General features: G+C 45.0%; 44 protein-coding genes, 2 pseudogenes and 1 riboswitch (1 of these 47 running past the window's edge). Of the genes and pseudogenes, 34 read left to right on the forward strand and 12 right to left on the reverse strand.

Translation table 11 applies throughout. The annotated features are described in order from the left end of the window. The 9 genes from ACSW3C_RS15035 to ACSW3C_RS15075 all read left to right on the forward strand — a co-directional run. Positions 1-1,125: the 3' portion of a long-chain fatty acid--CoA ligase gene (locus tag ACSW3C_RS15035; protein WP_486563614.1), read on the forward strand. Its footprint begins 498 nt before the window's first position; the window shows 1,125 of its 1,623 coding nt (coding positions 499-1,623); its start codon lies beyond the left edge, outside the window; it ends in the stop codon at positions 1,123-1,125. 499 nt (positions 1,126-1,624) lie between these two features. Beyond that, on the forward strand, positions 1,625-2,914 hold the full coding sequence (locus ACSW3C_RS15040; protein ID WP_486563615.1) for a DUF4139 domain-containing protein: 1,290 nt from the start codon (positions 1,625-1,627) through the stop codon (positions 2,912-2,914). A gap of 343 nt (positions 2,915-3,257) precedes the next feature. Then, on the forward strand, positions 3,258-3,869 hold the full coding sequence (locus ACSW3C_RS15045; protein WP_486563616.1) for a DedA family protein: 612 nt from the start codon (positions 3,258-3,260) through the stop codon (positions 3,867-3,869). Positions 3,870-3,875: 6 nt separating this feature from the next. After that, positions 3,876-4,703 (forward strand): undecaprenyl-diphosphate phosphatase, encoded by an 828-nt coding sequence (locus tag ACSW3C_RS15050; protein WP_238079095.1) that lies wholly within the window; start codon positions 3,876-3,878, stop codon positions 4,701-4,703. Positions 4,704-5,494: 791 nt separating this feature from the next. Then, positions 5,495-6,562: a PepSY domain-containing protein gene (locus tag ACSW3C_RS15055; RefSeq protein ID WP_486563617.1), complete on the forward strand. Its 1,068-nt coding sequence runs from the start codon at positions 5,495-5,497 to the stop codon at positions 6,560-6,562. Between the two features lie 152 nt (positions 6,563-6,714). Next, positions 6,715-7,416 (forward strand): response regulator transcription factor, encoded by a 702-nt coding sequence (locus ACSW3C_RS15060; RefSeq protein WP_486563618.1) that lies wholly within the window; start codon positions 6,715-6,717, stop codon positions 7,414-7,416. Continuing rightward, positions 7,413-8,774, forward strand: a complete 1,362-nt coding sequence (locus ACSW3C_RS15065) for a sensor histidine kinase (RefSeq protein ID WP_486563619.1) — start codon at positions 7,413-7,415, stop codon at positions 8,772-8,774. Before ACSW3C_RS15060 ends, ACSW3C_RS15065 begins: the two co-directional genes overlap by 4 nt. Next, a complete protein-coding gene (locus tag ACSW3C_RS15070; protein WP_486563620.1) occupies positions 8,771-9,529 on the forward strand; it encodes a PepSY domain-containing protein in 759 nt (252 codons plus the stop codon). The genes ACSW3C_RS15065 and ACSW3C_RS15070 overlap by 4 nt, the downstream gene beginning before the upstream one ends. Positions 9,530-9,543: 14 nt before the next feature. After that, positions 9,544-10,683 (forward strand): glycerate kinase, encoded by a 1,140-nt coding sequence (locus tag ACSW3C_RS15075; protein ID WP_486563621.1) that lies wholly within the window; start codon positions 9,544-9,546, stop codon positions 10,681-10,683. Between the two features lie 127 nt (positions 10,684-10,810). On the opposite strand, the gene ACSW3C_RS15080 is transcribed toward ACSW3C_RS15075, so the two are convergent. The 6 genes from ACSW3C_RS15080 to ACSW3C_RS15105 form a co-directional block, all read right to left on the reverse strand. Beyond that, positions 10,811-11,914 carry a nitric oxide synthase oxygenase gene (locus tag ACSW3C_RS15080; RefSeq protein ID WP_486563622.1) on the reverse strand — a complete coding sequence of 368 codons (1,104 nt, stop codon included), beginning with the start codon at positions 11,912-11,914 and terminating at the stop codon, positions 10,811-10,813. A gap of 351 nt (positions 11,915-12,265) precedes the next feature. Further along, positions 12,266-13,003, reverse strand: a complete 738-nt coding sequence (locus ACSW3C_RS15085) for an MBL fold metallo-hydrolase (RefSeq protein WP_486563623.1) — start codon at positions 13,001-13,003, stop codon at positions 12,266-12,268. Positions 13,004-13,063: 60 nt separating this feature from the next. Then, on the reverse strand, positions 13,064-13,666 hold the full coding sequence (locus ACSW3C_RS15090) for a hypothetical protein (protein ID WP_486563624.1): 603 nt from the start codon (positions 13,664-13,666) through the stop codon (positions 13,064-13,066). 26 nt (positions 13,667-13,692) lie between these two features. Then, entirely contained in the window at positions 13,693-13,989 is a 297-nt protein-coding gene (locus tag ACSW3C_RS15095; protein WP_486563625.1) for a hypothetical protein, read from the reverse strand. 1 nt (position 13,990) lies between these two features. Then, entirely contained in the window at positions 13,991-14,557 is a 567-nt protein-coding gene (locus ACSW3C_RS15100; RefSeq protein ID WP_486563626.1) for a hypothetical protein, read from the reverse strand. Positions 14,558-14,659: 102 nt separating this feature from the next. Continuing rightward, positions 14,660-15,295, reverse strand: a complete 636-nt coding sequence (locus ACSW3C_RS15105) for a BMQ_0737 family morphogenetic spore coat protein (RefSeq protein WP_486563627.1) — start codon at positions 15,293-15,295, stop codon at positions 14,660-14,662. A gap of 203 nt (positions 15,296-15,498) precedes the next feature. Between ACSW3C_RS15105 and ACSW3C_RS15110 the strand changes: the two genes are divergently transcribed. From ACSW3C_RS15110 to ACSW3C_RS15125, 4 genes are all read left to right on the forward strand, one after another. Beyond that, complete coding sequence (locus tag ACSW3C_RS15110) at positions 15,499-16,176, forward strand: zinc ribbon domain-containing protein (RefSeq protein WP_486563628.1); 678 nt, start codon at positions 15,499-15,501, stop codon at positions 16,174-16,176. 114 nt (positions 16,177-16,290) lie between these two features. After that, positions 16,291-16,938, forward strand: coding sequence for an exosporium glycoprotein BclB-related protein (locus ACSW3C_RS15115; RefSeq protein ID WP_486563629.1), 648 nt, complete (start codon positions 16,291-16,293; stop codon positions 16,936-16,938). A 135-nt stretch (positions 16,939-17,073) separates the two neighbouring features. Beyond that, positions 17,074-17,277 carry a hypothetical protein gene (locus tag ACSW3C_RS15120; protein WP_486563630.1) on the forward strand — a complete coding sequence of 68 codons (204 nt, stop codon included), beginning with the start codon at positions 17,074-17,076 and terminating at the stop codon, positions 17,275-17,277. A 136-nt stretch (positions 17,278-17,413) separates the two neighbouring features. Then, positions 17,414-17,989 carry a hypothetical protein gene (locus tag ACSW3C_RS15125; protein ID WP_486563631.1) on the forward strand — a complete coding sequence of 192 codons (576 nt, stop codon included), beginning with the start codon at positions 17,414-17,416 and terminating at the stop codon, positions 17,987-17,989. Positions 17,990-18,279: 290 nt separating this feature from the next. Here the strand turns inward: ACSW3C_RS15125 and ACSW3C_RS15130 are convergent, their stop codons facing one another. Further along, positions 18,280-19,503 carry an MFS transporter gene (locus ACSW3C_RS15130; RefSeq protein ID WP_486563632.1) on the reverse strand — a complete coding sequence of 408 codons (1,224 nt, stop codon included), beginning with the start codon at positions 19,501-19,503 and terminating at the stop codon, positions 18,280-18,282. 138 nt (positions 19,504-19,641) lie between these two features. Between ACSW3C_RS15130 and ACSW3C_RS15135 the strand changes: the two genes are divergently transcribed. The 4 genes and pseudogenes from ACSW3C_RS15135 (at position 19,642) to ACSW3C_RS15150 (ending at position 22,323) form a co-directional block, all read left to right on the forward strand. Next, a complete protein-coding gene (locus ACSW3C_RS15135) occupies positions 19,642-20,922 on the forward strand; it encodes a helix-turn-helix domain-containing protein (RefSeq protein ID WP_486563633.1) in 1,281 nt (426 codons plus the stop codon). A gap of 107 nt (positions 20,923-21,029) precedes the next feature. Continuing rightward, positions 21,030-21,233 (forward strand): annotated as a pseudogene (locus tag ACSW3C_RS15140) (YciI family protein); the annotation flags it as partial. A gap of 84 nt (positions 21,234-21,317) precedes the next feature. Continuing rightward, complete coding sequence (locus ACSW3C_RS15145; RefSeq protein WP_248512237.1) at positions 21,318-21,641, forward strand: ArsR/SmtB family transcription factor; 324 nt, start codon at positions 21,318-21,320, stop codon at positions 21,639-21,641. Then, complete coding sequence (locus ACSW3C_RS15150; protein WP_486563634.1) at positions 21,625-22,323, forward strand: SRPBCC domain-containing protein; 699 nt, start codon at positions 21,625-21,627, stop codon at positions 22,321-22,323. The genes ACSW3C_RS15145 and ACSW3C_RS15150 overlap by 17 nt, the downstream gene beginning before the upstream one ends. A gap of 364 nt (positions 22,324-22,687) precedes the next feature. Here ACSW3C_RS15150 and metE read toward each other — a convergent pair. Next, positions 22,688-24,981 (reverse strand): annotated as a pseudogene (gene metE, locus ACSW3C_RS15155) (5-methyltetrahydropteroyltriglutamate--homocysteine S-methyltransferase). 148 nt (positions 24,982-25,129) lie between these two features. Further along, positions 25,130-25,269: riboswitch (cobalamin riboswitch) on the reverse strand. 99 nt (positions 25,270-25,368) lie between these two features. On the opposite strand from metE, the gene ACSW3C_RS15160 reads away from it, so the two are divergent. Beyond that, positions 25,369-25,923 carry an HAD-IIIA family hydrolase gene (locus tag ACSW3C_RS15160; protein ID WP_486563635.1) on the forward strand — a complete coding sequence of 185 codons (555 nt, stop codon included), beginning with the start codon at positions 25,369-25,371 and terminating at the stop codon, positions 25,921-25,923. A gap of 25 nt (positions 25,924-25,948) precedes the next feature. Here ACSW3C_RS15160 and ACSW3C_RS15165 read toward each other — a convergent pair whose 3' ends face one another. Next, positions 25,949-26,695, reverse strand: a complete 747-nt coding sequence (locus ACSW3C_RS15165) for a class I SAM-dependent methyltransferase (protein ID WP_486563636.1) — start codon at positions 26,693-26,695, stop codon at positions 25,949-25,951. Between the two features lie 57 nt (positions 26,696-26,752). Continuing rightward, entirely contained in the window at positions 26,753-27,283 is a 531-nt protein-coding gene (locus tag ACSW3C_RS15170; RefSeq protein WP_486563637.1) for a hypothetical protein, read from the reverse strand. Between the two features lie 113 nt (positions 27,284-27,396). On the opposite strand from ACSW3C_RS15170, the gene ACSW3C_RS15175 reads away from it, so the two are divergent. The 14 genes from ACSW3C_RS15175 to ACSW3C_RS15240 all read left to right on the forward strand — a co-directional run bounded on the left by ACSW3C_RS15175 (position 27,397) and on the right by ACSW3C_RS15240 (position 41,134). Then, positions 27,397-27,900: a GNAT family N-acetyltransferase gene (locus ACSW3C_RS15175; RefSeq protein WP_486563638.1), complete on the forward strand. Its 504-nt coding sequence runs from the start codon at positions 27,397-27,399 to the stop codon at positions 27,898-27,900. Then, positions 27,897-28,769: an aminoglycoside phosphotransferase family protein gene (locus tag ACSW3C_RS15180; RefSeq protein WP_486563639.1), complete on the forward strand. Its 873-nt coding sequence runs from the start codon at positions 27,897-27,899 to the stop codon at positions 28,767-28,769. Before ACSW3C_RS15175 ends, ACSW3C_RS15180 begins: the two co-directional genes overlap by 4 nt. A 164-nt stretch (positions 28,770-28,933) precedes the next feature. After that, on the forward strand, positions 28,934-30,046 hold the full coding sequence (locus ACSW3C_RS15185) for a GerAB/ArcD/ProY family transporter (RefSeq protein ID WP_486563640.1): 1,113 nt from the start codon (positions 28,934-28,936) through the stop codon (positions 30,044-30,046). An 8-nt stretch (positions 30,047-30,054) separates the two neighbouring features. Next, on the forward strand, positions 30,055-31,515 hold the full coding sequence (locus ACSW3C_RS15190; protein ID WP_486563641.1) for a spore germination protein: 1,461 nt from the start codon (positions 30,055-30,057) through the stop codon (positions 31,513-31,515). Continuing rightward, complete coding sequence (locus tag ACSW3C_RS15195) at positions 31,505-32,665, forward strand: Ger(x)C family spore germination protein (protein WP_486563642.1); 1,161 nt, start codon at positions 31,505-31,507, stop codon at positions 32,663-32,665. Before ACSW3C_RS15190 ends, ACSW3C_RS15195 begins: the two co-directional genes overlap by 11 nt. Positions 32,666-32,787: 122 nt before the next feature. After that, positions 32,788-33,300 carry a GrpB family protein gene (locus ACSW3C_RS15200; RefSeq protein ID WP_486563643.1) on the forward strand — a complete coding sequence of 171 codons (513 nt, stop codon included), beginning with the start codon at positions 32,788-32,790 and terminating at the stop codon, positions 33,298-33,300. Beyond that, on the forward strand, positions 33,285-33,812 hold the full coding sequence (locus ACSW3C_RS15205) for a D-glycero-alpha-D-manno-heptose-1,7-bisphosphate 7-phosphatase (RefSeq protein ID WP_486563644.1): 528 nt from the start codon (positions 33,285-33,287) through the stop codon (positions 33,810-33,812). The genes ACSW3C_RS15200 and ACSW3C_RS15205 overlap by 16 nt, the downstream gene beginning before the upstream one ends. A 20-nt stretch (positions 33,813-33,832) precedes the next feature. Continuing rightward, positions 33,833-34,357 (forward strand): P-loop NTPase family protein, encoded by a 525-nt coding sequence (locus ACSW3C_RS15210; protein WP_486563645.1) that lies wholly within the window; start codon positions 33,833-33,835, stop codon positions 34,355-34,357. A gap of 429 nt (positions 34,358-34,786) precedes the next feature. Beyond that, a complete protein-coding gene (locus ACSW3C_RS15215) occupies positions 34,787-35,266 on the forward strand; it encodes a DUF6530 family protein (protein ID WP_486563646.1) in 480 nt (159 codons plus the stop codon). A gap of 20 nt (positions 35,267-35,286) precedes the next feature. Next, positions 35,287-36,666 (forward strand): MATE family efflux transporter, encoded by a 1,380-nt coding sequence (locus ACSW3C_RS15220; protein WP_486563647.1) that lies wholly within the window; start codon positions 35,287-35,289, stop codon positions 36,664-36,666. Between the two features lie 298 nt (positions 36,667-36,964). Then, on the forward strand, positions 36,965-37,486 hold the full coding sequence (locus tag ACSW3C_RS15225; protein ID WP_486563648.1) for a cysteine hydrolase family protein: 522 nt from the start codon (positions 36,965-36,967) through the stop codon (positions 37,484-37,486). Between the two features lie 26 nt (positions 37,487-37,512). Next, positions 37,513-38,286, forward strand: coding sequence for a nucleotidyltransferase domain-containing protein (locus ACSW3C_RS15230; protein WP_486563649.1), 774 nt, complete (start codon positions 37,513-37,515; stop codon positions 38,284-38,286). A 132-nt stretch (positions 38,287-38,418) separates the two neighbouring features. Then, positions 38,419-39,186 carry an ABC transporter ATP-binding protein gene (locus ACSW3C_RS15235; protein WP_486563650.1) on the forward strand — a complete coding sequence of 256 codons (768 nt, stop codon included), beginning with the start codon at positions 38,419-38,421 and terminating at the stop codon, positions 39,184-39,186. Then, on the forward strand, positions 39,173-41,134 hold the full coding sequence (locus tag ACSW3C_RS15240) for an ABC transporter permease (protein WP_486563651.1): 1,962 nt from the start codon (positions 39,173-39,175) through the stop codon (positions 41,132-41,134). The genes ACSW3C_RS15235 and ACSW3C_RS15240 overlap by 14 nt, the downstream gene beginning before the upstream one ends. A gap of 27 nt (positions 41,135-41,161) precedes the next feature. Here the strand turns inward: ACSW3C_RS15240 and ACSW3C_RS15245 are convergent, their stop codons facing one another. Further along, the gene (locus tag ACSW3C_RS15245) at positions 41,162-42,187 is read right to left on the reverse strand and encodes a sensor histidine kinase (RefSeq protein WP_486563652.1); all 1,026 of its coding nucleotides are present in this window, start codon (positions 42,185-42,187) and stop codon (positions 41,162-41,164) included. Continuing rightward, the gene (locus ACSW3C_RS15250) at positions 42,184-42,858 is read right to left on the reverse strand and encodes a response regulator transcription factor (RefSeq protein WP_486563653.1); all 675 of its coding nucleotides are present in this window, start codon (positions 42,856-42,858) and stop codon (positions 42,184-42,186) included. Before ACSW3C_RS15250 ends, ACSW3C_RS15245 begins: the two co-directional genes overlap by 4 nt. Positions 42,859-43,243: 385 nt before the next feature. Between ACSW3C_RS15250 and ACSW3C_RS15255 the strand changes: the two genes are divergently transcribed. Both ACSW3C_RS15255 and ACSW3C_RS15260 read left to right on the forward strand, forming a co-directional pair. Further along, positions 43,244-43,654 carry a hypothetical protein gene (locus ACSW3C_RS15255; RefSeq protein ID WP_486563654.1) on the forward strand — a complete coding sequence of 137 codons (411 nt, stop codon included), beginning with the start codon at positions 43,244-43,246 and terminating at the stop codon, positions 43,652-43,654. Between the two features lie 278 nt (positions 43,655-43,932). After that, positions 43,933-44,352 carry a hypothetical protein gene (locus ACSW3C_RS15260; protein ID WP_486563655.1) on the forward strand — a complete coding sequence of 140 codons (420 nt, stop codon included), beginning with the start codon at positions 43,933-43,935 and terminating at the stop codon, positions 44,350-44,352. Positions 44,353-44,373: the final 21 nt, after the last annotated feature.

A 44,373-nucleotide genomic window follows, 5' to 3' on the forward strand; every position in this document is an offset into this window, starting at 1 on the left:
TACCCGGAAGACCTCGATGAAAACACACCTGCGGGCATGTGCTATACTTCCGCGACAACAGGCAATCCAAAAGGCGTCGTGTACACACACCGTGGCATTGTGCTTCACAGCTATGCACTGGGGCTTGCCGACGCGATGGGTATGAGGGAAAACGATGTCATCATGCCGGTCGTGCCAATGTTCCATGTGAATGCATGGGGAATGCCGTTCGCCGCTGTCTTCTTCGGATCGACACAAGTGTTGCCGGGACCTGGATTCACTCCGCAGCTGCTGCTCGATTTGATTGAACAGGAAAAGGTGACGATCACAGCCGGCGTACCAACCATTTGGTTAGCGGTGTTGAAGGAACAGGACGAAAACCCGAGAGACCTATCCTCCTTGCGCGCAATCGTCTGTGGCGGTTCGGCGTCGCCAAAAGGATTGATCCGTGCGTTTGAAGAGCGGTATGGCGTGCCTTTCATCGTCGGATACGGCATGACCGAAACGTCGCCGCTCGTCAGCTTATCCGTCTTCACATCCGGCATGGAAGACCTTACGATGGACGAGAAAATCGACATCAGGGCCTTACAAGGACTCATCATGCCGGGGCTCGAAGTCCGGGTCGTCAATGAAAACGGGGAAGTACCATGGGACGGCAAGACAATGGGCGAGCTGACAGTCCGCGGACCGTGGATTGCGAGCGAATATTATAAAGACGAGCGAACCGAAGAAGCGTTTAAGGATGGCTGGCTGTATACGGGGGACATCGCCGTCATGACAGAATTCGGCTACTTGAAGCTGACCGACAGAACGAAAGATTTGATCAAGAGCGGCGGCGAATGGATTTCCTCTGTAGACTTGGAAAATGCCTTGATGACCCACGAAGACGTATTCGAAGCGGCCGTCATCGCCGTGCCGCATGAGAAATGGCAAGAACGGCCCCTCGCCTGCGTCGTGCTGAAAGAAGGACGGACCGCAGACGAGGAGAAAAAGAAAGAACTCCTCTCCTACATGGAAGGACAATTCGCAAAATGGTGGGTTCCGGACGATGTCGTTTTCTTAAATGAAATTCCGAAGACCTCCGTCGGGAAGTTCTTGAAAGCGGCTTTGCGTGATCAATTGAAGGAATATCAGGTGGAAGTGTAATAGAAGAGAAGGCCATCCGGTTTCGGGTGGCTTTTTGTGCGGGGAGGAATTGAGGAGTCATTGGGTGAAAGGCGTTTTTGCGGGTTGCAGTTGGTTATGCGCGGGTGCGAGAGTTTTATGCTCGAATGCGGTGGTGTTATGCGCGGGTGTGAGCGGTTTATGCCCGGGTGCTGTATTTGTGCTTGGAAGTCGCGAGGTTACGGCGCGGGGGCAGGAGGCATGTACGCTTGTTTGAAGTGGATTTATTTCACCCGGTAGGAGCTATCCATCTATTGTAGGCAGGTTAAATCAAGATGCTTTAATTACGGTTATTTAGCAATTCATCCGTAACAACAGTGAAGATTTTCAGGCATTGAATGTTAATAAACAAGGCCAGCTACAAAAATGGAAAAAATGCGCTTTGTTTTTTGAAAAAAGGGAATAGCGGTAGTGGGACTCAAATCGGCGTTGGGGTTAATACTATGAAGTGAAAAATTGTGAGGAAATTGGAGGTCATAGGATGCCAACACCCATTACGACAGCGAATGCTACTGCTTGCTCGCTAACTGTTTATAATGATGGTTTTGCGCTAGTCAAAGATACACGGAAAGTTCCTGAAATCAGTGAAGACGACATGGTTCATTTCACAGAGGTGGCAAGGCGTATTGAGGCCGACTCCATCATAATTGAAGGGATGGATGTGTCGGAGCTCGAGTATTCTTTTGATTTGCTTGATCAACAAAGCTTGCTCGAAAAATATGTCGGCCGTGAAGTGAAAGTATACGGTAGCCTGGATCGGGATGGCCGTCTTTATACGCTGCTGCGTCCGGGAAATCCTCTTGTTCTGCAAGATGTGGAAACAGGAGAGATTGTGCTGGATCCACGCGGGGAAATCCGGTTTCCGGAAAATCCTGATGGGTTGCATGCCAAACCGACGCTCGTTTGGAAAGTTGCTGAAAAACGGGAAAGTGAAGTGTGTGTGTCTTACTTGACGGACGGCGTCAAATGGGAAGCAGACTATGTCATCTCCTTGCATGGGGATAAGTTTGACTTGTCGGCTTGGCTGACGATGACAAATGTTTCGGGTGTTGCCTATAAGGACGCGAATTTACGTTTGATTTCCGGTACGCTGAACAAGGCGGGGAATGAAAACCAAAAGACGGGAAATCAAGAGCTGTCCCCAAAAGGCGGAGGCAAACAGAGTGACTCTTTTTCGGATTTTCATACCTATACATTCCCGACACCCATCACATTGGAAAACCGCCAGCAGAAATTGTTGCGCCTGCTCTCGTCTACAGGTTCAAAGGCGCAAACGATTTATGAAGTGAATAACCAATCGTCCAACCCCGACATCTATATCGAATTTGAGAATACAGAGGAGAACGGTCTCGGCTTTCCATTGCCTGAAGGGACTTTCAAAATGTACCGTACGAATCCGGTGGATGGAAGTGCGGAGTTTATTGGAGAAGATCGGATTAAGCATACGGAAGTGAATAAAAAGGTCCGGCTGAAATCCGGTGAGGCATGCGATATTAAAGTGGAAAGCAAGGAAAGTGGCAAGTACAAAGAAGGCGGCTATGAATACACGGAATACCAGTATAAAATCGTCAATACAAAAGGCGAACCGATCGAGGCTTTGATTCGTCAGCAAGTGCCCGGACGTCTCTGGACGGTCGATGAATCATCTCATGAATGGGAAAAGAAACAAAACAATATTTTGCTGCCTGTCAATGTAGCGGTGGATCAAGAAGAGACCGTGAAGTTCACTATTCGCCATGACCGTTCTGCACGTCGAACTATCGGATTCTAGAATCCGCCAGGGGATAATTTGTGAAGCATCATCCATTTTAGGTGGGATGGTGCTTTTTCAATGCACAATGTCCCCCTTAATTTTATTAAGCTGTGAATAACTTTTTTCTTTTGTTAATGAAAATTCCGAAATTATTAACATTTTATTAGACTTATTAACATAAAATCGTGGATAAAGTTGAAATTCGGAGAGTTATCCACATTTCGGCCAAGTCATTACATAATGGTTCGTGGACTTGCGTATGGTGGTAGAGGAGAAGGCAACCATTCGAAAAAGGGTCCGTCCTATTAGTGTTGCGCTCGATTGGTTGATTTAGTAAAGTTAAAAGAGCGCAGGAGGTATTATGGAAAACTGGATTACGGAATTCATGTCCAACTTCGGGTATTTTGGTATTTGTCTTTTGATTTTATTCGAAAATGTCTTTCCTCCCATCCCTTCCGAAGTCATCCTGACGTTTGGTGGTTTTATGACGACGTATTCCGACATGACAGTTGTAGGCGTCATTTTAGCTGCAACGGCGGGTTCGGTCGTGGGCGCGATGATTCTGTTTAGCATCGGTATGCTGTTTGACGTGGAACGGCTGGAAAAGTTAGTCGACAGATGGGGAGGGATCTTGCGGATTACCCGCAAAGATGTCCACCGTGTCGATGCCTGGTTCCGCAAATTCGGAGTGTGGGCGGTTTTGCTATGTCGCCTGATTCCGTTAGTGAGAAGCCTCATTTCGGTACCGGCAGGAATGGCGCGAATGAATTTTCCGCTGTTCATTTTGCTGACTGCGATTGGCAGTCTAGCATGGAATACAATTCTTGTCCTAGTAGGCGCAAAGTTGGGTGAAAACTGGGAGGCTGTCCTGGAATACATGGACATCTACTCGACAGTAGTTTATATTTTATTAGGAATTGGCGGGATCGCGGTTGTTTTTTGGTATATCCGCTTCCGCAGAAAGAGAGCTTAATTACTTATGGATTTATTCGAATTGCTAAAAGCACTAATACTTGGTTTTGTGGAGGGCATGACAGAGTTCGCGCCCGTTTCTTCGACAGGCCACTTAATCATCGTGGATGATATGTGGCTGAAAACAGAGGAGTTTCTTGGGAAATATCCTGCAATTACATTTAAAATCGTCATCCAGTTAGGTTCGATATTAGCGGTCGTTGTGGTGTTCTGGAAACGCTTGTTCAGCTTGGTCGGCCTATACAATGTGAATGGTAAGAAAATGAGCAAGAGCTTCAATCTATTGCACGTCATTATCGGAATGCTTCCAGCTGTTGTGTTGGGGTTTGCATTCAAGGATTTGATCGATGATTACTTGTTTGGCGTTAAGACCGTAATTTTTGCCCTTGTGGCGGGAGCTATCCTGATGATTGTCGCAGATAAATTCGGACCGAAAAAGCCGCGTGTCCAATCGTTGGATCAAATTACGTATGTCCAGGCCTTCACAGTCGGTCTCGTTCAATGTCTATCATTATGGCCAGGATTTTCACGCTCCGGTGCCACAATCTCGGGTGGTGTCCTCTTCGGATTAAATCACCGGACTGCAGCAGATTTTACATTCATCATGGCAGTGCCAATTATGGCGGGGGCGAGCTTAGTATCCGTCATGAAAAACTGGGAGTATATGTCGATGGACCATATTTCCTTCTACATTGTCGGATTCCTGAGTGCGTTTGTATTCTCGCTCATTTCCATCCGCTTCTTCTTGAAGCTGATTTCCAAGATCAAACTCGTTCCATTTGCGATTTACCGTATTATTTTAGCTGTTATCTTGGCAATCATCGTGTTTGCCTAATAACAAATAGACCTTCGCACTTTTCATGTGCGAAGGTTTTTTTGTGAATCAAATGCTTCATTAAAGGGTGACATGTTTTCTCATGTCGAGAGAGGTGTGGAATTGCTTGTGCTTCATGGGGCGTGCCTGAATCGGGTGTGTGAGTGCTCGTATATTGCGAAGAGTGCTCGAATAAGCCTTGGAAGTGCTCGTATATCGGGAAGAGTACTCGATTCAGTTGAGAAGTGCTCGAATATCGCGAAGAGTGCTCGAAAAAGTCGTGGAAGTGCTCGTATATCGCCCAAAGTGCTCGTATAGTTGCGTAAATCAAAACTGCGATAAAAAAATCTAACTCCAAAGGACAGCACCCAATAATACAACATGCTCGCCATACAACATGCAGCACATCCATAGGCGAATACTTTATCGGATCGCTTTTTATTTCTAATAAAGGAACCGAAGCTGACGGCAAAAAAGAGAAATGGGAATAGCCAAACTCTAGCGGCGTTTAGGATGAGTAAAGAAACGAGGCTTAAAGGAACGTGAATATAAGCAAGATATTATCTATCAAAAGCAAATCCACCTCCATCTCCCCAATGCAATAGTTCTCTGTATAAATCAATAAATTATACAAGTATAATTTAAGCCTTTTTCAAGTCCCATTGCTGTACGGCAACATTCCACCCTCCACCTACCTTGGAGTTCCCCCATATATTGAAATCTACCATTCTCATCAATTTCTAATAATCCTCTCTCTGTCTTCTCATATTGACGGGGTATGCTAAGAGTGCAGAATAAAGGAGGAGATCATTTTGAAGAAGTGGATGTTGATTCCTGCATTGGCGGGAGTCGTTGCCGTCGGTAGCGTAGCCCTGGCTGATGATTCTGTTTCAAGTTCGAGTACGACAGCTAAACAGATGTTGACGCTGCAGCAAGCGAAAGAGTTGGCGGTACAGCAGGTAGGCGGGCATGTGACCGAGATCGAGCTGGAGAAAAAGAAATCAGGACCTGTCTATGAGGTCGAAGTGGAGTCGAAAGGGATTGAGTATGAACTGGACATTGATGCGCTGACTGGTGCGGTCTCGGTTCGTAAGCAACAATCCAATGTTCCGGCAGCAGTTTCGGGCCAGTTGTTATCGGAGGATCAGGCGATTGCGGCTGCCAAGAAGCTGGCATCTGGCAAGGTCGTGGATATCGAGTTGGACGAAGATAACAAACAGTACTATTATGACATTGAACTTCGCGATGACAACTATGAATATGACGTAAAAGTGAATGCGATCACAGGTGAAATTGTTAAATTCGAGAAGGAGCTCAAATCCGGAAAGAACAACAACCAATCCGGGCAGATCTTGAAGAAAGAGGAAGCCCTCGCATTCGCGAAGAAACATGCGGTTGGAAATGTGAAAAAGATTGAACTGGATCGCGAAGACGGCCGCCGTGTCTATGAGATCGAGATAAAGGACGATCGATTCAAGTATGAGCTTACCTTGGATGCAGTTACCGGCGAATTGATTTCATTTGAAAAAGAGCAGTATAAAAAAGCAAATGCGAAAAAGTCACAGCAAGCCGAAACAAAGGCGGTTTCTTCTAATCACACATTAAAAGTGGTTGAGCCGGCAGCACAAGCGACAACTTCAAAGGTGGAAACGAAGGTAGCTACAGCTACACAACAGTCCCCTAAACAATCTGTGAAAAAGGCAGGTTTGTCGAAAGAGGAAGCGATTGCGATTGCAAAGCGCCATGCAAGTGGTGTAGTAACGGAAATTGAACTGGATGACGGTGTTTGGGAAGTTGAAATGGAAGATGGCGATGTCGAATACGAATTGGAAATCGATGCGGCGACAGGTACCCTTGTTTCATTTGAAAAAGACGAGTAAATGAACTAAGCATAAAAACATAAAAACATAAAAACACACAAGTACATGCCAGGCCCCTTAGCCGCCGGGCATGTATTTTTTAAGTAGGGCGACAAATAGACGATAGAGGCTGATTTCGATAGAATAAAAGGAAAACAGATAGGTGAGCGAACATGAGTGAGAAGATTTTGGTCATAGAGGACGAGGAAAGTATCGCGCGGGTTCTACAATTGGAGCTGGAGTTTGAAGGATATGAGGTTGGGATTGCCTATACCGGGACGGATGGACTAATCACCTACCGGGAGAATGATTGGGATTTGGTGCTGCTCGATTTGATGCTGCCGGGCTTGAATGGGCTGGATGTACTCCGGCGCATTCGCGCGACAGAGATGGATACACCTGTAATTTTATTGACGGCGAAAAGTGATGTGTCAGATAAAGTGGCGGGCCTGGATTTGGGTGCGAACGATTACGTGACAAAGCCGTTTGAGATTGATGAACTGCTGGCTCGCATTCGCTCGGCTCTCCGTATGTCGAAACGGACGGTGCCTGAAAAAGAGGAACATCTCTTTTCCTATGGAGGCCTTTCCATTCACGATCAAACCCGCGAAGTGAAACGGGATGGCAAACCGATTGATCTGACCCCGCGTGAATATGATTTGCTGCTGCATTTATTGAAGCATCCGAATCAAGTACTGACACGCGAGCAGCTGCTGGATGCGGTGTGGGGATACGATTATTACGGCGATACGAATGTTGTCGATGTATACATCCGCTATGTCAGAAAGAAAATCGATAATGGAGATGACATGTCCATGATCCAGACGGTCAGAGGTGTCGGTTATGTATTGAAGGGAGCTTCCTCTGGATCATGAAGCTGAAAACAAAAATTCATCTATCTTCTACATTGCTCATGCTCGTCATTCTCATATTGGCGAACACAGGGATTTATTTTCTCTTTGGGAAGATGTCCAATACAACGGAATATAAACAATTATTAAGTCGGTCCAAAGAATTGATGGCGGCATTAAGTGAAATTGACCAAGAAGAGGAAGTACGCATCGTGCTTCGTGCATACGTGCCCGCAAATGGGGCGATCCGGATCATTGACGCATCAGGGGAATCGACAGTTTCAACAGAATCAGTAGAGAGCTTGGCAAAATTTCATCCCTCTCCTAAACCGGACGAAAAATATGCCATTGGAGAATATGAAGGAGTAGAGGCATTAACAATTTCCGTTCCGATCATCTGGCCATCGGGCGAGGTTGTGACTCTCGAAATGACCCAGCTCTTGACGGATGTAGCGGCCAATTTAAAAATACTGAAATACGTCCTAGTGGGCGTCACCATTTTGGCCATGATTCCGATCATCTTATCGAGTATGACTCTCGGCCGTCTTTTGACGCAGCCGATAGAGAAGCTGCTTGCCGCTATGTCTGAAAGCCGAAGGGAAGGGACGTATGAGAAAATCAATACGTTCGCGAAAGGCAAAGATGAGCTGGCTGAAATGGAGAGGTCCTACAATGACATGATGGAACGGCTCGAAGAAAACTATATGCATCAGGAACAGTTCGTATCGGATGCGTCTCATGAATTAAAGACGCCGTTAACCGTTATAGAAAGCTACGCTCGCCTGTTGAAACGCCAAGGGTATGATAATCGGGCCGTAGCTGAGGAAGCCACAAATGCTATCTTAACCGAGTCTGTGCGAATGAAAGAAATGATTGCACAAATGCTCGAACTTGCGAAAAGCCATCAAGAGCGCACTTATGAAATCATGCCTCTCCATTTGCCGAATGTTCTTCATGCGGTTGTTCCGCCGCTCCGGCAAACGTTCCGGCGTGATATTCAAATAGAAACGGACGGGGACGTCATCGTCGAAACGGATGAGAAGCATTTGCGGCAGCTTTTGTTCATTTTGCTGGATAATGCCCGGAAATATAGTGATCGTGAAATTAAGACGGGTGTGCGAAATGGTGCAGAAGGTGCGGAGATCTACGTAACCGATTACGGAAGAGGTATTCCGAAAGAGCACTTGCCTAATTTATTCAATCGTTTTTATCGGGTGGAAACGGATCGAAACCGGAAAACAGGCGGTACAGGACTGGGCTTGGCCATTGCGAAGGAGATTGCCGATTCACTCGGGGTTCACTTGCAGGTGGAGAGCATTGAAGGCCTTGGAACCACTTTCCGTATTGTGTTTACGACAAGAAAGGGAGAGGATGAAGCATGAAAAAATGGATTCGTAAACCTTGGTTTATTCCGATCCTCTTGACGATACTTATTTTGGCCGTTAGTGAATTTTATTCAAGACAAGTTGTCACGAAAGCACAAACCTTATCCGAAGAGGAAGTCCGGGAACAGTTGAAAGAGATGTATAATGCCGATATCGTAAATGTTTCGCAAAACGATGATGAATATGAGATCACACTGGCACGGGGTGGGTCAGAATATGAAGCGACTGTCGATGCGGAAACCGGCCAGGTGCTCGCCTTGATACAAACGAAGGAAGTGGCGAAAGCACCTCCTGCCAAGAATGAGGAAACAGGCAAACCGCAGGAGGAACATACGGGCAAGGAGGATGCAGAGGAGCCATCTTCCGGAAATGCAAGTCAATCGGATGGCAAAACAGAGCCACCGTCGTCAGTGGGAACGAAACCGACAAAACCTGCGACAACAGGAGGAGCTGCGCAACCCCCCGCCAAAACGACACCAGACAAGAAGCCGGCTACACAGACTTCCAAGCCTGCCAAGCAGCAGGAGAAAAAATCTGTGTTAATTACCGAGAAACGAGCTCGGCAAATCGCAGTCGCCCAATTAAAGACATCCGCTCCTTATGAAGTGGATGACGTAGATTTCGTGAAAACAGATGAAGGCGGGTATTATCTAGTCAACATTGAACTTGATACAGATGATGATTTGGATGAAGTGACGTACCAAATTCATGCGATTTCCGGGGCAGTCATGTCAGTCACATGGGACGAATAAAGGATGGAGGCGGCATGTTGAAAATTATCGTAGCACCTGATTCCTTTAAAGGAAGTTTGACAGCCCGCGAGGCTGCCCTTGCCATGGGGGAAGGTATACTCGAAGCTGTTCCTTCAGCGAAAGTGATCCCGTTACCACTCGCAGATGGCGGCGAAGGCACGATGGATTGTCTTGTCGACGCGACAGGGGGCCACACGGTTTCTGTCCAAGTGAAAGATCCGCTCTTGCGGGAAGTGGCCGCCCGATACGGCATATTAGGCGACGGGTCGACGTGTGTAATTGAGATAGCGGAAGCGTCCGGCCTGACATTATTAAAGGAAGAGGAAAGGGATCCACTGATTGCGACTTCCTATGGTACCGGCCAATTGATCCGGCACGCGCTGGATGCAGGCTGCCGGACATTTGTCATTGGCCTTGGTGGAAGTGCAACAAATGACGGCGGCACGGGTATTCTACAGGCACTCGGTTGCCGCTTTTTGGATGCCAAAGGGGAGGAGCTTGTGGCGGGGGGCGGTGCCTTGCATAAACTGCATCGGATTGATTTATCCCCATTTGATCAGAGAATCATGGAAAGTTCGTTTACGATTGCATGCGATGTACGCGCCCCTTTCGTCGGGCCGGCTGGAGCTTCCGCTGTGTTTGGCCCTCAAAAAGGAGCAGCCGAGGCAGAGGTAGTCTTGCTAGATCAATGCCTGAAACGGCTTGCTGATTGTATCGAAATGGAGACCGGGATTGCCCTTCACGACATGGAAGGAACAGGAGCGGCTGGAGGAGCAGGCGGCGCCTTGTTGGCATTTTTTAATGGCACGATGAAACCGGGGATTGAAGTGGTCATGGAAGCGATGGATTTTGAAAGGATTGCTTCGGAAGCCGATTTACTGATTACCGGAGAAGGGCGCTCGGACGGGCAGACGATAACCGGGAAAGCGCCATCCGGTGTAGCGGGCCTAGCGGAACGTCATCAGATCCCTGTTCTTCTCATTTCGGGGGCTATCGAAGAGGCTTCCCGTGAGATGCTGCAAGCTGTTTTTACTGAAGTGCATGGCCTCACGGATTGTGGGATCAAAACCGAAATAGCGATGTCCCAATCGTTCCGGCTGCTTCGGGAGAAAACAGCGGCGGTTGTGGGGCGGTATATTGAGAGTGTAAATTAAAGAGTCAAACCAAAGATAAAGTGTACTAGATTGTATATAAAAGCCAAAAAGCTGATTATCCAGTACCTGGGTGATCAGCTTTTTGGCCACTTTGCTTATCCCATTTTTAAAGTACCAACTATGAATGTTAGCTCCAGTCAGGGTCTTTTTGATAAAAATAGTTTGGCTTAATAATGTCGTTTTTATAAGGTTTATGATAAATATGAGTAGCGGCAGGAGAAAGTGGGGGGATGAGCCATGCCCAATTGCCTGTGACATTCCTACCGCATGCTTGTTCCCTCTTCTCAAAAGCTTTAAATTGCTTTGCTGCTGTATGATGATCGACAAGTGTAACTCCGGCTTCATAATACGAATGTAAAACTGCGATATTTAACTCAACTAACGCCTTATCCGTCCATAGCGAACGATTAGACCTCGTATCCAATCCCATGAGTTCGGCAACTTTTGGAAGTAAGTTGTACCGATTGGAATCTGCCAAATTTCTCGCCCCAATTTCAGTACCCATATACCATCCATTAAATGGTGCCATAGGATATTCAATTCCTCCAATTTCCAAGCACATGTTTGATATGATTGGGACTGAATACCATTTCACACCAATATCGGACAACTCATCTAATTCTGGATGAGTAATTGGTACTTCTAAGACTAATTCGTTAGGTATTTCAAATAGTTTTGGTCTCTCTCCGTATTCTTGAATTACTAGTGGAAGAACATCATATGGTGTGTTTTTACCTTGCCATCCGAGTTGCTCACACATTTTTGTTAATTGAATCGAGATTGAATCTCCAATTACTGTCTTTCCGTCCTGATATCCAGCATATCGAATTAATTGATGGTTCCAAATACGAATTGGATCGATTCCTTTTTTTCTAGGAGCGAATATAGTAATGGTTGGGCGAATATCACCTTTGTTTGTTGCGAATCTAATATGATCCGACAATTTTATAAAAGCCTCTTCTGCCGTTTCAATTTCCCTTTCATCAAACACTTGTAGTGAATTCCAAAGTAGACGCCCAATGCAACGGTTGCTGTTGCGCCATGCCATTTTAGCTCCGTGTTCCAATTCAAAGCTTTTATGAGAATAAGTGCCGCTTGTTGAAATTTCCTCTTCTATTTCTTCAATTCTTTTCAATTGTTCTTCAATGGATAACCCGATTTCGTCGTAGCATGTATGAATAAATTGGATAGCTTCTTGTCGTAAGGTGGTGGTTATATTTATGGGTGTCATTAGGATCCCTCCATATGACAAGTGTAGCATAAAAAAGCCATAGAATTGATCAACCATGAAACATGCTACTACCTACAAATCGGGTCCTTGCACTATTGAAGAAAACTGTCGGCGGAGTGATTTTGTACCCATACAAGAAAATTTCCTAAATGTATCCACTATTTCAAACAACTTAATCTGCTATTGTGTTGAAGATATCTAGCTTTACAAGGCTCCTAATCCGCCAATCAAGTTTTTAGCACCTCCCTTTATTGCGGGAGGTGCTTTTGGTGTTTCCATCTACAGAATGATGGAATCCTGGATATGGATACATGATCAACCTGCTCTATTTCAGATCGGACTTATTTTCATTCAATCCAGCGTATAGACTTTCCCTACAACAGCAAGCTCCAATTCCCCGTCATATTGCCCCCGAGCCGCTTCTGCAATGTCCTCAAGCTCGCCGTATTGCGGCAGGTGAGTCAGGATCAACTGTTTCGCTTCTGCAAGTCTTGCCAGTGTGCCCGCTTCACTACCTGCCATATGCCCTGGAGATTTGCCGAGATATTCCTCGTATAAATTGGCCTCGCTAATCAATAAATCAGCGCCTTTTGAAAATTCGACAAGGGGCTCTGTCCATTCGGTATCTGCAGTGAATACGGCTGTTTTACCAGCTGCAGTGACCTTCAAGGCTAGGCAATAAACAGGGTGAACCGTCGGGCAGAAGGACAATGTAAAAGGTCCGACTGTATAACTTGTCCTGTCGGAAATCTCGATTCCAACCGTTTGCTCTTTATACGACAGCTTCGCAAACCCCTCTTTGTCATACGCGTGTCCGTAAATAGGCAAAGGCGACATTGGATTTCCTGTGTAATAGTTGATGAGCCGGCTGTATTGGAGGCTGCCGATATCCGCGATATGATCGGCGTGATAATGGCTGATGACGACAGCATCGAGCTGCTCCAGTGGAATGTAATTTTGCAGGGAGGCGAGTACGCCGCTGCCACAATCGAACAGCAGGTTGTACCCGTCCTGTTCGATTAAAAAAGAAGAGGTGGCGCCATTTGCTTTTGGATAGCCTCCCCATATGCCGATGGGTATGATGTTCATGTGTTTGCACCTCCGGAGAATGGATTTCTCCTTTTATCATACCCTTTTCCTTTTGGAAGTTCATTGCTCAGATTCGGCCGATTTTTTCTTATATCGTTCTGTAAGAGAAATGATTTGCTGCAATATATAATCCGGTTGGTCGGGTTCTGTCTTTGTCGTCAATTTTTCTGTATATGTTTCCAAAAGGGCAATGAGCTCGCGCTGTATTTGACTCAGCTGTTGCTCCTCCCGCAATTGGTTTTGCAAAAGCTCCAATTTTTCCTTCTGATCATCAAGCAACTCCACAAGGAGTTTCCTTTCAGTTTGGTCTGTCTGAAGAAGGGAAAGTTCTTTTCCTAAGTTTTGTGTCATAGCTTCGAGTCGATCGACAGCGTGTTGAATATTGTCCTCGGAAGGAGCAGATAGAAAGGCATGCGTCTTTCTACTGTTTTCCAGCGTTTGAATGCGTTTCTGGTAAATCCGGAGCCGTTTCTCCAGCTTTTGATTGGCATAAATTAATTGTTGATAGTCCTCTTTGATTTGCCGGTTTTCCTCTTGAATCTCATGGATAAGACGGGGAGCCGGTTCGGCCGTTTTGTATTTATTCAGTTCAGCGCGCAAAAAAATAATAGTCTGCTTCAATTGCATCGGATCATTACTTTTTATATCACCGAAATTAACCAAGACGGACCAGGACCTCCCTCCATAGGTTATTTACGTTTTACGTCATGTAAAATTTCTTCGAAAGCCTCTTTGTTTTCCGCGATCATGCGTTCAATTTCATCAAGTAGAGTCTTTTGAATGACAGTCGGGTTATTTCGGTTTGTCAATCTGGTAAGTTGTAGCTCTTTATTCATTACGATATAAAGAAGCAAAAGATTAATGGTTTTCGAATCGAGAAATACAAAGCTAGTAGAGGTGGATTCCGATTCGTTCCCTTTTATTACATCCTCCATCAAATTATTCGTGATCCGCTGGATGGCCTCTTGTATAGCACGTGAATCCATATTATGCCTCCTCCTTGTAATCCGCGGAACCATTGATATTAATCGAATTAAGAGCTGCCATACCATCAGGAGTTTGGTCGCTAAAAAAAGTGCCAGTTACACTTCCGGCATAATTGGATGAAGGGAACCAGATCAATTGGAAGTTCGTGAAAGAAAGCAGGCCTCCTGGTGGTATGATCGATATCCCGAGAGGTTTTAATTTGAAAACGGATGGATTGGCAGGATCGTCAATGCGTTCCCAGCCATTCGTTAATTTGTTTGATAAGGTGGATTGCGTGTTGACAAACTTTCCTTGAAGCGAAAAGGGGGCATCTTCTGATAGCGTGAGGTGAATGATTGGATTCGTAATGTCTACATTGCCAATGTTTTTCATATGGAAGGAGCCAAGGCAAAAACTTTCTTGCTCCATTCCGTGTGATAATTGCAAAGCATATGTAAAGTAGCCTATGCATGTATTTTGGCTCTCATTAGCTTTTGAGAGAGCTGTCTTTAATTCTTTTAAATAAAACTGTGTAAGCTGGTGATGTTCTTTCAACTTCGCTTCCACAGCAGTAGTTCCGTTTTGCACACGACATCCTCCTATTTTTTAAAATAACTAAAATAAAGAGAGAGGACTGAGCCCCTCTCTTTATCATATGAGCCTACTTGTACTATTAGTACTGTTCATGGGTCAGTCAGGAAATACAGTAGGACATTGAGGTGGTCTTGCAGGTAGTGGGCATGAGCCGATAGCTAGCTCAGCGCGCGGCTGGCAGAAGTCTGCTAGGAATTCTACTGTTACAGGGAAAGTTGCTTGGATGCTTTGGCAAGTTCTGATTGAGACTACGAGACCTGCGAAGGTAATGACACCAGTACCTGGTGTAAATGTTCCTTGTGCACTAATAAAGCAATCCAGTTCTGTGAAAGTTACTGTAACGTCTGTTCCATTTGGTGCACACATGATCACCTGTTCAGAACGGGATACCGGAATTCCAGCGCTGCGATAGATCGTACCATTAGGCAATGTCAAAACAAGTACGACTGTAAAGTTCTTTTGAATCGTTAATTGTTGAAGACAGACGATGCCTCCGTCAATCGTAAATTGACGATTTTCCCGACGTAAAATGACAACAGGGTTTACTGCGGCTGGCGTTACCTCGCAAGTTACATTTGCGCCTGTTAAGACGGTACCTGTCGTTACACCCGGGAATGTGATTGCAGTAGTAGGGAAGAAATCAAAACGATTTTCTTTGACTACCCAATCATATACCTTATCGACGTTAATACAGATCAATTCCTGTTCAGGAAGTTGTAGATTATCTTGCATGTAGCTGTCACCTCCATATTTTTATTGGCCTTGCATACGTATCATATGTGGTTTAGAAAGCGTGGCGTGGGCAATGAGCTAGCTTGACTATGAAAAGGAAAGCAGTTCTTTTGCGGATAAGCATCCTGTCCACTAGTCACCGCCTGTGTCTTTTGATAATAGGATAGTGATGAAGGATTGATTTCGCTATAAGAGGTGAAATGATGGAAGATGAAAATCGTAATGCGGAAATGGAACAATTAAAGAAGAAAGTGGAGAGATATCGGGAAGCATTATCTTCTATAAAGACAGAATACTCTTCAGACGATCTACAGTTGAAGAAGAAGTTCGACGTAGTGGAAAAGAATCTTGATAACTTAGACACCAAAGTAAAGGAATTGGCACAACTTCTAGAAGAAGGGCTCGACAAGCTTTCAGAAAAAATTATCGAAGTTAATGAAAGACTTGAAGAAGTGGATCGAAAGCGCGAAAGTGGAGCGTCTGGGGATATTCATAGACATACACAACATCCAGACCTTCTCCCTACCCACTCTCGGAAAGAAAGAACGTCCTCTCAACGAAATACAGCGGTGCCTTCCTTTAATCAATTACGAAAACTGGCAGAAAAAAAGACTAATGTAAATACACCATCACCACGCAGTAGGCCATCCTATGAGGTTCCACCCGTACACGAAAAATCAGAACATCCGAATATTCCAGAGGAGGATGCTCCAGACCCTCCTATGTCTACAGAGGACATACGGGAAATTAGCCAGTTGATGGAGACTTCCAAGGATGCACCTGTCCTCTCAAAAGGGAAAGAAGCCGTGCCTATTGAGACCATACGCAGTGATAACACAAGTCCGTCCTCCCCATTTTGGAGAAAATTTAAGAAAAACTGATTGATAGCCTTCCGGATTTGGTGGAAGGCTGTTTTTTTTGCCAGGGGAAGTTCAATGCCCGTCCGCTTGAAGAATAGAGGAATAGAATAACGGAGAAAGGAGGTGTTACTTACAATGGCTTGTTTTCAAAATGGATGTTGTGGCGCGCGTGACCTAATGAACGCAGCTGAAAATAGATGTCATCAATTAGGACCTATTCGTGCAATTGACCAAAATTGCATAGTGCCGGTTGATGGCGTTGGTGGGAGAGGAACAATCATTCCATATGCTTCAGGGGCTGTGCCACTTGCTTTGGTTGAGACGGTAGGTGGTGCACTTGCATCAGTTCCTTTCCTGGTAGGTTTTGGAACGGCATTCCCAGGTGTACTCCTAGCAAATGGAACGATTAATTTATCTACCGCGGTTGCTGCCTTGAATAATGAAGCATTTGTAGTGCCGAGAGCTGGCACCATCTCATCTTTGTATGCAACCTTTACAGTACTGGCGGCAGTAACTCTTGGAGCGAATAATGCGGTTGTTGCAGAGGTATACCGTGCTCCTGAGGGAAGTACTGTTTTCAGCCCAACTGGAGTGAGAGTTAATCTGGCACCGACAGTACCGGGTCTAATAGCTGTCGGAACACTTTTAAGTGGAAATACAACAGCGAATTTCCCGGTAGCAGCTGGAGATCGTTTACTCCTTGTTTACTCATTATCAGGGACAACCCTTGCGACAGCGTTTACTGGTTCAGGAAGCGCTGGTATGGCAATTGCGGAAATATAATATTATCGAAAACCTTAATGCCCACTGGTTATCCAGTGGTGCATTTTTTGTGTGTCTGATCCAACCCATATATAGGTAGGATTGCCCGTCCATATTTTTATACTCTGAATAGTATACAAGAGAGGAGGTGGTAATATGGTTTGTGGAAAAAATGGAGGATGTGGTGGAAGAGTTGTCGATTCAGAAAATCAACAGCTCTATTATCCAACTGGCAATGATTTTCGGATAATTGGTCGTTTTAAAGGGGTTGACCTTGCTTACCTTACACCAACCCAAGATTGTGGAGAAGTAGCTGCGCTGTTAGATAATAGCCCATCCCGGCGGAATGGTTGTTATTAATTTCTTGAGTGATCCTTATTTAACAAAAAACGTGCTTGCAAACGAACAGAAAAATATCTTTGCCTTGCTTAAGTATATTTGTCCAACCCCTTACTTAGAGTTCGAATAGATTAGTAACAAAGCAAAGGAGGGATGAATGAAAATGAGTTGTAGAAATTGCCAAGCATCAAGAGGCGGATCTTTGCCAAATCATAATTGCCACCACCAGTGTATCTGTCCGGAAAGTCAGTGCTATTTTCGGGTAACGATACCTTGTGCGGAGTTTCCCGGAGGAGTGGTACCTCCACCTCCAGTAGTTGGCGGTGGTGAATCACAGATTTATTTGGCGGCAAGTACAGTAGCAGCGGCTACGGAATATGTTGGAGTAGGAAGTTCTTCTAACAACTTTGCGAGGAATACGGTAGTTATTCCGCAAAATGCGATCATTACGGGCATGGTTTTCAACATAAGGGATAATACGTTAACCGCTGGGCAGTCTGCCACTGCAGATATTGTATTAAGTAAAACTTGTGGATTTGGGACAATTATCGATACAGGAATAACAGCCACTGTATCTGGACCAAACAATGCAACAACGCCAAATTGTTGTGCAACCACTACTGCAAATTATCCGGTTAATGGATGCGATTTATTGTCAGTACGTGTAACAACTGCAGGTGGCGGAGCATTACAGGAAGGTGTAGCTGTAACGATTTCCTATATCACACCTTAATTAAAGGACTGGGATACAGAACGGTAAGTGTAGACAAAGTTACTCATTAACTTTGTCTGCACTTTATTATATTCAGCCTACGTAATAATGGCCCTAGATTGGCCGAAAATAAATTGCAAAATCACAAAAGAAGTAAGGGACATTTAGTAGTCAAATACAACTCTTCTTTGCTTGTAAGAGAAAGGATACCTAAGTTTGAGACTTTCTCAACAGTAACTTTAAAGCTGGAACTTTTACGAGCGTCAGCCAATTGCAACTTAAGACTAAATCTAGAGTTGAAGGAATCTGACTTAAGTACCAACTTTCTCAATCGATCTTAAATCTTTGTCAACCAGCAAAAATAGCGACAACAGGACAACCCAAGCTCCCGCAACAATAAATAATTTATTCACTGGAAAACCTTGTTCTGCGATAATACCGCCCGCAATGGCGAATGCCGGCATGAGGAAGGAGGAAATGGCTCCGTTTAGGGTAAAGACCCGCCCGCGAAATTTGTCTTCGACGAGGACGATGAACAAAGCGCTATATAGGATGCCGTAGATGGTCATGAGCATACTCATGATGACATATAAGAGAATGCCCATGTACAACGCTGTTGTGATGCCCATGCCGAGAAGGGCGAAGCCGGCGATTGACAGCATCAAGAACATAACCATCCCGGGCTTTGCAAATGACGACACTTTATTTGCGACAAGACCGATTAAGATACCGCCAACCGCTGCAAATGCGCCAAATAAACCAAATTCAATTGCTGTGCCGCCGTAGTAGTCGGATACGAGTACTACCACTAAAGAACCCGCTATCGTTGTCGCATTCAGCAGGGAGGCAAGCAACGTCAGCTTTAATATTGACTTGTTGTCCTTCAGAATGGACCAGCCCTCTTTCAGCTCAAGGAGCATGGACTTCTTTTTGGGGGTCTCAGCTTCCTCCTCATTCTCCTCTTTCGGCAAGGAAATATTAATTACAAAAATAAGCAGGATACTAGCGATAATATACACACCCGAATGAAACAGCATGACACCGACAAATCCGATCAATGCGATGAGGAATCCACTGATACCTTGCCCGATTAAACTAGCCGTCTCACTTGTTGAAGAAATGTACCCATTCACTTTTACAATCCGTTGTACGCCGACGATGCGGGGTAGGAGCTTGTTTTTAGCAGGCCCGATGAAAAACATGCAAGTATTGTGGACAATAAGCATGGCGTAGATGGAAAAGGCGATGCCATCAAGCCAGAACAGATAGAGCAAGGCGAGAGCCACTCCAATCGACACCATCACGATATATCCAATCTGCATGGAGGTTTTCGGTTCCCTTCGGTCAACGAGTACTCCAATAAAAGGAGCGATCACTATGCTGGTGAGTGAGTTGACTACCATAAAAAGTGCGGATGAAAGCGGTGATTGCGTAATTTCATATATATACCACATGATGGAGATAATGAAAATGCTGTCCGCCAGTGCCGTTAAAAACTGATTGGTCACGATAAGTGACATGTTTCGTTTAATCAAATTTCTCAGCCTCTCTTCGTTTAATATATTAAACATAGCACAATAGAGAGCCGGTGTTCAATATATTAAACAAAAATATTTTATTTGCTAAACGTGATATACTGGCTATAACAGTTGACGGACGAGGAGGAGAGCGTGTTGACGCATGTCGGAGAAAATATTAAAAGGATCCGGACCGAGAAAAAGATGACTATCTCAGATGTGGCGAATGAGCATGTATCTCGTGGCATGATTAGTTTAATTGAAAATGGGAAAACGCAGCCCTCCATCGAGCGGTTGCAGCATATTGCACGGCAGCTGGGCGTCGAGATTTCGGAGCTGGTGGAGGAAGTCCCGCGGAGTAAAATGAGACAGGTGCTTCATGATGTGCTTGCGTTGTACTATCAACCGGGGTGGGAAGGTGTAGCCAAGGCGCTTGATTTGATGAAGCCGGTTCTAGACAACCATTCTTCAGGCTATGAAGCTGCCAGAATGAATGAGATGTATGCGAGGGGCTTGTACTATCTCTACGTACTTGCGATCGAACAATATAACCAGCAGGAACATAACAACTGGGAACCGTATTTGATGAAGGCAATAGAGTTGTACGGGGAGCTAGAAATGGAGTGGCGAGCGGTCAGGTGCTATTCCTTTTTAGCGGATATTGAATTTGATCAGGCTCGTTATCAAGAGGCGATTCAGATTATCGACCGAGCGCTCGAGCAGTTAACGGTCATGGACAGTGTCGAAACGAAGTCACTTTATGTCCAATTGATTTCGCAGAAAGCTTTTGCCTTCGTCTCCTTGGGACGGAACGAGGAAGCGCATAACCAGTTGGATAATGCAATCCAATTTACTCGCGAACATCTGGTGCTTGATTTTTATTACAATGTGCTTAATGCGAAAGCGTGGCTTTACTATGATGAACAGAAAATGGAAGCCGCTCGGGAGTATGTGGAAGACTGCTGTCTGTTTGTCCAGGCGGTCAAGAATATCAGTTTACAGTTTGAACATGAACTGACTTCAATTTTTCTGGAAGAATTTTTTGAGAGGCAATATGAAAAGGCGATTTCCAAAGCGGAACAGCTGGTGGCCAAGACGGAAGCTTCGAGCCACATGCCCGGAGAGGTGAAGAAGGAATATCTCTTCGCTGTGAAGAATTTACAAGCAAGGGCACTGACTCAGCTGGAACGGTATGAAGAAGCTCTGCAGCTGTTTACGGACAATCAAATTACGATAAACGAGCAGGTCAAGTTAAACCCGCTCGATTTCGCGATTCGTATTTTATCCAATAGCTATGAAGCACTTTGTCTTGATCATCTGGGGAATAAAGACAAAGCGGTGGAACTGGCCAGATCGACAGTCGATCAGCTGCATCATATGCCATATTCTTCTTTCTATCATTTTGCGAAAGAAGTGCTAATGGAGGTTACCAACTAACCAAAGGGGTGTATGGAATGAAATTTGTCATTCATTTTACAACAGGTTCGGCATGTGAGCAGGGATAGCCGCATTGGAAACAAGGGCTTGTTCCCCATCGGGAATATGTAAGGGAAGCATTGGCGAAAGGGATTTTGATTGCTGGCGGGCCGTTTATGGATCATACAGGCGGATTAATTATTTTAGAAGTAGATAGTTTCAAGGAAGCACAGGATTTTGCAAACAATGATCCTGCTGTAATTGACAAGAAATTTGAAGCGGCCATTTATCCTTGGGAGCCGCTGGAGGGGATTTTTAATCAATCCTTGTAATAGTTTGAATTTTACTTGACTAATTGTCGGTTAGCTTGCTATATTTAATATATAACCAAAAGGTTATATATTGGAGGCTTTGATATGACGGATATTTATCGGGCAATCGCAGACCCAACCCGTAGGAAAATACTATCTTTGTTGTCTCGCCATGAATATACGCAGTCGGAGCTGGTCGACCAATTTACCATTTCCCAACCTGCTGTGAAGAAGCACATCGCGATCTTGCTAGAAGAAAATGTAGTGAGCGAGCGGAAGGAAGGACGGTTTCGGGTGTATCGGCTGAATGAGGAAGCCCTTTCGGATGGCTACCAAAAGCTTCAGCTGGAAATCGGAAGTCTGTTGGAAGACAAATTATTGAAATTAAAAGCTTATGTGGAGGGGGAGCAAGATGGAGAAGACAATTGAATCGGTGAAACGGGAGATTTTTGTCAAGGCATCGCCTGACAAGGTGTGGAAAGCATTGACCGTTCCCAAAGAGCGGAATCGCTGGGAGACGCGAGAATGCGAGCTCGATATCCGCGTGGGTGGCACGATGAGCCTTGATTATGGGTGGGGTGTCAGTTATGTTGGCACCATCAAGGAGCTTGTGGAAATTGAGAAAATCGTGCTCGAGGATGTAGACGGTCATGTGACGAAATGGACGATCACGCCACAAGAAGGGGGCTCTCTCGTAGGCATCGAATATATTGGTTCTTGGTGTGGGGATATTGAGATGATGGAAGCTGACAATATGGCCTTTGGCACGTATCAGTTCATGCGAAATCTAAAAAGTGTTTATGAGGAGGACACAGACTTACGGGGGCGTTTCTGGAAAAGCTGGATCGGTGTGCTGCATCGGACGAATCCAGGCGATCAGCCGGGAGCCAAAGTCGTTGAAGTTAGGCCGAATACACCGGCAGAAGGATTGGTGAAAGTCGGGGATATCATGACCCACGTCAATGGCATCGCAATAGCAACCTATGATGAGGTGGAAATTGCCATCTCTGAGGCAGAAGTCGGCAAACATATTTTACTTCGAATGATTCGCGGCGGGGAACAAGTGGAAGTGGAGTTGTCTACTGTCGCGTATGGAAAAACGGCCGAATGATCGGTTGATGGATCGGAACAGGGAGACGCTCCAATCCTGCGAAGTGGAGATAATGGGCAGCTGTGTGGTGATTGGACTGTGAAGAGAGGCAATAATATGCTTCTAAGTGGTAGCAGGGCTGTTCTGAGTGGGGGCAAGCGGTGATTAATTCATTTTAGCCGATGATAGAAGTAGTTTACCCGGTGATAGACTCATTTTAGGCAGTGATAGAACTGGCTTAACCGGTGATAGGACGTTTCAGCCGGTGATAGAAACAAATAACCGATTTTATTCGGTGATTGTATCTACAAAGAGAGCTATCGGACAACGACAAAAGATCCCGCCCGGCTATGTCCCATGCCAGGCGGGAAAGTCTTTTAGTTCATCAGCTTTGCGCAACAGAGAGTTGTTCTCTCACGCGCTTTGCGGCAGCTGCCATATTCGTCAGCGCAGCGACGGTTTCGGCATGCTTCCTCGTTTTTAGGCCGCAGTCGGGGTTGACCCAGAACTGTTCAGGGGACAACACCTCAAGTCCTTTTTCAATGATGGCGGCCATCTCGTCCACGGATGGGACGCGGGGACTGTGGATGTCATAGACGCCGAGGCCAATTCCTTTATCGTAATGATTGTCATTAAAGGCGTGTACGAGTTCGCCATGGCTGCGTGATGTTTCAATTGAAATGACATCCGCATCCAATGCGCTGATGGAGTCAATGAATTGATTGAAATCACAATAGCACATATGGGTATGGATCTGCGTCGTTTCCTTGACTGACGCAGTCGCAATACGGAACGCTTTGACGGCCCACTCCAAGTAATTGCTCCATTCATTCCGCTTTAGCGGCAGGCCTTCGCGCAATGCGGGCTCGTCGACTTGAATCATCGTGATGCCGGCCGCTTCGAGCGCTTCCACTTCTTTACGAATTGCAAGGGCCAGTTGGTTGGCGACAGTTTCCCAACTCACGTCATCTCTGACAAATGACCAGTTGAGGATGGTCACCGGTCCTGTCAACATGCCTTTCATCGGCTTGTCCGTCAGTGATTTCGCGTAGACGGATTCCTTGACGGTCATCGGTTCAACGAATGCGACATCGCCATAGATGATCGGCGGTTTCACGCAACGCGACCCATATGAGACGACCCATGCCTTTTCGGTAAATACGAATCCGTCCAATTTCTCTCCGAAGTATTCCACCATATCTGTCCGTTCGAACTCACCGTGAACGAAAACATCCAGTCCGATCTCTTCTTGGATTTCAACCCACTCGCGTATGTTGGCGTTAATAAATTCCGCATATTGCACATCTGTCAGCTCGCCTTTTCTCCACTGGGTCCTCGTCTTGCGCACTTCAGGGGTCTGCGGGAAGCTGCCGATCGTTGTCGTTGGCAGAAGGGCAGTGAGAAAGCGGCTTGTTGTGCAATCCGGCGCTCTGCGTAAGGAAGATTACGGCTGCTGTCTCCATTGCCAAGCGCTCTTATTTCCGAATCCAAATCCGCCCGGTTCCGCTCGGGTAAAGCAGCGAGACGTTTACATGCGGCGGCACTTTCTTCAATATCGTCGCGTACGGATGCACGTGATTAATTGATGCCTTTAGTGATTATCTGGATTTCGGACAGTTTCTCGTCAGCAAAGGCGAGTGCTCCCTGAAGTGCCTCTTCTAGCTGTGTTTCGGATTTTAGTGAGACAGGCACATGCTGCAAGTTGCAGGAAGGCTGGATGCAAAGTTTATCAGCTGATACGAAGCGCAGCAGCTCATCTGCTATATCCAATTTCGCTCCAAGATCTGCCCGCCAAATATTGCGTCCGTCAATGAGGCCGGCTCCGAAATATTTATCTGCCGGAAAGCCAAACGTCCGCAAGTTCTTCAAGTTTGCCTCTCCGCCATGCACAAAATCGAGCCCAATGCCATCTACAGGAAGGGCGGTTGTCTCCTCATACCACTCGACTGCATCGAAATACGTTTGCAGCATGATTTTTACTTCCGGAACGGCTTTCTTTAGCTGGGAATAAATCTCCTTCACTGTCTTCATTTCATCGCGAGTAATGCTGGTAGATAAAATCGGTTCTTCAATTTGCACCCAATGCACGCCTTCTGCCGCAAGTTCCTTAACAATTTGCTCGTACAGCGGAAGCAACTGAAGAAGAAATGCGGGAATCTCGTGATCTTCATAACCCTTTGATAGTTTTAAAAATGTATAGGGGCCAATCAAGACAGGCTTGCCATCAATTCCGAGAACTTCCTTAGCTTCTCTGTATGCGGTTAGGGGCTTATTTTCCGTCAAGGTGAGTTTCCGGTGCCCATATTCCGGCACGATATAGTGATAGTTTGTATCGAACCATTTCGTCATTTCAGAGGCGACCGCTTCTTTATTTCCTCTGGCCATCGAGAAATAGGTTGTAAGCGATACCTGGCCGCCTCGCCAGTTGTATCGATCAGGAACCATGCCGAACATAACGGCGGTATCGAGCACGCGGTCATAGAAAGTGAAATCTCCAACGGGAATGACGTCAATGCCTGCCTCTTTTTGCTTTTGAAGGAAGGAAAGCCGCAGTTCCTTCATCGTTTGTACCAGTTCCTCCTCTTGAATCTTTTCGTTCCAGAACGCTTCAAGCGCGCGCTTCCATTCCCGGTTTTCACCGATATAGGGATATCCGATTGTGCTGCTGATTGTTGTCATGTAGTCCACCCTTTCTTATTTGATTGCATAAAAAAATACATTTCCAACGGGGAGTCAGAAATGTACGGTATTTTGAAAGGCATGCTCAAAAAAGCACGCACTTCGCCTGCGCGTATCCATCTAACACCTCCCTATCGACCGTAGGTTTACAGCGTTGTTGAACTAGGCTGGTATCTGGCTTCAGCACAAAGGCTGTCACAGTGGCGGGACCGCGCCGGATTCGATTGCTCACCGGCTTCCCATTTAAGATCTGAGACTTCTCAGATCACCTATTCCGTCTGCTATTCGATTTGATTAAAGGTAGCATGTCCAAATTTTTCTGTCAACCATTCTATCGAAATAGTTTTACAACTACGTTATGATGAAAGAAGGGAAGGGGGAAGGAAAATGGGGGGAATTCAAGGAGTCTTTATTGATCGGGACGGCACGATAGGGGGAACCGGACATTTTATTCATCCAAGAGATTTTACACTGTATCCCTTCAGTCGTGAGGCATTTGCCTTGTTGAAAAAACATCATATTAAGATGTTTGCTTGCACAAACCAGCATCGGATTAGCAAGGGCCAAGCCTCCACGCAGGAGTTTCTAGAGGAGTTCCAGTCGTATGGGTTTGATGATGCATTTATTTGTCCGCACAGTCCAGAAGACGGATGTCAATGCCATAAACCGAACCCGGGCCTATTGTGGGAAGCATCAAGGAAACACGGTATCGACCTATCGAATACGGCTTTTATTGGTGATGTTGGAGCGACGGACATGCTGGCAGCTCACGCAGTCGGTGCGAAGAAGATTCTCGTGTTAACTGGATGGGGGATAAGTTCTTGCACCGACTACAAGCATAAGTGGGCGGACATCGAGCCTGATTACATTGCTGAAAACCTGCTCGATGCAGTGAAATGGATTATTCAATATAACTGCGAAAAAACTGCGCTTGGGTTATGAAGTTCAGGCGCAGTTGACTTTTGTTTTATAATTTCTTGCATTTAATAATTAACGTTGTCGGCAGCTTTGTTGCTTTCTCATATGAGTACCAGCGATTTTCATGCTTTTCGCGATCTTCCTCTGTGAGAGCCACGTCCTCGATGACCCTCTCAATTTGAAAACCGTGGTCGGCGAGCGTATTGATATATGTACTTACTTTCAATTGCTGCATGATAGCGGGTGCGTGCCACGCTTCGTGATCATACGGACCTTCCTCGTGATACGACTTATCCAAGTGGAGGCCGCCATCCATTAGTCTCGCACGGCTATGCAGCGGATGCTCCCAGCTGAAAATGAAAGTCCCGCCTGTTTTCAAATATCGATGGACATTTTGGATGGTTGCCTGAAGATCTGTCGTCCAGCCGAGTGCAAAAATCGAGTAAACGATATCAAAATAATGGCTCGGCAAACCAGGATCTTTCTCCATTGGCGACTCGAATAATTGTACGGGTGTTGTCACATCGGTCAGCACATTTCTAGCTGTCTCGATCTGTGTATGGGATAAATCAACTCCCCATAACTCGGCGGCACCTCGTTCATTCATATAAAGCAGTGAATGGCCGCTTCCGCAGCCGATATCCAGCACTTTACATCCTGCCACATCCCCAAGTAGCTGCAAGTCTTCTTCGCTCGGCGCAAGCGGCCCATAGTCCGGAAGCGGATTGCGCCCATAAAAGCGATGTGCCACTTCATCCCAACTCATTTTGTTTACCTTCAATGTTTCTAAAACCATCAACTTAACCCCCTCGCTTCATACGAATATATATTCGATGTTTTTTACGGGATTCCTCTATTTTCGTTTATCATTATAAACACTTAATTTTTCTATCGTGTCGAAAATGGTAGTATAGGTTGCTTTAATGGTTTCTTCCGTTCGTATGTCATTGTAGAGTCCGAATTCATACGTTCTCAGATTGCCGACGAACAAAATCCCAGAAGCATAGCCGTGTCCCATGTCAGGAGCAGATTCGAATGACACTCCTTCTGTTACAAAAGGGAAATAGCTCTTTCTTGAATCAATAAAAATGGTGGGGATTGTCAATTGCTTATAAATCTCGGCTAGTTCATCATCGGCAGCTTCGGATAATTCTTCCGGCATGATAAAAATCGCATCGAATCGTTCAGGGATGGTCTTTACTTCATGCAGCAACTCATCGAACGATAGCTCTTGGAATCGAATCTTGTCTGAATCGATGTCGGGTTGTTCTCCAATGACGCCTATCGATAAATCTTTTCCTTCATATGGTGGAAAATCAAAGGACTTTTCCTTGTTACAAGCAGCTAAAAGAAACATGATCAAAAGTAGCGCAATTCTTTTCATTAGCCATCCTCCTATACTGGATCTATTCGCCACTTTTACAAATTCACCTCTCTAGTAAGAGGAATCTGACGGGGAGAAAGCGAAAGTAAGGAGTAAGAAAAGGGGAGGATCTCATGACAAAACAAGCACTTGATATACGGAGCGCAACGGATGCTGTACCGGTCATCACCTTATTAAAAGAAGTAGCGACATGGCTGAAAGCGAATGAGATCGATCAATGGGGATTTTTGTTGGAAGGCGGAGAGGATGAAGAGATCAGGCAGGCCGTCCAGTCGGGAGATACATATGTGGTCCATCTGGACAACGAGATGGTTGCCACCTTTACGCTTTACCCGCGCCAAAGTGAGTGGGATGAATACATATGGGGAAATGAGGACCAAGCTGACGTCCTTTATCTTCATCGGCTGGCAGTCGCACCTCACATGATGAGGAAGGGGTTTGGACAGTACCTCTTGCAATGGATTTTTAATAATCATCATCAACCGATCCGTCTGGATTGTGTATCTGGACATAATAAGTTAGCGGAATTTTATGCGGAGAATGGGTTTACTCTCGTTGGTGAATCGGAAGATGGCCATTGTAAGTTTCAAAAAGAAGGTAAGGTGCCAAATAGATGATTAAAACACTCCAAAGCAAGGGCATTATTCCGATCGGAAACTATGATCTCGTAGAATTGAAAAGTGGGACAACTAGTGGACGTGTGTATTTCATTTCAGGAGAGGAAAAGTATATTTTAAAGTACGATCATCCAATCGGAATTGGGATTGTCGAGCGATTTTATGACTCATATAGAACAATTGATTTATTCCCGAAAGTATATGCTGTCGACGTGGAAGATGGATGGATACTATATGAATACACGGATGGCACGACACATACGAATCGGGGGCCGAAGTCGGAATGGATGAAACTTCTCGTGACACGGGTGTTAAATCATTATAAACCGTTCGACCCACAATGGCCCTGGGGCCGGGTGGGAGGCGAGCCAAGGTCGGCTTGGTCGGATTTTAACAGAAAGAGCTTAGAATATGCATATGAAAATGTAGGGGATTTATTATCCAATGAAGACCATTCCATAATGGAGTTGATTGTCGAGGAACTGGCGATGTATGATGCAGACGAAGTGAAATATTACTTGCATGGGGATACGGGTGTCCATAATTTCGTGTTCAAGAACGAGTGCCTGGCAGGTGTCATCGACCCTTCTCCTATTATAGGGCCTGTCCTCTATGATTTTACGTATGCCTTTTGTTCTTCTCCGGATGACCTTACAGTAGAAGCGCTTTTTTCCTCTTTTGAACTGTTGGACTCTATACAGATGGATACATCCCGACTGATCAAGGAAGTTGTGTTCCAGTTATACACTCGGATCGGCATCTGTAAGCAAGCGCATCCTCATGATTTGGATACATATTTGGAGGCTTGGGCGTATTGGAAACGGGTTCTTGAATCCAAGTCTAATGAGATTACCATGACAGAAAAATGAATAGCTATTTCTCGTGCAGACAGGTTATCTTCTTGTCTGCATTTTTTGTCGTTGACAGGAATCCATCTAGAAGGGCGTGAATATCGTGTTTTTCAATCAACTGGTTATATTTACATTGTATGGTGTCAAGAATAAGAGGACAAACAAACGATAGAGGTTGTTACATGAAAAACTCGGGCAAGATCAGTATTTTGCATATCATCTTTTTAGCGATGACCGTAATTGGTCTCAAAAATCATGTCACTATACTGCCGCCCTTAATAGAAAAGGCCGGGAGGGACGGATGGGCTTCCGTTTTATTGGCGGCAGGTTTTGCAGTACCCTGGCTGCTGCTTCTTGTTTACGTAGTAAAAAAAATGAACGGAGTCCCTGCAAAGGATTGGTTGCAAGAAAAACTTGGAAAAGTGGGCTCAGGCTTTGTTCGGTATGCCATCGCGTTGTACCTGCTTATTTTGGCATCCTTTACAATCGACGAAACCTTGCAATGGGTGAACGCAACCTTTTTGCCTGAAACTCCATTTGTTTTCATGTTGCTGATTTATGTGATACTTTGCGTTTATTTTGCCACGACGAGCCTGTCCGTTATTGTGATGGCTAATGTGCTTGTGTTAGCTGTCGTTGTCGTATTGGGCTTTTTTGTGTCCTTCACCAATATCAAAGTGAAAAATTATGAATTGTTACAGCCCTTTTTTGAACATGGTTTTCAACCGATTGTACATGGGGCAATATATCCCGGGTCTGGTTTCGTTGAAATCACCTTATTGCTGTTGATCCAGCATCGCAGTAAAAAACCACTGCGTTTTAAACATTTTTTCATCATCCTCATGATTCTGTTGTTCTTAACAATAGGCCCGTACATAGGCGCTATCACAGAATTTGGTCCAGTTGAAGCTGGTAAGCAAAGGTATCCGGCTTATGAGGAATGGGGACTTGTCAGCATTGGACGGTTTATTGAGCATGTTGACTTTCTCTCCATTTATCAATGGTTGACCGGGACTTTTATTCGGGTCGGATTCCTTCTATATATCGCAATTGATTTACTTGGGTGGGAAAAAAAGAAGCAACAAGTATGGAGGGTAATTGCCCCTGCTTTCTTCTTTATATGCATCCCGCTTCTGACTTTGAGCGATCATAAATTTCTAATATTAAAAGGTGAATATTTGTTAAAGGGCAGCTTTGCAACCTTCGTTCTGCTGTCTATATTTTTTACCGTTCTAACCTTTTTCTCCCGAAAATCAACGAAGAAAGCAAAACAGAATCCAACTGAAGATGGGTGATGAGAAGCATGCAGTCTGCAGAAGATGCAATTACGGTGGACACGTTAAAAAAACTATTTGAGAAATCTGCGGATATTCTTTTTCAGGAGTATACATTTAAAGACCAAAAAGTGGTCTTTGTTATTTGTGAAGCAATGGTCGATCAACAATTATTACATGGACTAGTCGTGAAGAGAGTGCAAGAGTTTTGCGAAGGAACGGAAAAGATGCAGACGGGTCGAGATGTTATAGGGCAACTTCACGTTCCTGCGATTCAAAAACTCACGAAAAAAAGTGACATTATTTCTTTGGTATATACAGGAAACGTTATACTTTGCTTCGAAGACCCCGATGAGATCTACTCCAGCAACATAGCTCATAAGCCGAACAGAAATCCGGAAGAAACAAAATTGGAAGTCTCGGTAAAAGGCCCTCGGGATGACTTTATTGAGGATGTTGCCACAAATATAGCGATCATTCGTAAACGGATTCCAACGAATTCTTTGTGTGTAGAGAAGTTTGAATTAGGTAGAAGGAGCAAGACGACTGTAGCTCTTCTGTATTTTGATGATATTGCGGATAAAAAAACATTGCAAACTCTACAGCAACGTTTAAGTCAAGTGGATATCGATGTTGTATTTAGCGGAGATATTCTAATGGAAAAGGTGGAAAAAAACCCACTTTTATTTCCACTTCATGACTTAACAGGTAGGCCGGACCATGCGGTGCAATCTCTCGCAAGGGGGCGCTTTCTAATATTTGTAGACGGTACAGCGTATGGAATTATTACACCAGCTAATATTGGTCTGTTACTAAAGTCGGGAGAAGATAATGAGAATCCGGTTATTTTTAGCTCCTTTGAACGATTGCTTCGTTTTTCAGGAATTGTAATTGGAGGGATGCTGCCTGCGTTTTGGCTGGCGCTTACTACCTTTCATCAAAACCAGATGCCGATGCAGCTATTGGCCACAGTTGTCGAATCAGGCACGGGGCTGCCATTTCCAACCGTGATGGAAATGTTGCTCATGATTTTCATGTTTGAGTTGTTTCGGGAAGCGGGATTGCGGCTGCCTGCGGTGATTGGAGGAACGATTAGTGTGGTGGGAGGATTAATTATTGGAGATGCGGCCATCAACGCCGGAATCACAAGTCCTGCTATGATAGTCGTCATTGCATCTTCCACTATAGCGACATTCACTTTGGTCAATCAATCGCTTGTCACTGCGGTCAGTATCATTCGATTGTTTTTTATAGCGCTAACTGCATTTTTTGGCTTGTTCGGATTTTTCATTTCGCTTTATTTCGTCATCGTTTATTTGGCGAAGATCCGAGTTTTTGACACGCCATACTTGAACTTCACTTCTGATATTAGTTTGTCCAGTCTATCAAAGACATTCTTCCGGATGCCGACAGCCCAGTACAAGGATCGGCCAGAAATGTTAAATCCACAAGACAAGACTAGGGCTAAAGAGGAGAATCATGAAAAATAAAAAACGTATTTTACTCGTGATGATCATTATGAATATTCTCCTGACGGGCTGTTGGAACCGCACAGAGCCTGAGCGCATGCTTTATGTACATGGATTAGGAATCGATTATAAGGATGGAGAATTTCATGTATACACACAAATCATCGACTTTGCAAGTACAGCAAAGATGAATCAGCCAACCCGTTCGCGTGCACAGTCGGAAGTGGGATTGGGAACTGGGAAAACGGTAGATGAAGCAATTTTTAAGCTATACAATTCAGTTGATCGTCGGGTTTACTGGGGACATTTGTCGTATATCGTATTTTCTGAGGAAGCGATGACGGCTGGAGCGGTCAATCCAGTTGTTGATACGTTCATCCGTTATCGAGATACACGTTATGAAGTTCAGCTATATGGTACGAGCGATCCAGTCAAAGATATTTTGCTGACAACGCCTATAATTAATACGGCTATTACATTATCGAAATTAGGGGATCCAAGAAATTCATTTGAACAAAACTCTTTTATTCACCCAATTACAATGCGTACGTTAATCATCGGGCTGGATGAACCGAGCCATGAAATGACACTGCCTTATGTAATTGTCAAAGAGAATTGGGAAACTGTTGAACAAACGAGTAAAGTTGCTGATTTGGCGGGCGTGGGCATTCTGTCGCCTAAGGAGTTTAAAGGATTTATTGCCCATGATAAGGCGAGAGGAATTCAATGGATGACAGACAAGTCGAAGCGTATTGAAGTGTCGGTCAAATCTGGTGAAGAGGAAACGAATCGCCAATCATTAATTGTGGATAGTTTAAAAAGGAAAGTAACACCGACTGTAAATGGTTCCACTGTCTCTTTTAAGATTGACGTCAGCTTTGACATAGCCGTGTCTTCAGTCCAAGGAAAAACGACTTATGGAAAGCTGGTTAAAGAAGTTGAAAAACAGGTGGAAAAGGAAATTCGGGAAACATACGAAGAAGGATTAAAATTGGATGCTGATGTCTATCGATTGTCCGAGTACTTATATCGAAAAGATGTGAAATCATGGAAACGTCTGCAGAAAGAAGGAAAGGTAGAGCTCGATGAAGAATCGATCGATTCCATACATGTTCATGTTAGGCGAGTCAAATCGGGGAGAAAGTCGTTGACAGAAGTTTACGGACCGTAAAAAGGATTTCTTGCTCTTCTTCTCGAAGACAGCGGAGTCGGAACAGACAATTAGCGTGCGATCAATGGCTCGTTCCGTTTCTGGGGACGGGCAATTTTTGTGTGCAGCCGTGAGGTGATAGGATGAGAAAAGTTGTGGTACTGCCTTATTCTGATGAGTGGCCATGGAAGTTTCAAGAAGCTGCTAAGGAATTGCAAGGTGTGTTTGGATCGGAATTGATCGCCATTCATCATATCGGCAGCACATCGGTCATCGGTTTATCCGCAAAGCCGATTATCGATATCATGCCCGTAGTGAAGGATATTGCAAGAATTGATTCCTTTAATGACGCCATGCGGGAGCTTGGTTATGAAGCGAAGGGGGAAAATGGCATTGCCGGAAGACGCTATTTTCAAAAAGGCGGGGATGACCGGACGCACCATGTTCATGTATATGAGGAAGGGTCTCCGGAAATCGGGCGGCATCTTGCTTTTCGAGATTATCTGCGTGCGCATCTGGATGTGGCTTGGAAATATGGAGAGTTAAAAGAAGAACTTGCAAAGCGCTATCCGAGGGACATTGCGGCGTATATTGGAGGAAAGGAACAACTAGCTATTGAGATTGAGAGGGAGGCTTTGGAGTGGGTGCGGAAGTGATGAAGGTTGCATTTTTTGATCGGGATGGAACGATCATTGAAGATTATTTGGATGAAGAATGGACAGGTGTTTCGGAGCCTGTTTTTCTTCGGGGTGCGATTGATACATTGCGTCAAGTACGTCAGAAAGGTTATGACATCATTATTATTACCAATCAATATTTAATTAATGAGGGATTCATTACATTAAGGCAATATGAAAAAGTTCAAGCCAAACTAATGCTGGAGTTGGAGAAACAGGGTGTGGACATTTTGGCTGTCTATTCTTGTCCGCATCGCCGGAATGAGGGCTGTGATTGCTGTAAACCGGAAACAGGCATGGTACTGCAAGCTTTAAATCACTATCCTTCAATAGATTTGAAGAATTCCTTTGTAATAGGAGATTCGGAAGTCGACGTGGAACTGGCAAGGCGGATGGGCATGAGAGGATTTGGCATCAAGGTGCCGATTCCAGAGGGCGAGCCAGGTATTAAGCAAGTAAATGAAGTGGCGGATGTGCTGCGATACATATAGTTTGGTAGGGGTGGGTAAATGTGAAGCTGTTCATCATGGGAATTGTGGCGAGCGGGAAAACGACATATGCGAAAAAACTATCCGTGCAATTGGGGCTGCCTTTCGTTGAACTAGATGCAGTTGTTTATCATGAGAAAGAGGGGCAGCGGGTGAAACGTTCCCCGGACAAGCAGATGGAAGTGATCCGAGAAATAGACCGGTCTGGAGGATGGGTGATGGAAGGCGTGTATCGACCTTCTTATCACGCGCTGTTTGATATGGCGGATGCAATTATTTGGCTGGATCCGCCTTTACGTAAAAGAAGATATCGCATCTTCCGCAGGCATGTGAAACAGGTGCTTGGAATTGAGGCCTGTGCGTATAAGCCGGATTTTCAGATACTGATCAATATGTATAAGTGGACGGAGGATTTTGAGCGGAAGCGGCCGGTGCTACAGGAATACTTGAAACCGCATCGGCGGAAGGTGATTACGGTGAAGGGGGATCCTTGGCTGGATGGGGAATTGAAGGATTTATTGAATTCAAGTGAAAGGCTAAAGGTGTAGAGAAATCATTTTATTAATGAAGAGGGAAGCCACAGCTACAGGAAGGCGTGTAGGCTCGATAAAGTTAGAAAGGAATGAGATATGATCATATAGTTGAGAGTATACTATTATTTCCTCCCTATATTACTTTCCAATTTCATATAACTCTTAATGAATTTGCATTCTAAATATCAAAATACAAACTAGGTTAGGATCCGGTTTTGACTATACTTTTAACCATCATCATTCACCTTTCTTTATACTAAATCAAGTAGGTTTAAGATTTCACTTTATTAACTAAATCCACATATTCACATGTTAGAAATCCCGAGGTATTTATCGGGATTTTTTTGCTTGAGAATACTTCTACTATTTATTGACACAAAATTTTTATTGATATAAGATTACTGCACTAGTAATTTAGTAAATCAGTAAATGAGGAGAGTGGAAATGAAAATCCCTACACATTTGAAACATAAGCCGGTGATTGTCGCGGAGAATTACGCGAATATAGATGGGCGGACGGCGTATAAGACGGATGCCCAAGGGTTATCCCTAGGTCTAGCTCAGTGGAATGACCGGGGAAAGGTGGACATTTCAGCGAAGATTTGGCGGCATACGGGGGGTAAGTGGTCTCGTCAATCGGAGGAAATGCCGCTACATCGGGTCTTGGATTTGGCAATTTTGGTATGCGAGGCGCAGCTTTATTTCCGCGAGGCCTATCGTCATGAGGATTTGTATGATCCAGAAAATCCGGTTATTAAGCGGGTCGGCCTGCAAGGGGATGCCATGACGGTGGAAGTTTGCACGGAAAATGAACAAATAAAAGAAGATATTCAATTGTTCCAACAAGCTTTAAACGAAGACGGTGAATTAATCGGCGAGCGATTACGCACACTGTCACACATCTTAAAAGAAATGGGTTATTAAATATAACTCAAGAGGATCTAATGATGAAGCATACGTTAGTACGTGATGAAAAAGCTTTAAAGAAAGCGTTTATCGGCTTTTTAGTGCCAGTTATGCTGGCAAATATTTTGCAATCTCTTGGTCAAATTTTTGGGATGTTTTTAGTGGGGAGATATCTGGGAGTCGATGCCTTGGCCGCAATTTCTGCGTTCTTTCCGTTCTTCTTCTTCCTGATGGCCTTTGCAATCGGCCTTGGCTCAGGGAGTTCGATCTTGGTCGGTCAGACGTATGGCGCGGGCAATGTCGATAAAATGAAGCAAGTCGTAGGTGTGACCTTGGCGGCGACCACGCTGTTATCTGTCGTTGTTGCGATTTTCGGTGGTTTTTTTATTGAGACGATTTTGCGCATCATGCAAACGCCAGAAAACATTTTTGAACAAAGTGTTTCCTATGCGCGCATCTTATTCTTCACCTTGCCGGTCATGTTCCTTTACATGGTATACACGACATTCCTACGGGGCGTTGGCGATTCCAAGACGCCGTTCATTTTCCTAGTGATTAGCGTTGTTGCCAATATCGCGTTTCTTCCGGTCCTCATGTTTGGCTGGCTCGGTTTGCCTCGGCTCGGATTGAATGGGGCGGCATATGCATCGGTGTTGTCCAATTTCATTACCCTTGTGCTATTGCTCCTTTATTTGCACAAAAAACAACATAGCTTGCGGCTGGATCGCACAGTATTGCAATACTTCAAATTAAAGAAGGATATCCTGTCCTCCTTGCTGAAGCTGGCCATTCCGGCGAGCATTAGTATGGTCGCTATCTCGGTCGCAGAAATTGCCATCATTGGTTTCGTCAACATCTATGGCTCCAGTGCGACAGCAGCTTATGGCGTTGTCAATCAAATCGGCGGGTATGCACAGATGCCGGCGATGAGCATCGCGATTGCGACGTCCGTATTTGTCGCGCAAGCACTTGGTGCGAGTTCAACGGAGATGATTCAACAAATTCGCCAGATCGGCGTCCGCTTGAACTACGTATTGGGCGGGATCTTTATCGGCGTCATGTATTTATTTGCCGAGCCGATATTAGGTCTCTTTATTGATCACGGAGAGACGCTCTCCATTGCGAAGGATTATTTATTCATCACATTTTGGAGTTATCTCATCTTTGGTCATATGCAAACAGTTACGGCGACAATGCGTGCAACAGGCGTTGTTCTGTGGCCGACTATCTTTTTGGTGCTTACAATCTGGGCAATTGAGGTGCCGGCGGCGTATTTCATGTCTCACCATACGCCTCTCGGAATAAATGGTGTGTGGGCCGCTTATTCACTCGCCTTTTGTGTCAATTTTATTTTCCAATACACCTATTTCAAAACGAAATGGAAAAAGAAAACGCTGCAGGTTATGCTGCGTGATTAAGTGTTAATGAAGAACCATGCTTTCAGAGCTGGTTCTTTTTTTTGCTAAGAGGGATTTTTTTGGGGGATTGGTGCTTAGGAATTTGTGGAGTTTGTGGAGATTGTTCGAGAGACGGTGGTAATAGGTTGAGAGCCGGTGGTAGAGGCCCGAGAGCCGGTGGTAACCCCAGATTGAAGGTGCAATACCCGATGTTTCAGCAGGAAACCAATGCTTCTCTATAGAATCCTATGAAGGAAGAAGGAGTTTATGGCATCGCAAGCGAAATATTGTAGAAAGACAATGGACGGAGGACTAAGCTATGGAAGCTTTATTAGTGATAGATGTGCAAAACGGGATTGTGGAGCACGGGGAGTTTCAAGAGGAATTGGCGAGGATCGAAAAGATGATTCTTCATTTTAAGGAGAAGGGCAAGCCGGTTATTTTCCTGAGGCATTTGGATTCGGTGGAGGAGAGCACTCTCTATGAAGGTTCCCGAGGGTCGGAGTTGCATGAGTCGGTGAAGGGATATGCGGAGCAAGTGATTGAGAAGCGGACGCCGAGTTCATTTTATCAGACGAATCTGGCTGAAATACTGGATGGATATGACGTGGAGCATGTTTATATTACCGGCTTCATGACGGAGTTTTGTTGCTTGTTCACTTCAATTGCAGCGTTTGACCGAGGGTATCAGGTGACGTTCATCGAAGATGCGACGGGTACGACAAACAACGGACAGACGTATGAGATGGCGGATCTCAATATTCGGGATTTCGTCGGTACGGTGCTTCATTGGTCCGAGGTTATCAATGTGGTTGATTTTGAGGAGCTTGAGCTGCCGTGACACGGATTCAATAAGGATGTGAGGAAATGAAGCAACAGGAGATTGCCGTTCAGGTGATTTGTGAGAGCTTGAAAAAAGATCCGCATGTAGAAGCTGTTTTCTTAAAGGGCTCGATGGGCAGAGGCGAGCATGATGAGCATTCGGATATTGACATGTATTGTCTGGTGAAACAGGGGGAGGAGCGGGGGTTCCTGGAAAGGCGGCTCGAGCATCTGCGTGCTTACCGGGATATCATTTTTACCGATGATATTTACATAGTCGCTCCCCAGTTAATTGCGGTATTTGATAATTACCTACATATAGATTTATTTACGGTGACGAGAAAGTCGTTTCCGGGCCATGACCATTTCACTGTGTTGTATGACCCGAAAGATATTATGCGAGAATTTATTGCCACGCAAGGGTTAGCGCTTACGAAGGAAGAATACCGGGATGATGTGATGGACATCGCTTGGTTTTTATTCCAGTACCGCAAGTCGGCGGCACGTGGCAATGACATTTGGTCTGTGCGGATGCTGTCCAATGTAGTACATCATCTGGCGAGGGCATTGCTACATCGGTATGCACCGGAGCGGGCCCAACTCGGGCTGAAGACGGTTTCGCAATCATTGCCGGAAGAGATGACAAGGGATTTCTTATTGATTCACGAAAACATCACTCCTACCCATCATACGCATGCGGCGGGCTTGATCAGCCGTCTGGTCGCAGCTGAGTATGTATGGATTCAGGAACAATTAAGAGAGGAAACACAAACGCTGGATTTCTTGCAACGGATGATCCAGCTTCATGAAGTCGGGTAACCTTTATTCATTTCAAAAAAGCCTTCCGAACAAAAATGTAAGATTCGGAGGGCTTTTTGTTCGTTCCTTCGATGGTTTGCGCTGCTGCTGCGGGTTATGATGTTATCAAACATATACGTGGGGGATTTGCTGATGGAGATTGTAGTAGAAGCGAAAGGCATACATAAAGTGTTCGGAACGAAAACGAATTTGGTTCCTGTACTGGAAGGTGTGGATGTCACGGTCCATGAAGGGGAGTTTGTTGGGATCATGGGGCCTTCCGGCGCAGGGAAAACGACTTTGTTAAATATACTCGCGACGATCGATCAGCCGACTTCGGGGAGCATTCGAATTGATGGAACGGAGATTACCGGGATGCGTGACGAACCGTTATCCGAATTTCGGAGATCGAATCTAGGTTTCATCTTTCAAGACTATAATTTGCTTGATTCCTTGACGATTCGGGAGAATATCATGCTGCCGCTGGCGTTTGCCAATCAATCCTATGTGACGACTGATCTGAAGGTGAACGAGATTGCGGGAAAGCTCGGCATTGCGCCCATACTGGAGCGTTATCCGTATGAGACGTCAGGCGGGCAAAAGCAGAGGACAGCGGCGGCAAGGGCGATTATCCATAATCCTAAGCTTGTCCTGGCGGATGAACCGACGGGCGCTTTGGACTCAAAAGCATCGATGGATCTGCTAACTGCCTTTCAATTAATGAATCGAGAGTACAAGACGACGATTCTCATGGTGACACATGATGCGTTTGCCGCGAGTTTCTGCGACCGTGTCATTTTCATGAAAGATGGAAGGCTGTTTACGGAACTTGTGAAAGGGGACAAAGACCGGAAGTGGTTTTTTGATCAGCTTGTCACGACGCTGTCATCTCTAGGAGGCGGCCGTTATGACGTTATATGATGTCGTCCTAAAAAATCTGAAGCACAACATAGGGAAATATGCGATTTACATTGCATCCCTTGTGTTCAGTGTCCTCATCTATTTCACATTTGTTTCACTGCAGTACAATGAACAAATTTCAGAGGCATTTGGGCGTGATGACAAGATGGGGCCTTTGTTATCAGTCGTTTCGGTTTTTCTTGCCATTTTCATGATCGTTTTCGTATGGTATTCGAATACGTTTTTCATTACTAACCGAAAGCAAGAAATCGGGTTATATTCATTAGTAGGCGGAACGAAGAAAGAAATCGGCCGAATGTTGTTTTATGAAAATATGTGCCTATGCCTCTTGGCGCTCGGCATCGGAATTGGGTTAGGGCAACTATTTTCGACCTTTTTCAGCATGATTCTTTTAAAAGTGATGGGAATTTCTCTCGTCGTTCATTTTTCAATCAACCTTGGGGCGATTGTGCAGACGGCTATTGTATTCGGTATCATTATGTTGATCGCATCCCTTCACGGATATTTACTCGTGTACCGCTTCCGATTAATTGAGTTGTTTCAAGCGAAACATCGGGTGCAGCAACAATGGAAGCCGTCCTATTTGCTTGCGGTGCTGGCTGTAGGTTTGATCGGTGCAGCCTATTGGAGCCTTTTACATGCACATGACTCGGAAAGCTGGAGTGAACATTTCGGCCGAAACATGACACTCGCCCTTATCGTGCTTGTCGCAGGATCGTATTTATTGTTCCATACGGGCAGTAGTTTTTTCGTTGAATTATGGCAGAGAAGAAAGAAAGCTTATTACCGTTGGAAGAATTTATTGACGTTGACACAGTTGAAAAGCCGCTTAAAGAGCAATGGATTTTTACTTACGGCCATTTCCGTGCTCAATGGCATGACGTTAGTTGCTTTCGGGTTTGCCTATACGATGTATTTTAATACGATGCAAACACTGGGTGACCACGTTCCGTATAGTTATCAGATGGATGTGCAGTCAGTTGAAATGAATGACGAGATTACGAAAGTGCTGTATGAAAATAAGGAGCATCCTGTTCTCTTTGACGAGACTTTTGATTATTTGATGGTTCCGGGTTCCGCTGAGGGGCTGGATACCATACCAGGCGGCTATTTTTATTACGAGGAATCTTTTGCCGTGCTGCCGTTCTCTACGTATAACTTGCTTGCGGACCGGCTTGGCCGGAATGAAATGAACCCACTGGATGCCGGGGAGACGGTCATGATCGGCCGGAATTTTATTGGCTCCCAGCATGAGGAAGAGAATGTGGGGCGGACAGTGGCGTTGATGAGTGAGGAAGGGGAGTTTTCATTCCAAGTTTCCGGGAATCGCATTGAATCTTTATTTTCGTATGATGTGCAGCCGTCCGTTTTGATTGTGGATAATGGAATGTATGAACGTTTGAAAAAGGGGAATGCCGCCATGACGACCCGGGTCGTTACAGTAGATAACCAGCTGGAGGCGGGAGCTCTTACAGAAGATTTGCAGGCGGTTATTGCAAGTGGTGAGGCGGAGGAGCATTACCAGCGGTCGCCTAGAGTGTTCTACAGTTTCACGGATAGCTATCAAACTGCGCAATCGATTTACGGTCTTCTTGTGTTTGTCTTTGGTTTTATGGGACTCGTCTTTTTAATAGCAACGGGGAGCGTCATATATTTTAAAACATTGACCGAAGCTGCGGAGGATCGGAGACGGTACGAGATTTTGCGAAAGATCGGATTGAGCAGAAGGAAAGTGAAGCAAGTTATTGCACGGCAGACGTCGCTGTTATTCCTCCTTCCGCTGCTTGTTGGGATTGCTCATAGCTGCGTCATTCTTGGGTCGCTTTCAAAGGTGATGGACATTCAGTTTGTCTATCCGGTGTCAATCTGTATCGCCGTCTACACTTGTCTTTATTGGGTTTATTACAAAATGACGGTCGCCACTGCCAATAAGCTGGTCAATCCGTAAACGGGAAGGGGTTCACCTCTTCCCGTTTTACTGTACCGTGGAATAGTAGCCGGAGTTTTTAGGGAAATGGACGGTACATGTGGTGGAACTGCCTTCTTGGGAATTAACGGTCATTTCATGTCCGAGTTTATCGGCAATTTTTTTTGCAATATAAAGACCGATACCGGTGGATTTGCTGTGGGTGCGCCCATTCGTTCCAGTGAAGCCGAGCTGGAAAACGCGGCTTATGTCATGCTTTAGAATGCCGATGCCGTCATCTATGATTTGTAATCGGATTTCCTCGCTATCCTCCTCTGAACGGATGACAACGGTCCCTTCACTGCTTGCATATTTTAATGCGTTGGAGATCAATTCGGTCAGGACATGATTCAACCATTTTGGATCCGTATGTACCAAAAGCGGTTCCACTTGCAGCTCTACTTTTATCTTCCGGCGAATAAATTCCTTCGCGTGCTGCTTCACTAACGAGCGGACAACCTGGTCTAGCTCCGTTTTGGTTATGACATAATCTTGTGCAAAGTGATCCGTTCGTGAGAAGTAGAGCGCCTGCTCGACACTCCGTTCGATACGGGCTATTTCTTCCTGGAGGCTTAGGGTATCCGGCTGAGTTTTTGATTGTTCAAGGATCAGCTTGCTGATGGCAATCGGTGTTTTTATGTCATGGAACCACGTCGTCATGAATTCCAACGATTCTTTTTTATCTTGGCGGGTCGCGGTCAGCTGCTGCTGGTGTTCATTGTAGATGGATTGGAAAAAGTCCAAGTACAACTGTTGTTCGTACGTCTTCGCATTTCCAACGCCCTCCCGGATGAACATCCCCTTGCTCCATCGGGAAGTAAGCGATTTGTATTGATTATGGATGATGTAATAATCAAATGCCAGATAAGCAAATAGAAAACACGCCGAAACGACGTGAAGATAGAGTAAATTAATGAAATGAATCGACATTGTCGGCTCAACGTACAGCAGGATGGTTACAAACGCCATGATCAAGAAGTACATGGCGATCAGCCGTTTTTGAAAACGCATGTAGGAAAGGAAGGATGTTTTCATATGAGCATATATCCCTGCCCTTTTTTCGTTTGGATGTAGTCATCGAGGCCATGTTCGCTCAGCTTGCGCCGCAGCCGGTTGATATTGACGGTCAGCGTATTGTCGTCAATGAAATTTTCATCCTCCCACAAGGCAGCCATTAATTCATCCCGCAGGACAATTTCGTTTTTATGCTCCAGCAGAATACAGAGAATCCGAAATTCATTTTTCGTTAATTCGATTTCGCCGGCTGGACAGGTGACCGCCGCTTTCTTGACATGCAGCGTCATATCGCGGTGGGACAGAATATCGGTTTCCGCTTGATGATACGTGTAGGTCCGCCGAAGGAGCGCATGGATTTTAGTGAGCAGCATCTCCATGGAGAACGGTTTTTGAATAAAATCATCCCCGCCCATATTGAGCGCCATCATCATATCCATCGTCTCTGTACGTGATGATAGAAACACAATGGGGACGTTGGAGTGGCGGCGGATCCGTTCACACCAGTAGAACCCATTCATATAAGGTAGATTAATATCCAGGAGAACGAGGTGTGGCTGGACTTGCAGGAAAAAATCCTCCACTTTCTGAAAATCTTCTGTTATGTATACGTCATATCCCCAGCCGTTTAATTCCTGGGTGACGATGTTAGCAATTTTTGTTTCATCTTCCACGATGAGTATCGTGAACATATTCACTCCTCCTAAAGCTCGAGACGGCATTGGTAACCCGATTGTATCACAAGCTATTAAGGGAAAAGGTGTTATGACAAAAATGTAAGTTAGTTGTTTTTAGGAGATTCCTATATGTGGTGGGATACTAGTTATGAAAATTTGAGGAGCTGAAAGGAGTTCGTTAATGACTACTGAGGACAAAAATATAAAGTATCTAATAGATGAAAATGATACAACAACGATGATAGTTTTTTAGGTATCACTTGTATAGTAGATTCTGAAGCTTAAACTAAACAGGTGCTTTATTAGAAGATAGTTGAGCTGCAGAGTAGGCTCTTTTTATTTGTTAAAAAACACAAGATGGGAACAATAAGGAGTAAACACAGAGCTGAGGTGCATTTTGATGGTTAAACCATACTTGATTTTAATAGGATGTTTAGGTTTTGTATTTACCTTGACGCAAATTGTTACTTCCGAAGCACATTCTGAAGCTGAAGGGATGTACGTCACAACAGAGGACATTATTGCAGATATTGTTTTCCCGATTATTGATAAAAGAGTAATACAGGAGTACGGGGGAGATCCGCTTCTTGCCTGGGACTGGAAAAGGATTGTTGGTGTAACTTACAATGACAACCATACTTATGATGTTACAGTAAAGATTCAAATCCCTTTTGAAAATCAACTTAATTCGAAAGAAGATTTAGTCATGATAAGGATTTCTCCGTCCTGTAATAGTGGGAAGATGAATCAGATGAAATGTAATCACGATTTCAAAATTGAAGTAGTAGATTATAAACACTTGTCCCCATGACCCTTTTTTTTACATCGGGTGCTTAGTTCAATAAGGTAGTAAAATATTTCGCCAAAAATAGCTCATATTTGAGCTTTTTTGGTTATTTCACTGCTTGAATTGCATGCTATTTAACCTGTTATTTTCTTTGTTAATTCCACTTTTCTCCGAACACCCCATCCCGTTACTTCACGCAGTGATAGAGGACACCAGAGGTCAGACCGTTTGCACTTGCCGCGAGAATTAACATGTCATTGCCTGCTGCATGGCGCGCAGAATGCCTTTGACCAATCAAGAAATTGGTTGAGCCGTATTCTTCTATTTCAAAAAGTATTTTACGAGCGGTTTGGAGACGAATACGAGCGGTTCGGGACGAAATACGAGCTGTCACAGGATTATACGAGCGGTTGAGGAGAGATACGAGCTGTTCCAGAATTATACGAGCGGTTGGAGACGAGATACGAGCTGTCCTAGAAATATACGAGCGGTTCGGTTGCCGCACGATGATAGAGGACACCAGAGGTCAGACCGTTTGCACTTGCCCGCGAGAATTAACTTGTCATTGCCTGCTCCATGACGCGATGAATGCCTTTGACCAATCAAGAAGTTGGTTGAGCCGTATTCTTTTATTTCAAAAAGTATTTTACGAGCGGTTTGGAGGCGAATACGAGCGGTTCGGGACGAAATACGAGCTGTCACAGGATTATACGAGCGGTTGAGGAAAGATACGAGCTGTTCCA

It is taken from the genome of Sporosarcina sp. AD_1 (genome assembly GCF_057373025.1).

Bases quoted from the DNA above. Each gene is read 5' to 3' on its own strand.
- ACSW3C_RS15040 (WP_486563615.1), top strand. From the start codon at position 1,625: ATGCCAACACCCATTACGACAGCGAATGCTACTGCTTGCTCGCTAACT.
- ACSW3C_RS15045 (WP_486563616.1), top strand. From the start codon at position 3,258: ATGGAAAACTGGATTACGGAATTCATGTCCAACTTCGGGTATTTTGGT.
- ACSW3C_RS15050 (WP_238079095.1), top strand. From the start codon at position 3,876: ATGGATTTATTCGAATTGCTAAAAGCACTAATACTTGGTTTTGTGGAG.
- ACSW3C_RS15060 (WP_486563618.1), top strand. From the start codon at position 6,715: ATGAGTGAGAAGATTTTGGTCATAGAGGACGAGGAAAGTATCGCGCGG.
- ACSW3C_RS15065 (WP_486563619.1), top strand. From the start codon at position 7,413: ATGAAGCTGAAAACAAAAATTCATCTATCTTCTACATTGCTCATGCTC.
- ACSW3C_RS15070 (WP_486563620.1), top strand. From the start codon at position 8,771: ATGAAAAAATGGATTCGTAAACCTTGGTTTATTCCGATCCTCTTGACG.
- ACSW3C_RS15075 (WP_486563621.1), top strand. From the start codon at position 9,544: ATGTTGAAAATTATCGTAGCACCTGATTCCTTTAAAGGAAGTTTGACA.
- ACSW3C_RS15080 (WP_486563622.1), bottom strand. From the start codon at position 11,914: ATGACACCCATAAATATAACCACCACCTTACGACAAGAAGCTATCCAA.
- ACSW3C_RS15085 (WP_486563623.1), bottom strand. From the start codon at position 13,003: ATGAACATCATACCCATCGGCATATGGGGAGGCTATCCAAAAGCAAAT.
- ACSW3C_RS15095 (WP_486563625.1), bottom strand. From the start codon at position 13,989: ATGGATTCACGTGCTATACAAGAGGCCATCCAGCGGATCACGAATAAT.
- ACSW3C_RS15105 (WP_486563627.1), bottom strand. From the start codon at position 15,295: ATGCAAGATAATCTACAACTTCCTGAACAGGAATTGATCTGTATTAAC.
- ACSW3C_RS15110 (WP_486563628.1), top strand. From the start codon at position 15,499: ATGGAAGATGAAAATCGTAATGCGGAAATGGAACAATTAAAGAAGAAA.
- ACSW3C_RS15115 (WP_486563629.1), top strand. From the start codon at position 16,291: ATGGCTTGTTTTCAAAATGGATGTTGTGGCGCGCGTGACCTAATGAAC.
- ACSW3C_RS15120 (WP_486563630.1), top strand. From the start codon at position 17,074: ATGGTTTGTGGAAAAAATGGAGGATGTGGTGGAAGAGTTGTCGATTCA.
- ACSW3C_RS15125 (WP_486563631.1), top strand. From the start codon at position 17,414: ATGAAAATGAGTTGTAGAAATTGCCAAGCATCAAGAGGCGGATCTTTG.
- ACSW3C_RS15145 (WP_248512237.1), top strand. From the start codon at position 21,318: ATGACGGATATTTATCGGGCAATCGCAGACCCAACCCGTAGGAAAATA.
- ACSW3C_RS15150 (WP_486563634.1), top strand. From the start codon at position 21,625: ATGGAGAAGACAATTGAATCGGTGAAACGGGAGATTTTTGTCAAGGCA.
- ACSW3C_RS15160 (WP_486563635.1), top strand. From the start codon at position 25,369: ATGGGGGGAATTCAAGGAGTCTTTATTGATCGGGACGGCACGATAGGG.
- ACSW3C_RS15165 (WP_486563636.1), bottom strand. From the start codon at position 26,695: ATGGTTTTAGAAACATTGAAGGTAAACAAAATGAGTTGGGATGAAGTG.
- ACSW3C_RS15170 (WP_486563637.1), bottom strand. From the start codon at position 27,283: ATGAAAAGAATTGCGCTACTTTTGATCATGTTTCTTTTAGCTGCTTGT.
- ACSW3C_RS15175 (WP_486563638.1), top strand. From the start codon at position 27,397: ATGACAAAACAAGCACTTGATATACGGAGCGCAACGGATGCTGTACCG.
- ACSW3C_RS15180 (WP_486563639.1), top strand. From the start codon at position 27,897: ATGATTAAAACACTCCAAAGCAAGGGCATTATTCCGATCGGAAACTAT.
- ACSW3C_RS15185 (WP_486563640.1), top strand. From the start codon at position 28,934: ATGAAAAACTCGGGCAAGATCAGTATTTTGCATATCATCTTTTTAGCG.
- ACSW3C_RS15190 (WP_486563641.1), top strand. From the start codon at position 30,055: ATGCAGTCTGCAGAAGATGCAATTACGGTGGACACGTTAAAAAAACTA.
- ACSW3C_RS15195 (WP_486563642.1), top strand. From the start codon at position 31,505: ATGAAAAATAAAAAACGTATTTTACTCGTGATGATCATTATGAATATT.
- ACSW3C_RS15200 (WP_486563643.1), top strand. From the start codon at position 32,788: ATGAGAAAAGTTGTGGTACTGCCTTATTCTGATGAGTGGCCATGGAAG.
- ACSW3C_RS15215 (WP_486563646.1), top strand. From the start codon at position 34,787: ATGAAAATCCCTACACATTTGAAACATAAGCCGGTGATTGTCGCGGAG.
- ACSW3C_RS15220 (WP_486563647.1), top strand. From the start codon at position 35,287: ATGATGAAGCATACGTTAGTACGTGATGAAAAAGCTTTAAAGAAAGCG.
- ACSW3C_RS15225 (WP_486563648.1), top strand. From the start codon at position 36,965: ATGGAAGCTTTATTAGTGATAGATGTGCAAAACGGGATTGTGGAGCAC.
- ACSW3C_RS15230 (WP_486563649.1), top strand. From the start codon at position 37,513: ATGAAGCAACAGGAGATTGCCGTTCAGGTGATTTGTGAGAGCTTGAAA.
- ACSW3C_RS15235 (WP_486563650.1), top strand. From the start codon at position 38,419: ATGGAGATTGTAGTAGAAGCGAAAGGCATACATAAAGTGTTCGGAACG.
- ACSW3C_RS15240 (WP_486563651.1), top strand. From the start codon at position 39,173: ATGACGTTATATGATGTCGTCCTAAAAAATCTGAAGCACAACATAGGG.
- ACSW3C_RS15245 (WP_486563652.1), bottom strand. From the start codon at position 42,187: ATGAAAACATCCTTCCTTTCCTACATGCGTTTTCAAAAACGGCTGATC.
- ACSW3C_RS15250 (WP_486563653.1), bottom strand. From the start codon at position 42,858: ATGTTCACGATACTCATCGTGGAAGATGAAACAAAAATTGCTAACATC.
- ACSW3C_RS15255 (WP_486563654.1), top strand. From the start codon at position 43,244: ATGGTTAAACCATACTTGATTTTAATAGGATGTTTAGGTTTTGTATTT.